The sequence below is a fragment of the Burkholderia reimsis genome, from assembly GCF_003294055.1.
Lineage (GTDB): Bacteria > Pseudomonadota > Gammaproteobacteria > Burkholderiales > Burkholderiaceae > Burkholderia > Burkholderia cepacia.
The window spans coordinates 518,560-574,357 of record NZ_QMFZ01000001.1; the positions used below are offsets into that span (position 1 = coordinate 518,560).

Below are 55,798 nucleotides of genomic sequence, written 5' to 3' on the forward strand. Positions count from 1 at the left end.
CTGCTGAACCGCAATCTCGCCGCGCTGGTCGACGAGCTGTCGTCGCGCTACGACATCGTCGTGATCGACTCGGCGCCGGTGCTCGCCGTGCCCGATACCGGCATTCTCGGCGCGGTCGCCGGCACCGCGCTGCTCGTCACGATGGCGGGCAGGACGAAGCTCGGCGAGATCGCCGAATCCGCGAAGCGCTTCGCGCAGAACGGCGTCCGCCTGAGCGGCGTCATCTTCAACGGGGTCAACCCGCGGCTCGGGCAGTACGGGTACGGGTCGAAGTACGGCGGTTACCGCTACGTCGCGTACGAATACGGGGCGCAGGATGCGTGACGCGCACCACGCCGGCGGCGGCCCGACCCGCGTATCCGGCCGCGCACCGCGCACGGAGGCGAGATGATCAATCCACGGGATTCGATCGTGTCGCTCGCCGGCGTCGTGGTCGGCCAGATCGCGCTGTTCGCCTGCATCTTCGTGATCGGACGGCGCTTCGGGCCCGAGTCGCTCGGCCATTTCAACTATCTGCTCGCGCTCGCGACCTTCGTCGGCACGCTGCTCGCGTTCCGCTACGAACTCGCGTGCGTCGACGACGCGCCGGGCGAGTCGTTCAACGCGTTCGTCAACGTGACGGCGTTGAGCCTGGTCGTGACCGCGGTGTTCGGTTTCGTGATCGCCGTCGCCGGACGCGGGGATCTCCGTCTCGTCGCCGTCTATGCGCTGGCGACGTTCGTGCAGCTGGCCGCCGGGTCCTACCTGAACAGCCTCCGGCGCTACGGCTGGATCGCGCTGTCGCGCGTGGTGGTCAACGGCCTGTTCCTCGCGGGCCTCGTGCTGTCGCTCGCCTGTTCCGCGTGCGGACGCGTCGACGTGTTCGCGCTGTATGCGTGGGTGACCGCGGTGGTGTCGATCGTGATGGTCGCGGCGATCCTGTACTCAGGCTATCGCGCCGGGTACGCGTTCAGGCTGTCGCGCGCTTTCTTCGTCAGGAACCGCCGTTTCGCGCTGTATATCCTGCCGTCGACGCTGTGCTCATCGGTGCTGACCTACGCGCTGTCGATCGCGATTCCGCACTGGTTCGATGCGCAGAGCGCCGGCTACTTCGCGGCCGCGTACCGGCTCGGTTTCTTTCCGGTATCGCTGATCGCACAGAGCGTCGGCGGCGTATTCCGCCGCGACGCGATCGGTGCGATGGCGCGTCCGGATGCGGGCGCGGCGGTGCCGCGCGTGTACCGGACTTACGCCCGCGCGCTCGCGGTACTCGCGGTCGTGTACATGGCCGGCGGGCTGCTGCTGTTCGCGCCGCTCGTGAACCAGTTCTTCGGCGCAAGCTGGCGCGGCTCGGTCGGGTTCTATCACAGCCTGATGCCGTTGTTCGCGCTGCAGCTGATCTACGTGCCGCTGTCGCAGATCTTTCTCGCGACGCGCGCGCAGCGCATCGATTTCCTGTTTCAGCTGACCTGCGGCGTGTGCCTGACCGGTGCGCTGGGCGTCGCAAGGCTGATGAACCTGTCGGCCCCGGCGAGCGTGCAGGTTTTTTCGCTGACCGGCGCGGCGCTGATGGCGGCCGGCATCGCGCTCACGTACCGGGTCCTCGACACGAACCTGTCCCGATCTCGCGCGCTGGCGTGAGATTTCCGCAACGGCGAACGAGCACACCATGATCCTGATCGTCATCGATTCCCTCGAGCGTTACACCTTCGCGACCCGGCTCGTGAATGCGGTGCGGCACGAATACGAGTTCGCGTTCCTGACGAGCGAACCGGTCGCGCATCTCGGCCTGCTGCTGGGCGGCTACCGCTCGGTGTACCTGAACCGGCTGATGCCGATCGACGTGCCCGACGGGCAGGCGGCCGACCGCACGCCGTACCAGCTGTCGATCGAGGTGCTGAACGGGCAGATGACCGAGGCGCGCGCGAAGCGCGAGTCGGCGGCGATCTTCCATATCGCATCGGAGGTGCTGCGCGGCCTGCGGGTCGAGCAGTGCGTGATGTGGAACGGGCAGCAACTGGTGTGCCGCGCGGTGCGGCAGGCATGCACGGTGTACGGCGTCGCGACCCGCTTCATCGAGATCTCGAACCTGCCGGGCAAGCTGTTCGTCGATTCGCTGGGTGTCAATGCGCTGTCGACGATCAGCCGCAACCCCGAGGCCATCGATCGGCTGCCGCTGCCCGACGAGCACACGCATGCGCGCTGGCTGTCGGCCTACGAGCGCTACAAGCAGATGCCGCTGCCGCAGGCGCGGACGTCGTTCGCGCGCAAGGCCATGTCGGCGGCCAACTACGTGCTGAAGGTGCTCAGCCGCGGCGTCGGCCGCCGGCGCCTGGCGAGCGTGCGGGCGCGCAACGGGATGCCGGCGCCGCGCCAGGCCACGTACATGCCGGCCGACACGCTGGCGGCGAACCGCTATGTGTTCCTGCCGCTGCAGGTGTCCGGCGACACGCAGATCAAGCTGCACTCGGACGTCGACAACCTCGAGGCGATCCGCCATGCGTTCGAGTTCGCGGCGAACGAGAGCGCCGACCTGTTCGTGAAGCTGCATCCCGCCGAGACCGATGCGGCCGAGATCGAAGCGATCGTGCGCCTGCAGGAGACGTATCACTTCGAAATCGTCACGTCGCCGACCACCGACCTGCTGCGGCACGCATATGCGGTCGTCACGATCAATTCAACGGTCGGGCTCGAGGCGATGCTGTACGGCAAGCGCGTGGTGTCGCTCGGCCGCTGCTTCTACAAGGAGTTCGATCGCGAGCGGCTGCTGAAGTACATCCATTCGTTCCTGGTCGACGGTATCGACTACTTCGGCGCCGCGCGCATTCCCGCCGATGCGGCCCGGCGCGTGTTCGCGGCGCGGCACTGACATGGGCGTCACGTTGCGACAGACCGCCGAGGCGATCGCCGAAGACTGCCGCCGCAATGCGTTCGTGAAGACGCGCAGCGTGGTGGTCTTCTACCGCGTCGTGCATTACCTCGCGTGCCGGAGCCGGTTCACGCTGCTGGCCGGCGCGCCGCTGATCCTGCTCTACATCGTGCTGTGCGACTGGCTGATGGGCATCGAGATTCCGGTGAAGACGAAGATCGGCAAGGGGCTCGCGCTCTATCACGGCACCGGCCTCGTGATCAACGGCTACGCGGTGATCGGCGACTACTGCACGCTGCGGCACGGCGTGACGATCGGCAACACGATCCGGAAGGACGGCACGCTCGGCGGCGTGCCGACGATCGGCGACCACGTGGAGTTCGGCGTGCACAGCGTCGTGCTCGGCGCGGTGCGGGTCGGCGACGGCGTGCGGATCGGCGCGGGCGCGGTGGTGTTGCGCGACGTGCCCGACCGCTGCGTGGCCGTCGGCGTTCCCGCGCGCATTCTCGACAACGAACAGGAACCGACATGAAAGTGTTCATTCTGCATCCCGGCAAGGCGAACTATCCCGAGATCGCCGCTTACCGCAGCCGCCTGGGCACGCACGGGTTCGAGGTGTTCGACGGCGATCTCGATGCGTACGCGCGCTTTCCCGCTCGGGACGTCTGCATCCTGTGGTGCATCATGGGTTTCTATCGCGCGCTGCCGCCCGCGCGGTTCGTGATTCACGACTACCGGTCGCTGTCGGTCGGCCGGCTCGCGGCCGTCAAGGACGGCGTGAAGCGCATGCTGAACGTGCGGCCCGACTTGCGGATCTTCCAGAACGAGCAGATGCGCGACGCGATGGCGTTTCGCGACGGCGTGCGCGCGCTGCTGTTGCCGATGGGCGTGCCGGACTGGATCTTCGATCGGGCCGATGCGGGCAGCGACCGTGTCGCGCCGGGCGGCGCCGATGCCGCGCCGATCGTGTCCGGCAGGTTCTGCTATATCGGTGAAATGAGCCGCGAGCGCGGTTTTCACAAGGTGCTGGCCGCCTATCGCGACGCGCAGCGCGACGAGTCGGACACGCTCGTGCTGGTCGGCCAGCCGGAGCCCGAAATCCACGCTGAGTTCGTCGATACGCCGGGCATCCGCTTCGTCGGCCGCGTGCCGCAGCCGGACGCGCTGCGGATCGTCCGCGACAGCGAATACGCGGTGTGCTTTTTTCCGTATCACCGGCCGCATTGTTTCCAGACGCCGACGAAGCTGCTCGAATACGCGTCGCTCGGCAAGAGGATCATCTGCAACGACGCGCCGTCGAACGTGCGCACCGCGCACGAACTCGGCATCCAGTGCCACGTCACCGGTGCGGCGATCTTCGACGAACTGTTTCCGCTGTCGCGGATCCGCGCGACTCGCCCCGACCCGGCGGCAATGCAGTCGCTCGAATGGGGGCGCGTGATCGAGCGGTCGGGCGTGCTCGCGTTCATCGATGCGGCCGCGGGGCGTCGTCCGGATGCGTGACGACGTCATTCGCCGTCGGTGCGCGACGGCTCATCCCTCATGGAACGGATTCCGATGAAGATCGTCCACATGGTCGAATCCAGCGCCACGGGCACGTTGTCGATGGTGTGCCTGATCGCGAATCGCCTGGCACGCGACGGCCACGACGTGCATGTCGTCTACTCGGTGCGGCCGGACACGCCGCCCGCCATTGCCGCGATGTTCGACTCGCGGGTGTCGCTGCGCCACGTCCAGATGAAAGGCGTGGGCCTGCTGCGGACCGTCGGCCGGCTCCGCGCGACACTCAACGAGATCGGCCCGGACGTCGTGCATTTGCACTCGTCGTTCGCGGGCTTCCTCGGGCGGCTGTCGACGCTGTTCGCGCTGCCGAAGGCAGCGTTCTTCTACAGCCCGCACTGCATCTCGTTCATGCGCCGCGATATCTCGGGCGTGAAGCGGCTGGCGTTCGTCGGGCTCGAATGGATCGCGTGCGTGCGGAAATGCCTGTACGTCGCGTGCTCGGAAAGCGAGGGCCGCGCGATTCGTGCATGGCTGCGTCAGCCGGTGGTAGTGGTCGAGAATGCGGTAGTCGATACGCCGTCGTCGGCACGGGCGGGCGACGAAGGGCGGCCGGCGGCCGGCCCCCTGCGCGTGGTGACCGTCGGCGGCATTCGCGCGCAAAAGAATCCGGCGCTGTTCGCGCAGATCGCGCACGGCCTGCGCGCGCGCGGCGTGCGCTTCGTCTGGATCGGCGACGGCGACGATGCATCGAAGGCGCGGCTGGCCGAGTCAGGCGTCGAGGTGACCGGATGGCTGCCGCACGACGAGGTCGCGCGGCGGCTCGCAGGCACGGACGTGTATCTGTCGACGTCGTCGTGGGAAGGCATGCCGGTGTCGGTCATCGAGGCGATGCTGGCGGGGCGGCCCGTCGTCGTGTCCGGGTGCGCCGGCAACGTGGATGTCGTGCGCCATCTGCAGACCGGCGTGATCTACGCGACGGCGGCCGACGCGGTCGCGTGGCTCGAGCGCCTCGCCGTCGACGACGCGCTGCGCCGGGACCTGGCCCGGCAGGCGAGCCGCGAGGCGCGGCAGCGCTTCGGCGAGGCGCGCTTGTTGGCCGAGCTCGTGCCGCTCTATGCTGCGTGGGTGGCGCGCTGACACCCGCATCCGGCTGCGCCCGACCGGCGCGATCGCGCGGCATTCGCCGCGGCGCAACGCGCCCGACACCGCCCCAATTTCGTGGAGAACTGTATGAATGTAACCCTCAACCCGGACGTCACCGTCGGCAACGACCTGCCGTTCGTCCTGTTCGGCGGCCTCAACGTGCTCGAAAGCCTGGACTTCACGCTCGACGTCTGCGGCACGTTCGTCGAGGTCACGCGCCGTCTCGGCATTCCGCTGGTGTTCAAGGCGTCCTTCGACAAGGCCAACCGCTCGTCGATCCACTCGTATCGCGGCGTCGGATTCGACGAGGGGCTGCGGATCTTCGACGAGGTCAAGCGCCGGTTCGGCGTGCCAGTGATCACCGACGTGCATGAAACGTGGCAGGCCGAGCCGGCGTCGAAGGTCGTCGACGTGCTGCAGGTGCCGGCGTTCCTCGCGCGACAGACCGACCTCGTGGTCGCGATCGCGCGGACCGGCAACGCGGTCAACATCAAGAAGCCGCAGTTCATGAGCCCGACGCAGATCGAGCACGTCGTGTCGAAGTGCCGCGAAGCCGGCAACGACCGCGTGATCCTGTGCGAGCGCGGCTCGTCGTTCGGTTATGACAATCTCGTCGTCGACATGCTCGGCTTCCGCCAGATGCGCGACACGACGGGCGACTGCCCGGTGATCTTCGACGTCACGCACAGTCTGCAGATGCGCGATCCGGGCGGCGCGGCGTCGGGCGGACGGCGGCGCCAGGTGCTCGACCTCGCGCGCGCCGGGATGGCGGTCGGGCTGGCCGGGCTGTTCCTCGAAGCGCATCCCGACCCCGACCGCGCGCGCTGCGACGGCCCGAGCGCGCTGCCGCTCGCGCTGCTCGACCCGTTCCTGCAGCAGGTGAAGGCGGTGGACGACCTGGTCAAGCGGCTGCCGCCGCTCGATATCCGGTGAGCGGCGCGACGTATCGCGGGCCCGTGCGCCTGGTGCTGTTCGACGTCGACGGCGTGCTGACCGACGGCCTGCTGCACGTGACGCACGAAGGCGAGTTCATGAAGAGTTTTCACGCGCACGACGGCGTCGCGGTCGCGCTGCTGCGCGCGCACGGCATCCGCACCGGCATCCTGTCGGGCAAGCACAGCGGCGCATTGACGTGGCGCGCGGCGCAGCTCGGCGTCGACGTGCTCGTGAGCGGCTGCGACGACAAGGGCGCAGGTTATGCGGACATCAAGGCGCGGCAACGGGTCGACGATCACGAGGTCGCGTATGTCGGCGACGACGTGAACGATCTCGCGGTCATCGAGCGCGTCGGCGTGTCGTATGCGCCGGCCGATGCGCATCGGCTCGTCCGCGCGCGCGTCGACCATGTCGCGTGCACGGCCGGCGGGCGCGGCGTCGCGCGCGAAGTGGCCGAGCATCTGCTGATGGATGCCGGGTTGTCGCTCGACGACGCGTACCGGCCGTTGCTCGAACAATGGAGCGGTCATGACGTCGTTCAATAACGGGCGGACGGTGCGCGTCGTGATTCCGGCGCGGTACGGGTCGGCGCGGCTGCCGGGCAAGCCGCTCGTCGATCTGGACGGCGAGCCGATGATCGTCCGCGTGCATGCGCGCGTGCGCCGCGCGCTGCCCGATACCGACATCGTCGTCGCGATCGACGATGCACGCATTGCCGACGTGCTTGACGCACGCGGCATCCGGTTCGCGATGACCGATGCCGGTCATGCGTCCGGCACCGACCGCGCGGCGGAAGTCGCGCGGGTGTTTGGCTGGCCCGGCACCGATGCGGTAATCAACGTGCAGGGCGACGAACCGCTCGTGCCGACGGCGCTGCTGAAGGCGTTCGCCGGGTTCTGCGGCGCGGCGCCGGATCTCGGTGTCGCGACGGTCGCCTGTCCGGTCGGGGAAGTCGCGCTGCTCGACGAGCCGGCGATCGTCAAGCTCGTCGTCGATCACCGCAGCCGCGCGCTGTACTTCTCGCGCGCGGCGATCCCGTTCTGCCGCGACGGGCGGCCGGCGGGGGCGGAAGGTGCGAATGGCTCGATCGGCGGCGTGTTCCTGCGTCACATCGGCCTGTACGGCTACGCGAACGCGACGTTGCAGGCGCTGGCGAGCGCGGCACCGTGCGAACTCGAGCAACTGGAAAAGCTCGAGCAGTTGCGCGCGCTGTGGCTCGGCATGCCGATCGACGTGATGCGCTGGCCCGACGCGCCGCCCGCCGGCATCGATACGCCCGACGACGTCGCCCGTGTCGTCTCCCTTCTCAAACGGCAAACCCATGATGCGACAGAACCATATTGAATCCGCCCGGCAGGTCTTCGAGATCGAGTCGCGGGCATTGGCCGGCGTGGCCGCGCGGCTCGACGCGAATTTCGAGCAGGCGGTCGAGATCGTCCTCGCGTCTAGCGGCCGCGTCGTCGTGTGCGGAATGGGCAAGTCCGGCATCGTCGGCCGGAAGATCGCCGCGACGCTGTCGAGCACGGGCACGCCGGCTTTCTTCATGCATCCGGGCGAGGCCTATCACGGCGACCTCGGCATGGTGACGCCGGCCGACACGTTTCTCGCGATTTCGAATTCCGGCGAAACGGATGAAGTGATCAAGCTGATCCCGTTCCTGCGCGGTAACGGCAACGACCTGATCGCGCTGACCGGCAACCCGGCGTCGACGCTCGCGAGCGCCGCGCGGGTTCATCTGGACATCGGTGTCGAGCGCGAGGCGTGCCCGCTGCAGCTCGCACCGACCGCGTCGACGACGGCGACGCTCGCGATGGGCGATGCGCTGGCGGTCACGCTGATGCGGGCGCGCGGCTTCCAGCCGGAACACTTCGCACGCTTCCATCCGGGCGGCTCGCTTGGCCGCCGGCTGCTGTCGACGGTCGACGACGAAATGGCGCGCGGCAACCTGCCGTTCGTGAAGGAGGACACGTCGACGCTCGACGTGCTGGATGCGATGACGCGCGGGCGGCTCGGGCTCGCGATCGTGAGGCGCGACGCCGGCTGGGGCATCGTGACCGACGGCGACATCCGCCGCGCGATCGAGCGGCATGGCGACGGCGTATTGCGGCGCACGGCCGCCGACATGATGTCGATCGAGCCGTCGACGGTGCGGCCCGGCACGCGGGTCGAGGATGCGTTGCTGCTGATGCAGCAGCAGCGGATCGGCGCGTTGCTGGTGGTCGACGGCGGTGACGTCGTCGGCGTGTTCAAGAAATAGCGAACGGGCGGCTCCCGCGGCGTCGGGTGACGCGCGGGAAGCGTGCCGGCACACCGGCGCGCTATTGCAGGCTTTGCGTCAGCGTGCCGGATGCCGCGTCCTGGCGGAACCGGCGCACGCGCAGGAACGTGATGAAATTCGAGTCGTGCTGGCTTGCCGCGCCGCCTTCCGGGTCGTCGAACGCGACACGCAGCACCGCGACGAGGTCGCTGCCGTCGAATTGCCAGTCGACGTACTGGAAACCGTGCCGTTTCGTGTCGGCGTGCTGCAACACGACGCGCCGCGCGGTCCACTGCCGCAGATCGGGCGACGACAGCAGCACCAGCGTGTTGCGCATACGTTCGAGGTTCATCCGCCCGGCGCGCTTCGGCACCGCGTTCGTGATCGTCCAGTATTGCTTCGACTGCGGATCGAAGCGGATCGTGAATTTCTTGCCGGCGCCGGGCAGGTCGACGAAATCGCGTGCGGGGTCGAACGACAGCGTGCGGCCGTCGTTGCCCGTCGCCACCAGCGCGGCCTTCTCCGGGCCGTTGGGGGTGTTCACGCGCAGCATGACGGCGGGCGCGGCGCCTTGCCGGCCGACCACGTTGCCTTCTTCCCATGACTGGAATTTGCCGTCGAGCCAGCGCTTGTCCGACGGCAGGTGCGCGGACACGCGCCAGTTGCGCGCGTCGAGCAGGTCGCGATCGACCGGCGCGGACAGGACCAGCGCGCGCAGGTCGCCGTCCTCGACGCTTTCATAGGCGCGCCACACGCGCCCGCGATCGACGAGCACCGGCACCGGCCCGGTGATGTAGCGCCCCGCATACGGCAGCAGCCCGGTGGACGCGTCGACCGGCGTGGTCCAGGTTTCGCCGCCGTCGTCGGAGCGGCGAATCGTCGGCGTGCCCATCGAGCGGTTGGTGCCCATCAGGTACAGCGCACCGTTCAGCACGAACAGCGACGACCAGTACTGATCCGGCACGTCGCCGAGCTTCGACCAGGTCGTGCCCTTGTCGTGCGACGTGAACACGGACACCTCGTTCTGCGCCGACGCGGCGCCGAACGTATCGAAGCTCGCGACGTAGTCGCCGTTCGGCAGCACGGCCAGCGACGGCGAGCCGAGATACACGCGCGTGGCGGCCCGGCTGTGCGCGATCACCTCGCCGGGCGGCGCGGGCACGGCTTGCGCGTGCGCCGCCGTCGCCATGCAGCCCACGCAGCCCACGCACAGCGCGGCGATCAGCGACCGTTTCAGCGCGTGGAACGTCGAAGCAGGTCGAAGTGAGTTCATGTCAGGTGCGCGAGCGGCTTGCCGCCGGACGCGTTCGGGATGGGACGGGCAACCGTGCGCCGGTACGGCGCGTCCTGGTCGGCCAGCACGACGAACAGCAGGATGGTGAGCCAGAGCATGCCATAGAGCACGTGATACTTGAACAGCAGGATCGGCAGCAGATAGAGCAGATACTTGCGCCGGCCCTTGCGGCGAAACAGCATGACGAGCGTACCGAGGAACACGACGGAACCGGCGATGCCCGCGGCGAACACGAGGTAGACGTAGAACGAGCTGTCCCGCACCTGGTAGCCGCGCAGATGCGTTTTCCCGACGTTGTTGCGCTCGTCCCAGAACAAGCCGCCGCCGAACACGCCCGCGACGACGTCGCGCTCGGTCAGCTCGGTCAGCACGAGCGTCCGGCTGCCGACCGCATCGTAGTCGACCGACTGGTTCACGCGCTGGTCGTACACGCTGTAGAGCCAGGGCACGCATGCGAGCGCGACGACGACGACGGCGATCCGGGTCCGCAGCCGCCCACGCCCGGTGAGCACGTGCAGCCCGCACAGCGCCGCGCAGACGGCCATCGACGCGACGGAGAAGCTGAGCAGCGCGGTGGCGAACCCGACGACGGGCGCGAGCGTGATGCGCCGCTTCGACAACAGCAGGATCACCGCGCTCGGGACGACCGTCATCGCATAGAACGACGGTTCGGAATACAGGCCCAGCGCGCGGATCGAAATCAGGCTGTCGGACAGCGCCTTGGTCGCATAGAGCGCTTCGGAGTCGGCTTCGCGCACATAGCTGTCGAAGTCGACGAAGGTGCCGGTTCCGAGGTAGAAGACGAGCTGGAACGTGAAGAACGCGGCATGCACGTAGATCAGCGTCTTGCACGCGGTGTCGAGCGATGCCCGCGTGAGCACGCCGCCCGCGAACATCCAGTAGCTCAGCGCGATGTACGTCTGGATCAGCACGAACTTGATGAAGAAGTTCACGTAGAAATCGCCGAACGCGGACAGGATGAACGCGAGGCAGGTGCTGATCAACCAGTACGTGCAAACGGGAAACAGGTGGCGCTGCCGGTTCATCAGCGTCGGCGCGCGCAGGAAGGCGAGCGCGCAGAGCAGCACATACGCGGCGAAGGTCGCCCGCACGCTGAACGCGTTGAGCGAGAAGAACAGTACGCTGGATGAAAAGAGCAAGGTCGACATGCGTGTGCCCGATCGGAGGCTCCGGATCCGCTGCGTGCCGGGTGTGCCGGCGCCGCGCGGCGAGATGTCGTGCAACGCGCGGCAAGATGCCTGCCGGAGAGGGCAGGCTTGCGTGCCGCGTCGCACGCGGAATGTGCGCTCGTCGTCCGGGACGAAGCGCTTCGGCGACCGAGGATAGACGACGCGATGGCCAGGCGTGCCGGGATGTCCGATCCGGGCGACATTCTGTCCGTTCCCGGCGGGGTCGGCCGAGCGGGGCATGTGCCGGAGGCGGGCGACGGGCGTTCGCACGGCGCCGTCCGGGCGCAGCTTTCACGGCTGAAACGCGAACCGCCCGCACAAGAACGGCGAATACAGCTCGATCGCCGCCTGAATCGGCGCGTGGCGCCCATAGGCGGCGGCCGACACGGCCAGCAGCGAGCCGGCGACGAGCGCGCGGTAGCGTGCGTCGACGCGCGGCGTGCCGTGCCGCCACATGAACGCCAGCGCGACCGCCGAGCCGACGAGCCAGCCGGCGACGACTTCCGACGGCGTGTGCGCGTCGTCGAACACGCGCGCGACGCCGATCAGCGCGCCGAGCGCGAGACCGACCCCGAGCGGCAGCGATCGCGGCGAACTCGCCCGCGGATGCACGCCACCGCTCAGCGCCAGCACGCACACCATCGGCCAGACTGCCGACGCGAGCATCGTGTGCCCGCTGATCACGCGGAAATGTATCGGGCGGATCTGGATTCCGCAGCCGGCATACAGCATCTTGGTCGCGCCGACGAGCGCCATGCCGGCCGCGAGCATCAGCGCCCACGATGCCGCGTGACGCCGTCCGGCCGTCGAGCGCGTGAGCCAGGCGATGCACACGACGGCCAGCGGCAGCGTCATCGCCGCGTCGCCGAGATCGCTGACGGCGGTCCACATGACCGGGTTCGCGATCGATGCCCGCCTGGTCAGGCGACCAGCAGCGCCGACATGCGCGTGGCCAGGTAGCTTTCGAAATCCGCGGCCACTTCAGGGTGCCGCAGCGCGAACTCGACCGTCGCCTTCAGATATCCGAGCTTGCTGCCGCAGTCGAAACGGGTGCCGTCGTAGCGATGGGCGAGCACCTGCTCGTCCGACAGCAACGACTGGATCGCGTCCGTCAGCTGCAATTCGCCGCCGGCACCGGGCCGCAGTGCGCGCAGATGCTCGAACACCTTCGGCTTCAGCACGTAACGGCCCACCACGCCGAAATTCGACGGCGCCTTGGCCGGCTCCGGCTTCTCGACGATGCCGGACAGCTTGAACAGGTTGTCCTCCCAGCGCTTGCCTTCGATCACGCCGTACGACCTCGATGCGTCGGGCGCGATTTCCTCCACGCCGATCACCGACGCGTGATAGTGATCGAACACGTCGATCATCTGGCGCAGCACGGGCGTCGGGCCGTCGAGCAGGTCGTCGGCGAGGATCACCGCGAACGGCTGGTCGCCGACCAGCTTCTCCGCGCACAGCACGGCATGGCCGAGCCCCAGCGCTTCGGCCTGACGCACGTAGAAGCAGTCGACGTGGCTCGGCTTGATGCCGCGCACCAGCGACAGCAGCTTTTCCTTGCCGCGCGCTTCGAGCTCGGCCTCGATCTCGTAGGACTTGTCGAAGTGGTCCTCGATCGCGCGCTTGCTGCGCCCGGTCACGAAAATCATTTCGGTGATGCCCGCGTCGATCGCTTCCTCGACCGCATACTGGATCAGCGGCTTGTCCACGACCGGCAGCATTTCTTTCGGACTGGCTTTGGTCGCCGGCAGAAATCGCGTACCGAGACCGGCAACCGGAAATACGGCTTTCGTCACTTTCAACATGATTTTCGAATTCCATCCGTTCAGGATCAGGCATCAACAATGCCGAGGGAAGGTGGCGATGCGCGCGTGCAATCGTCGCTCGCCGGTGCCATATCGTTCGCGCGGCCGGACCCGCGCCGTTCGACAATCGTATGGGCGTTCCCGTTTCGAGTGGCGACCGAATCTAGGCCGAATCCGACAGGGATGAATGGCGAATGGTGAATTGCAATTGCCGATTTCGAATATGTCGGATGCCATCTAGGAATTGTCGGCATGACGTCGATTGCCTGACATAGATTCAGGCATCCATTACTGGACGGCTGGTCGCGGCGCCGCGCGTGCGGTATGCGACGACCGCCGTCGGCTCAGGAGCAGTCATGACCGGACAGGGCGATATCTTCGATGCAATTGCGGAATTCAACCGGGCGTATCTCGTGCTCGCGCAGCGCATATTGCGTATCGATTACGAACAAGGCAAGCGGCAATTGGGTATCTCGGATGCCATTGCTGCATCGATCGACGCGTTGACGCTGGATCAGATCGATGAACTCGCGGCCGGCGGCGAGCTGGTTTGTGAATTTCGTGCCGAAAACGCGCCGGGCCGCGCGTGATTCGTTTTCCGGTTTTCCCGAATGGATGTTCCGGTCGCGCCTTTTCACGAGATTGCACCGTCGCGGCCGTTCGTCGTTTTACATCAAGAGAATGTGGAGGAATTGCATGCCCGGTTATCGCGAATTGAAGGCGCAAGCCGATGAATTGATGAAGCGCGTCGAGGAAGCCCGGCTCGCCGAACTCGAGGCCGTCATACAGGAGATTCGCACCCGGGTCGCCGAATATGGGCTGACCGCCGGGCAGATATTCGGCCGCCACGGCGGCGCGGCGAAAGCGACGCCGCGAAAGAACGCATCGGCGCCGCGCTATCGCGACCCGAAGACCGGCGCGACCTGGAGCGGGCGCGGGCGCGAGCCGGCCTGGATCAAAGGCGGCCGTCGCGACCGGTTCCTGATCGAGCACAACGCCGGTTGAACGTGACGACTTTCGAATCCCGCTTTCCGGCAGCGGAGCAGCCGCTTGCGACGTGTGGGCCTGGAGATGCCGCGACGTGCGCATGGGAGGCCGGCGTTGCCGGTCTCCCGATGCACGCTGAGCTGCGGTGATCCCATCGAGATGGTGCGCTTCGTCGTCCCGTGTCGGTCGAAACGATGCTCGTGGATCACACGTCGGCGCAAACTGGATTCCGGAACCCGGGCAGGCAATGCGTCCTTTCACCGCGCCCCGCTGGTTCAGACACGGCACAGCAGCAAGTGCCCGGTCCTGCCCGCCTGGCGTCCAGCCGAGCTGAATGTCGGCCACGACGCTGCTGACGCACGGCGGAGCGCGGGACCGATCGGTCAGTGGGTCGGCGGAGCCGTACTCAGCTTCTCCGACAGCATTCGCTCGTACACGCCAAAGTGCAGATCGACCTCCTTTTGCGTGACCGGGGTGACCGTGATGTTGATCTGGTCGGGCAACAGGCCCAGCACAACCGCAACCGCGGCTTCAAGTTGCGGCGCACAAACCTTGTCCTCCGCCATCGTCGTGCCGACCAGCACGTCGTAGGTCTGTTCATGCCGGCAGACGACCTCGACGAGTCGTGCCCGCGCGCTCATGTTGTTGTCGATCGCGAGCCTGACGACCTCGGTCACAGTACGCATCGTCTCGGTCGGAAAGCCCTTCGTCGAGCATAGCCGGATACGATGCCTGCCCAGCGTAAGCCAGTCCGTGTCGAATTCCATGGCGTCCTCCGCATGCAGTTCCAAGCCGCTGCGATGATAGGTTCCAGCACCGGAATTTCAAGTGCAAAAATCTGCCGACGGACCTTGAAATTTTTCGCAGAGTGTCTATCTTGAGTTTCGCTCAGGCAGACGCGCGGGCCTCCGGATCCCGCGTGCTGCGTGTTTCTATTTGTTTGCCGGCAGTCTGGCAGGCGAACTGGAGCGCGTAGGCCCGTTCGCCCCCCGGCTGCATTCAAGGAGGATACGATCGTGAGCGATCTTTACTTCGGAACCGACCTCTTCAGCGAATTAGACCGCCTGCAGCAGCAGATGGCGCAACGCTTCGGCGGCTTCCCGTCCAGCATCCGCGCTGGCCGGCTGGGCGCGTTTCCTCAGATCAATATCGGTGCGACCGACGAGTCGATCGAGATCGTTGCCTTTGCCCCGGGCATCAACGCCACCGAACTCGACGTATCGATCGACAAGGGCTTGCTGACCATCAGCGGTGAACGCAAATCGACACAGCCCGACACGGGAAGCGCGACGCGTACGTATGCGCAGGAGCGCTTTGCCGGTGCCTTCAGACGCGTCATCGAGCTGCCCGACACCGCCGATCCGGACAAGGTCCAGGCGCGCTACGAAAATGGCTGCCTGTCGATCAGTGTCGGCAGGCGCGAATCGTCCAGGCCGCGCGCCATCACTGTCCAGTAATCCGAGGAGCCGATCATGAATGACACGACCCAACTGGCCGAACGCGGCCCGTCCGCCGTCGCACGTCGCGGCACCGAACAACCCAGGCGCCGGATCACGCTCGTCCCGGCCGTCGACATATACGAGGACAGCCAGGTCGTCACGCTATGGGCGGATCTGCCCGGTGTGACGAAGGACAAGCTGGACGTCAAGGTTCACGACAACAACCTCTCGATCGAGGCCGAGGCGGCGGTGCCGACGCCGGCAAATCTGCGGCTGCAGCATGCCGAGGTCCGCGAACCGCACTTCGCCCGGACGTTCACGCTGTCACCGGACTTCGATACGTCAAGGATCGAGGCGAGCCTCCAGGACGGGGTGCTGAAGCTGACAATCCCGCGCCGCGACGAGGCGCGCCCACGGCGTGTTGAAGTCAGGACCGGCTGACGCGTCGGCAACGGCAGGTCGGCAACCAGGGCGGCAGCGATCGCGCTGCCGCCTGCGCGAACCGGGAGCAGGGGGCGGGTGTCTGATGTTATACAGGAGTCCTGTAAAGGACACGCGATCGATCTCCACGCGATTCCCGTGTGACGGATCGTGACCCGCCTGTCCGCACTGGACGGCTACGTCGCCACCGTCCGGATAGTCCGGAACGATGAGGTGTCGGCCGACCGGCATCCGCCGCGTTTCAGCGAACGCTGGACAAGCGCGACCGAAGCGCGGTGGGATGCGGTCGAGTACGCGGTGAAATCAGATTGAAGCTGAATCGGAGGACGCCATGAATACCGATTTGAAAAAGTGGAACCCCTTCAAGTTCCTTCGCGGAACTGCCCGCAAGTCCGATGCGGAAGGCACGGAAAGTCCGCCGACAGACGAACAGTGGCGGGCCTCGTGGCCTGACATCCCGCGACTGTTCTCACGCGACCCGTGGCGTGCAATGGAGGCGTTCTTTCACGACCCGTTTGCCGGCCGAGGCGTGCTCGAGCGCTGGTTTGGCGACTTCAGTTCATCGCGCTTCCAGCCGCGTATCGACGTCGTCGATGAGGGGCTGGTGCTGCGCGTGACCGCCGAACTGCCCGGAATGGACCGCGAAGATCTGAAGCTGAGCGTCGAGGATGGGGCAATCGTGCTGCGCGGAGAGAAAAGGCAGGATGTGCGCGACGAGGAAAACGGCTGCTACCGGCTGGAGCGCGCCCATGGAAGCTTCATGCGCACGATCCCGATGCCTGAAAACGCCGACCCCGACCACACCCTGGCAAAGTTTGACAACGGTGTGCTCACGTTGACCGTGCCGAAATCGGAGCCGGTGCAGTCCGCCAGTCGCACGATCGATATCGGCTAGGGCAAGCACGCAAAGATCCCGCATCGCCGGGCTCGCTTCGGGCGCAATACGCTGCAGGAGGTGTCATATGCAAACGGACAACGTCATCGCGTATCACGGCTGCGAGGTCCGGCCGGTGGTAACCGCCACCGGAAACAGCCGCTACGCTGCGGCGGCCATGGTTACCGACCGGGCCGACGAAACACGCACGCTCGGCGTCGATGGCGATTTCGCCAATGCCCAGGAGGCACGCGATGAAGCGCTGGAGCTTGCCGTCGCATGGATCCAGCAACGCTCGGTCGTTTCGGAGCGGTATGTCCGGCGGATCTAGCGTGCCGGTCGAAAGCCGAGGGCCGGGCGCGAAGCAGGCACCTGCGGAATTGATGGTCGATTCGTTCCCGGTTCCGATGGCTACGGCCGGTTAGCGACCGTGAATACAAGCGACGAGAAAGGGTAGGGTCGATGCCGGGCCGATAACAAGAGATTTCATGACGTCACGGCTTATGATAGGGAGTTGCGCTTACCTTGCTCATGCCCCTGACAGGGCGCCTCAATGGATTGCGGGAGCAAAGAAGCGCGATCGTTTTTTGAACAAACAATGAGTCGAGTCGTCGATTGAGCACAAAGCCGCTAACCCTGGAAAACGGGAAATACTGGGCGACGTGTCGCGAGCGAACGGTTTTCGCTGCCACGGCAAATGGATATGGTGATGTCTTTCCCGGTGCAGAGGTGATCGTCAAGGACGGATGGGCTACCTTCACCCGCGACGGCGTCGAGGTGTGGAACTGCAGTGCACGTTATGCAGCTGCACACTTCGACGTTCAGGCTGCTTAGGAGAATCCGCAGATGAGCCAGCTTGTTCAGATTGCGCCCGGCGTTGTGTTCTCATCTGATGTGCTTGGCGTCGATTGGGCGCGGAAATATCGACAGGGCGACGGCGATGCACAGCCCACGGACCGGCAGGACCTGGCGGCAAAGGAAAGCGATCAGACAGGTCGCACAAGCATGCCGGCTCAGTTGTCGTTGTTGTAGAGAACCGCCGATCGCAGGCACCTTGCGCCTGTCGCGCCTTCGCGTTGCCGCCGACGTTCGCTCCTGCGCCGATGCCCGACGCAGGCACCTGTTTCTTCTGCAAGTGAGTGCCGGGCCTGACCAAACGTCAACGGGAAGCGCGCGCGAGCGCGAGGTCGCGCTTCCGTTCCGACCGCTTCTTACGCGTCTTTCAGCCAGGGCATTTCCACGGGTGACACGACCAGCTGCCGGAATTCGCGTTTCAGATCGAAGATGAACCCGACCAGGATCATGGATTCGGCGTAAGGAATCGGAAAGACATGCGGATTTTCCGGAGTCCGCAGGGGGCGCTCGGGCGTGTCGGCGGTCGCTGCGGCGTTCTCGCGAACGCTTTCCAGTTCTTCAGCCATGGCCGGGTCACCGACTTTCAACACACGGTTGCGCAGGTCGCTGAAGGGCTCGATGCGCGCAGCGTCTTCGTGGTATTCGGGTACTTCGTAAACGAACCAGGACATTTTCGTCTCCCATGAGAAGGGGCGCTATTCTAACGCTGCCCGAGGATCCACCGAAAATCGGCCATGTCGTGCGATGGCAGTGGGCGCTGCGAGGAAGTGGGCCTTCGAGGTGTGATCACCGATGCGTCTCCCTGAATCACCCGAAAACCGCGCGGCCCTGAACCGATACGTCGAATGGCGCTGGAAGCGCAGCAAAGCAACGACGCCCGACCGGAGCAGGTGGCGGAGACTATGGTCGAAGGGCATCGATGCTGAAGAAGCGGGCCGGTATCGCCGTGAAAGCGTGGTGATCGCGGGTGCGAGTACAACCCTGCCGGATTTCATGCATCTGCCTGCTGAAATGGCCGCGCTGATCGACTGGTATGAAGCGGGTGGAGACATGCATCCGGTCGAGCGGGCGGCTGAGCTGCACACGCGATTCGCGAAGATCCATCCGTTCATTGATGGTCGACCGCGATGGGCACCGGATCCGGAAACGTGCCGCCGACCGATCGAGGTCGCGCGGGGATATCAGGGAGCCTTGATTTTGCTGCGTTTTATCGGCGTAGATCGAACCAGATCCGCCAAGGCTTGCCAAGCGGCACCTGAAACAATACTCAGCGGTATCAGTCGCTTGCTGAATGGCCCTTCCGCGCCTCTGATACCTGCCCTGAATGAATGTGCCACCTGATTGGAATAGTGGGTGGCCCTCGGAATAGGGCGCTATTGAAACAAAAGTCGGCGCCGCCGATAACTGTCAACATTGACAGGGATTGCTTCAAATCGAGTGCTTGCCGACTCGACGACAGCACGACCTGACTGTAGACAGGCGGATGATCCGTCAAGCGTGACGCCATTTTGCCAACGTGGGCAGTTCGCGTTCGGTGGCCGTATCGTCCAGGCGGGTCCAGCTGTAAAACGTGCCGTTCCATCCCGGAACGGGCAGGGGCGCCGCGCATTTGACGTCGGCGAGGCCCGGCCGATAGGCCTGCGATGGCCAGAACAGCGGCATGATGCTGCGCGCCTCCATGCCTTGGCGCAATTCGGCCGGACCGTTCGCGTCGGACACGATATCGCAGTGAAACGACCAGTCCTCCTCATTCCAGGCGAGAAATACGCTTGGCGCGCCCTCGGCGTCGAACATCAGCACCGCGTCCTGATTGGGGCGCCAGTAATATTCGACGATGCCTTCCCGCGCGGCCACCTCGTCGATCAGTTTGACGATCCTCGGATCCCGGTAGGTCGACCCTGCTTCATGCAGGCTGATGTGCCCGCGAGCCGCGCAGTGCTTGCGCTTCGCGTTGTCAAGCACGGTTGCCAGCTTGCGCGGCATCTCGACGTCGGTTTTCTTCAGAAAGCAATCGATCAGTCCGGCGTTGAACGCGTCCACCGCCTCGCGCTCGTCGGCAACGCCGGTGAGCAGGATTTTCATGCAGTTTGCGTTGCGGATGGAGGAAAGAAGCTGGATGCCGTCGACCTCCGGCATCGAAAAGTCCACGACCACCGCGCCCACCGCCTCGAATCGGGCGGGATCGGTGAGCGCGTCCTCGCCGATCGCATTGCCGCCTTTTTTCTCCGCACCGAAATAGTCCGCGGCCGTTGGCGGCATCTCCACGTCACGCGACGACACGAAGTCGAGCGCCACCCGGGGTTGCGTAAAAAAGCGGTTCAGGTGTTCATCCGGAAATGCGCCCCGCAGCGCCTGCAGGAAATCCGGGTTGTCGTCGACAAACACCACGGACACGGGATAAAGCACCGGCTGCCTGACGAAGGTTTGCATACGAGTGTCGATAAATCAGCAGAAAAAGATTCGATAACGGAGACGCGTTTCCAAAAATGACGGCCGCGTTGCATGACCGGGCCAATTATCCGGCGAAAGTGGGATTTGCATCAACCATTTGTCAACCACTAATTTGGCATGTATTGACCGAAGCGCTCAACAGAATTGCACGGCGAGAATCTGGCCATTCCTTCTCGTTGAAGGAATGCGCCGCTACCGCCAGTAGCGATTCAAGGAGTTATCCATGTTGACGCAAGACGCGATTCTTCACGTCCTTTCAAACGAAACGGCACATCAGTCCGAAAAAACCTTCCACCACGTGGTCGACATTTACCTCAAGGATTCCAATGCCTTCATGAATACCTATTTCGCACGCTACTTCGAATGGCAGGGCGTGTGCCGTGAACGCTGGTTTCACGAATGCATCCACAACAACCTGCTGGCGGCCGGCGGTTCGTTCGTGACGAAGCGCGCGCATCAGGAATACGTTCAGGAGACGTTTCCGTTCCAGCGGGTCGACTGCTTCCTCAATACGTTCGAGGTTCGGCAGTGTTCGGCATATCTGCTGTTTCGCTTCTACGTCGACGGACGACAGGTGTCGCTGGGGTACCAGCAGATCGTGTTCGCCGGCCCCGACAAGCGGATCAGCCGGTTTCCGGCGGGCATCATCGAGCGCGTCAAGGCGTATGAACTGATCCTGCCGTCCGCCGCGAACTGAAGGTGAGACTGCCTTACCCGATGCGATAGTGCCGGGTGGGCACCGGCGGATCGCGCAATGCCTGGTCCGCCGGCGAGCCGGGCTCCGGCAGCCGAATCGTGAACGTGGTCCGGACGCCGGGGATGGATTCACACGCGATGGCGCCGCCGAGCGCTTCGCAGGCGCGGCGACAGAAGCTCAAGCCCATGCCCGCGCCGCACCCGTGCGACTTGGTCGAGAAGAAGGCGTCGAAGATTTGAGGGAGCACCTCGGGCGCGATGCCCGGGCCCGTGTCGCTGAAACGCACCACGCAATAACCGTTGCTGCGATGCGCGTCGATCTCGATCTGCCCACGGCCGCTTGCGTCGATCGCATACAGGGCGTTTTTCAGCAGGTTGAAGATGACGAAGATCACGAGCGAGTCGGTTCCGGAGAACCGGAGGTCCGGATCGATCGCGCCGACCGACACGCGGTCGCGTTCTCCCGGACGGAAGGGAAAACGATCCACCGCGGCGTCGACACAGGCCCGTATCGGATAGGCCGCGAAGCCGTGGCGATCGAGGCGGTCCAGCGTAAAGGACGCCAGGGACATTTCGACAACGGTGCTCGTGGTATCGACCTGGCGCCGGATCGACGATGCGAGCGTCGGCAGCCGGTCCAGCTGCCCCGGATACAAGCTGTCGGCGCACAACCGGTGCTCCACCGCCAGCCGATACCCGCGCAGCAGCGCCGGCAGGACGTTGCGCAGCTCGTCCGCGTGCAGGCCGATCGCCGCCAGCGGCGTGGCCACTTCGTGCGCGACCGTCGCGGCCAGGAGATAGGGGCCCATCAGGCCATAGCGGACGATCGACGTCGCAAGAATCCCGAGACTCATCGCGATGAACAATACGCCCACCGGATAGAACTCGACGCCGTAGTTCACCGCGTAGTCGGTGGCCGCGAGCGAGTAGAGGCCCAGGCTGACGAGACATTGCGTGAGCAGTTGCCGGACATCTCGCGCGCGCGTCTGTTGCCGTGCCTCGATCAGGAGCCAGCCGCTGCGGCCGACCAGGAGGACGGTCTGCACGACGTGCAGCGGATGCAGTGGGCCCGCGTTGGGATACGGGCCGAAGAAATGCAGGCGGAATCCATCGACGACCCCATTGCCCGTGACCAGCAGCACGGCCAGCAGCACGCAAAGGCCGTAGGAGGCGAACATGAACGGCCGTTCGTCCCGACGCGACACGATCTCCGTCACGAAATGATAGAAGGTCGTCGGCAGGAACAGGATGAACAGATAGCCAGCCTTGACCAGCAAGCTGGCGACGTTCGCGTCGGTCGTCTGGAACAGGAAGGCCCACGTTCCCTGCCAGACGAAGGTCGCCGCGCACATCAAGGCGAACGGGACGGAGACCCGCGTGAGGCCCTTGGTGGCCAGCACGTAGAGGCCGAACCCGAGAAACAACGCGGAGACGAACGCGGGCAAGATCGAGTACATGATGCGTGAATCCACAATGTTCACTGGTCGCGCACCACTGTACTGTCCTGGCCGGTGCCGGTTGCGAGAGTAGCACGCAGCGGCAGGCGAGCGAGCGCGGGCGGGTTGGTCCACGAGGGTTTCGCGCATCTCGATTGCGGATCGTGCGCGTGGCGGATCCTGAATAGGATAATCGATCGCCGTCGTGATCAGGAACTGGCCATGGGCTAAAACTTTGCCGCATGCGAACCATGCATTCACGATTGCATTCGTTATTGCGATCGCGCGAACTATCGCCGTGACAAATGCCGGGAACCGCGCAGTAACAGATGTTGCGGCCGATCGGGTGAAGCGGGAATTCGAACAATGCAACAATTTGCCGCAGCCAACTGTTCGATCAGCGGATGAGTCGCCGTCGATTTTCAAACGATTTTTCGAAGCAATCGCGCCGATCGAACACGAAATCAAAAATAATCGACCGGCCCGATACATCTCTCCGGGAAGCCGCGTTCCCTGTCACGGAAAAATGACGTCAGCCGGATAGCGGATGCATGCCTGCGGTAAACACCACAGGCTACGCATTAACACCGAGTTTCACGAATATTTCGCGATGCTCGAAAATCGCACGGATTATCGAATCAAATTCGATGCCGACGGCCGCGGCACGGCCATCATGGAATCAGCATGACTTTTTTGCCGTCCGCGACGTTCTGGATGACCTTGAACCTGTCCAGCTCGCGCATCGTCATCGTGATCCGTTCCGTTCCAGCCATCGCAGCCTCCGGCGCTGGATTCCCAGCGGCCGATCAGCTGACGATGGGTCGAAAAGCGGACATTTCAATCTAGCCACTACAATCAAAAAAATTGATCATCAGCATTATGTCAAATAAAGTAAAGAGTATCGACACGCTCGACGATCAAACCTCCTTTTTCATACCGTTCGCCGAGTCGCCCAACACTCTTGCTGCGATATCCCGCAACCGCGGATCAAATTGAGCCCGGCGGTGTGCTCGCCGCCGGACATGATAGTGGTTACTTAACTGGATCAGCCGGACATGCGCCGGCGGCACCCAACCGTCAACTGCTCTCAGCGGCGCTGAAGTCGCCGGGCGGCAATGGTCGGTTCGCCACGTCCTTTGCTTCGGCGTGCGTCAGGCCGAGCGTCTGCAATACCATTGCCGCAGCCCGCTCGGGGAGCCGGCCTTCGTCTCCCCCCGGCTTCCTCGCATCGCCCGCAGCCGTGTCGGGCGCGTAGCACTCCGCCGCGATCGCCGCCAGGATCGTCCCCGTCATTGCGAGCACGCTCATGAACGGATCGCCGACGACGAAGCGGCGTGCCGCGATTCCGCGCTCGCTGTCCCGCCGCAAACGCCGGCCCAGCCCGTGGTCGAGCGCACGCGCGGAAAAGCCCTCCCGCATCAGGAACCGTCCCCAGAGCCGCTCGCGGCGCGCGCGCATCAGCGTGTGACGCACGCAAACCGACACGACCTCGGCCGGATCCGACAGACCGCTCGCAAGACGCTCGAGCCCGTCCGCGAAATCGTCGAACACCCACTCGGTCAGCGCGGCGAAGATGCCGTCCTTCGATTCGAAGTGGTAGTAAAACGAGCCGAACCCCACATCCGCCGCCTCGGTGATCTCGCTGATCGCGACGTTGTCCCTGCCCTTTTCCGCCATCAGGCCGAACGCCGCCCGCAGCAAGCGCATACGTGTCGCCTCCTTGCGCCGGGCACCGCGCGGTTGACGCTGTTCCGCTTCGGCCACTGACGCGTTCGGGCGACGCGGCCGGACCGGTTTGTCGTCCACGAGCGCACTTTCCCTTTCCATAAGAATTTTCTGCATGCCGCAATTCTAGATGACTTACTCATACTTGACAATAGTATCAGTTATGAGTCTAATCTCGAAATTGCAGAACCGGTTCCTGTCCAGACACTGTTCCGGACCCACGCCAGCGAGCGTCGGTGACGCGCAGGCGGCCCCGTCGGCACACTCGGCGGCCATCGTCGTGCGCAAGCCGTGTCATGTCGGCAGTCGGAACGATCTGCACCTTAAACGTCGGAGTACTGATTGATCGTCATGCGCACCGTCGGCGGAGACGCCCGCGCGCGCCTGCATAAACCGGGGTGACCCGCCGTGGTCGCCGAACCATTTTCAGTTTGACCCTCACTTGTCTTGGAAACATCGTGAAATCACCCGGACTTGACGCGCGGACTTCAACGCGCTCGTTTCTGACACGCGTCGCGCCACCGCTTCGGCGCGCCCCGATCGCATTCGCCTGCTGCGCGATTCTTCTCGCGGCTTGCCACTCGCACGAGACCCCGGCGCCCGAACTGCAACCGGTGGTCGCGTTGCCGGTTCATGGAGACATTGGCTCAGTGCAGCGTGTGCTGCCCGCGCAGGTTCAGGCGCGATATTCGACGCCGCTGTCGTTCCGGGTCGGCGGCAAGATCGTCGAGCGGCGCGTGCGAATCGGCGACACCGTCAAGGCCGGCCAGACCCTCGCGATGCTCGATCCGGCCGATCTGCACAACACGTTGCTGAACGCGCGCGCGCAGCTCGATGCCGCCGAGCATCGCCTCGCCTATGCGAAGCAGCAACTGGATCGCGACCGCGCCCAGGCTCAGGCCAACCTGATCGCGCCCGCGCAGCTCGAGACAACGCAGGACGCGTATGCATCGGCGGTCGCGCAACGCGATTCCGCGCTCGCGAAAATGGCGCTCGCGGGCGATCACCTGCGCTACGCGACGCTGGTCGCGGATCACGACGGCGTCATCACGTCGGAGGATGCCGATACCGGGCAGAACGTCGAGCCCGGCCAGGCGGTGTTTCATCTGGACTGGAGCGGCGACCTCGACATCGTCTGCGACGTCGCTGAGCGCGATCTGCGCGATCTCGCGGTCGGCCGCACCGCGCACGTCAGCCTGACGGCACTGCCGGACAAGGTGCTCGACGCACGCGTGCGCGAAGTCGCGGCGGCCGCTGATCCGCAAAGCCGCACCTGGCGCGTGAAGCTGACGCTGGTCGCGCCGGGGCCGGACGTCCGCTCCGGGATGACCGCCAGCATCTCGTTCGACGGCGCCGCCGACACAACCGCGGACCACGCGATCACGCTGCCGGCCACCGCACTCTTCCATCGCGGCGAAGCGCCGGCGGTCTGGGTCATTCGCAAAGGCAGTGACACGCTGGAACTGCGCCCGGTAACGGTCGGACGCTACGACGAGCGTACGGTCACGGTCACGTCCGGCCTCGCGGAAAACGAGCGTGTCGTGATGCAAGGCGTCCATACGGTGAGTACCGGCCAGCACGTGCGCGTCGTGCCGCCGCTGCATGCGGAGGACTTCGCATCATGAACGCTCCAGAACACCGGTCCTCGATGGACGGTGCGCTCGGCGCACAAAGCGGTGCCGCGTCGCGCGACGACGGCGGTTTCAATCTGTCGGCATGGGCGCTGAAGCATCAGCAACTGGTGATCTTCCTGATCGGCCTCGCGACGATCTTCGGCATGATCGGCTATACGCGCCTCGCGCAGTCGGAGGATCCGCCGTTCACGTTCCGCACCATGGTGATCCAGACCTATTGGCCGGGTGCCACGGCGCGCGAAGTGCAGGAACAGGTCACGGACCGGATCGGCCGCCAGCTCCAGGCCGCGCCTTACGTGGACAACATCAAGAGCTATTCGCGCCCCGGCGAGTCGATGATCTTCTTTGCGATGAAGGATTCGGCGCCGGTCGACCAGGTGCCGGAAACCTGGTATCAGGTGCGCAAGAAGGTCGGCGATATCCGGGCGACGCTGCCGAAGGGCACTGTCGGCCCGTTCTTCAACGACGAATTCGGCGACGTCTACACCAACATCTATGCGCTCGAAGGCGACGGCTACTCGCCCGCGCAACTGCACGATTACGCGGACAAGCTGCGCACCGTGCTGTTGCGCGTGCCGGGTGTCGCGAAGGTCGACTACTTCGGCGACCCCGCCCAGCACGTATTCGTCGAGATCTCGAACGCGCAACTGACGCGGCTCGCGATCACGCCGCAGCAGCTCGCGCAGGCCATCGATGCGCAAAACGCCGTCGCACCGGTCGGCACGATCACGACAGCGGACGATCGCGTGTTCGTGCGGCCGAGCGGCGCGTTCAAGGACACGCAGGCGCTCGCCGACACGCTGATCACAGTGAACGGCCGGACGTTCCGGCTCGGCGACGTCGCGAAGGTCACGCGCGGCTACGACGATCCGCCCGTCACGCAGATGCGTACGAACGGTCACGCGGTGCTCGGCATCGGCGTCACGATGCAAAAAGGCGGAGACGTGATCGACCTCGGCAAGGCGCTCGACGCGAAGGCGGCCGAGCTCCGGGCCGGCTTGCCGGCCGGACTGAAGCTGGCCGCGGTGTCGAGCATGCCGCATGCCGTCAAGCACTCGGTGGACGATTTCGTCGAAGCGGTCGGCGAAGCCGTCGCGATCGTGCTCGTCGTCAGCCTCGTGTCGCTGGGCCTGCGCACCGGCATGGTCGTCGTCATCACGATTCCGATCGTGCTCGCCGTGACGGCACTGTGCATGCACGTGTTCGGCATCGGCCTCGACAAGGTATCGCTCGGCACGCTCGTGCTCGCGCTGGGGCTGCTGGTGGACGACGCGATCATCGCCGTCGAAATGATGGCGGTGAAGCTCGAGCAGGGTTGGAGCCGCGCGCGCGCGGCGGCCTTCGCCTACACGAGCACGGCGTTCCCGATGCTGACCGGCACGCTCGTCACGGTATCCGGCTTCCTGCCGATCGCGCTCGCGAAATCGAGCACCGGCGAATACACGCGGTCGATCTTCGAGGTGTCCGCGATCTCGCTGATCGTGTCGTGGTTCGCGGCCGTCGTGCTGGTGCCGCTGCTCGGCTACCACATGCTTCCCGAGCAGCAGCATCACGACGCTCATGCACATGGGCAGGACGTTTATGAAACGGGCTTTTACCGGCGGCTGTCCGGATGGATCTCGGCGTGCATCGAGCGCCGCTGGGTGGTGCTGGGCGTCACGGCCGTGCTGTTCGCGATCGCGATGGCGGCATTCACGCGCGTGCCACAGCAATTTTTCCCGAACTCGGAGCGCCCCGAACTGCTGGTCGACATGCGTTTGCCCGAAGGCGCTTCGTTCGACGCGACACTGCGTGAGGCCACGCGGCTCGAGAAGGTGCTCGACGGTCGGCCTGAAATCGATCACGTGGTCGATTTCGTCGGCACCGGTGCGCCGCGCTTCTACCTGCCGCTCGACCAGCAGCTCCAGCAGCCGAACTTCGCGCAGTTCGTGATCACGGCCAAGGACGTCGAATCGCGCGACCGCTTGTCGCATTGGCTCGAGTCGACGCTGGCAAGCCGCTTCCCGACCGTGCGCACGCGCGTCGCGCGCCTCGAGAACGGGCCGCCCGTCGGCTTTCCGATCAAGTTCCGCGTGAGCGGCGACGACATCGCGACCGTCCGCGGCATTGCCGAAAAAGTCGCGGACAAGATGCGCGCCGATGCCCGCACGCGCAACGTGCAGTTCGACTGGGACGAGCCGGCGGAGCGATCGGTGTCGTTCGAAATCGATCAACTGAAGGCACGCCAGCTCGGCGTGACGTCGGAAGACGTGTCGAGTTTCCTCGCGATGACGCTGTCCGGCTATACGGTCACGCAGTATCGCGAACGCGACAAGCTGATCGACGTCGACCTGCGTGCGCCGAAGCGCGAACGGATCGACCCGTCGCAGCTCGCCGGCCTGGCGATCCCGACGCCGCACGGCCCGGTGCCGCTCGGCACGATCGGCCACGTGCACGACACGCTCGAATACGGCGTGATCTGGGAACGCGACCGCCAGCCGACCGTCACGGTGCAGGCCGACGTTCGTGGCGAAGCGCCGAGCATCGGCGTGACGCGCGCCATCGACGGCACCCTGGCGACGCTGCGCGCCACGCTGCCGACCGGTTACCGGATCGAGATCGGCGGTGCAGCCGAGGAGAGCATGAAGGGCCAGACGTCGATCAACGCGCAGATGCCGCTCATGATCATCGCGGTGCTGACGCTGCTGATGATCCAGCTCAAGCGCTTCTCGCGCACCTTCATCGTCGTGCTGACGGCCCCGCTCGGCCTGATCGGCGTGGTCGCGGCGCTGCTACTGTTCGGCAAGCCGTTCGGCTTCGTCGCGTTGCTCGGCGTGATCGCGATGTTCGGGATCATCATGCGCAACTCGGTGATCCTGGTCGACCAGATCGACCAGGACATCGCGGCCGGGCAGCCACGCTTCGCCGCGATCGTGGGCGCGACCGTGCGCCGTTTCCGGCCGATCATGCTGACCGCCGCGGCCGCCGTGCTCGCGCTGATTCCGCTGTTGCGTTCCGGCTTCTTCGGCCCGATGGCCACCGCGCTGATGGGCGGCATCACGATCGCGACGGTGCTGACCATCTTCTTCCTGCCGGCCCTCTACGCGACCTGCTTCAAGGTGCGCAGCGACGAAAGCGAGTCGCGCGCGATGGACGTCGCGTCCTCGGAGACATGCTGATGAAATTTCCCCTTACCACATCGGTGCTCGCCGCGAGCGCGGCGCTCTGCTTGAGCGGCTGTGCAATGGCCCCGAGCAGCACGCCGCCCGCGATGCCGTCGCCGGCGCACTACGGCGCGACGCCTCAGGCGCCGCGCACCGCCGAAGCGGCAGGCGTCGCGCAGCAGTTCGACGTCGGCGCCGCGCCCGTCCCGCAATGGTGGCGCCTGTACCGGTCCAGCGCGCTCGACGCGCTGGTCGACGAAGGCCTGCGCGCGAACCCGACGCTGGCCGCGGCGGAAAAGACGCTCGCCGCCGCGCAAGAGGAGCTGCGCGCGCAGATCGGCGCGTCGACGCTGCCGTCGATCGACGCGAACGCGCAGGTGGCCCGCACGCGCACGCCTGACATCTCCGGCGCGGGCGCGCAAAGCCTGCGCTACAACGTCTTCGTCGGGCAACTGCAGGCGCATTACACCTTCGACCTGTTCGGCGCCACGCGATATGCGAACGAGGCGAGCGCCGCGCGCGTCGACGTGCGCGGTTGCGAACTCGAAGCGGCAAGGCGTGCGCTGGCGGCCAACATCGTCGGCACCGCCATCCGCGCTGCGACGCTCGACCGCCAGATCCTGCTGACGGAGCGCCTGGTCGCCGTTGCCGAGGCATCCGCACTCGAAGACCAGCAGCGCTACGCGCTCGGCGCGGTGTCCCACGTGCAAGCGCTGGCGTCGACGCAGGGCGCGGCGTCGCTCGCCGCGACGCTGCCGCCGCTGCGCCAGCAGCGTGCGAGCGCGGTTCACGCGCTGGCGATCCTGCTGGGCCGCACGCCCGACGCGCCACCGCCGGTCCCCTCCTTCACTGGACTGTCGCTGCCGGAACACGTGCCCGTGGTCGTGCCGTCCGACCTGCTGAAGGCACGGCCGGACATCCGCGCGGCCGCGGCAGCCGTGAAGGCGGCATCGGCGGACGTCGGCGAGGCGACCGCCCAGTTGTTCCCGAGCCTGTCGCTCACCGCGACGATGGGGCGCGGCGGCTTCAGCTGGCCAGCGCTGTTGTCGGGCGCGGGCGGCCTGTGGGCCGTCGGCGCCGGGCTGTCGCAGCCGATCTTCCACGGCGGTGCGCTGCTGGCTCACCGGCGGGCGTCGCGCGATGCGTACGACGCCGCGGTGCTGCAGTACAAGGCGGCGGTGCTGTCCGCATTCGGCGACGTCGCCGATTCGCTCGCCGCGCTGGACAACGACGCGCAAGGACTGGCCGCGAACGAACTCGCGGCGCGCGCGGCAGGCGAGGCCTTCCACGAAACGGCGCAACGCCGCACATTGGGTGCCGTTCCGATGTCCGCGCAACGGTCGAGCGAACAGCTCTATCTGAACGCGGAACTCGATGCGGTGCGTGCCGCGAGCCGCCGGATGACCGATACGGCGGCGCTGCTGCAGGCAATGGGCGAACTGCCGCCCGCAACTGGCACGACGGTCGCGACTCGGCAATAGCCGCTGCTTGCATCGATGGACCGGCCGCGCGCCTTCGGGCCGCACCGGTCCGCAATCTCGAAGCCCGATGCCCGGCGTACCGTGCGTCGCGCGGCGCCGCGCCTTCATTACCCGCATGGTTGATTCCCGATGAAATCCGACAACCTGGTCGCCTGCCACGAATGCGACCTGCTGATTCAGCGTCCGCCGCGCCTGCGCGCGCTGACGGCGCACTGCCCGAGATGCCGCGCGCGCGTGAGCGGTGCGGCGCACGGCCGCCGCTCGCTCGACCGGCTGTGCGCATTGACGGTCGCCGCGCTGGTGACGTGTTGCGTCGCGCAGGCCTTTCCGATCGTCGCGCTCGATGCGGCCGGCATCGCGTCGCATGCGACGCTCGGTGACGCGGTTCGCGCGCTATGGTCGAACGGTCAGCCGCTGGTGGCCGCGCTCGTGTTCTGCACGACGATGCTGTTTCCGATACTGGAGCTGGCCGCATGGCTATACCTGCTCGTGCCGTTGCGCGCGGGCCGCGTACCGCGCCACTTCGCACAAGTGCTGCGCGGCATTCACCGATTGCGGCCGTGGAGCATGGTCGAGGTGCTGATGCTCGGCGTGCTCATCACGATTATCAAACTGACGAGCCTCGCACACGTGCTCGCCGGGCCCGCGCTATTCGCGTTCGCCGGGCTTACCGTGATGCTCTGCGTGCTGTCGACGATCGAACCGGCCCGACTGTGGGAAGCGCACGACGAACTCGTCGCACTGCGGTCAGGCGATGCCGACCGTACGAAACCGCCCCGCCCCGACACGACGCGACATGCGGCGCCCCGGGCCGCGGAAAGCGGCGGATCGGCGGGCATGACGGCCAGCGCCGCGGGATGGATAGCCTGTCACCTCTGCGCGCGCGTGCAGCCGGCACACACATGCGGCGAGCGCTGCACGCGCTGCGGATCGCCGCTGCACGCGCGCCGCCCGCACAGCATCGCGCGCACGGGCGCGCTCGTCGCTGCCGCTGCGTTGCTCTATATCCCGGCGAACCTGTTGCCCGTCATGCACGCGACCTCGCTCGGCCGGGCCGAGGACGACACGATCCTCGGCGGTGTCGCGTACTTCTGGACGTCCGGCGACTGGGCGCTCGCCGTCATCGTGTTCATCGCGAGTGTGCTCGTGCCGATGCTCAAGCTTGCGGCCCTCGCATTCCAGGCGATCGCCGTCCATCGCGGCGTGCAATGGCGGCCGCTCGAACGAGCCCGGCTGCATCGGCTGGTCGAGCGCGTGGGCCGCTGGTCGATGCTCGACGTGTTCGTCGTGGCGCTCACGATCGCGCTCGTGCATTTCGGCTCGCTCGCCGACATCACGCCCGGCCCCGGCGCGCTCGCGTTCGGCGCCGTGGTCGTGCTGACCATGTGCGCGTCGATGCAGTTCGACCCGCGGCTCATCTGGGACGGCGCGCCCCGCCCCGCCGCCGCCCATCACCAACCTTGAACCGGCGCAAGCGCCCGCTTTATTTCGAATTCCAAAACGATGTCTTCTTTCGATTTTTCGCCACCCGAGATCCGGCCGCGCAGCCGCTGGATCCCGTCTCTTGTCTGGATCGTGCCGCTCGTGTGCGCGCTGATCGGGCTGTCGCTCGTGATCCGGACCGTCACCGCCAACGGTCCGACGATCACGGTCACGTTCGCCAACGCCGAGGGCCTCGAAGCCGGCAAGACCAAGGTCCGCTACAAGGACGTCGATATCGGCTCCGTCCAGACCATTACGCTTACCCCCGACTTCAAGCGCGTGGTCGTCGGCATTCAGCTGACGCACGATGCCGCGCGCTTCGCGAACCGCGACACGCGCTTCTGGGTCGTTCGACCGCGCGTCGGTGCCTCCGGCATTTCCGGCCTCGGCACGCTTCTCTCCGGCGCATTCATCGGCGCGGATTTTGGCAGCTCGTCGCAGAAGCAGACCGATTTCACCGGTCTCGAGACGCCGCCTGCCGTCACCGCAGACCAGCAGGGCCGACGCTTTCTGCTGCACGGCGACTCGCTGGGCTCGGTCGACATCGGCTCGCCGGTGTTCTACCGGCATGTGCAGGTCGGTCAGGTCGTGGGATTCTCGCTCGACAAGGACGGTACCGGCGTCGACGTGCAGGCGTTCGTGAAGGCGCCCTACGACAAGTACGTCAGCGTCAATACGCGCTGGTGGCACGCGAGCGGCGTGGATCTTCGGCTCGATTCGAGCGGCCTGAAACTCAACACGCAGTCGCTGGCGACCGTGATCGTCGGCGGTCTCGCGTTTCAGTCGCCGCCTGGACAGGCGGACGCGCCGCAGGCAGCCGACAACACGCCGTTCCGGCTCGCCCCCGACCAAGCCGACGCGATGCGCGACCCCGACGGCACGCCGCTGATGGTCGTCATGCGCTTCGACCAGTCGCTGCGCGGGCTGTCGGTCGGCGCGCCGGTCGATCTGCGGGGCATCGTGCTCGGTCAGGTCACGAACATCGGGATCGAGTACAACGAACACACGCGCAACTTCAGCATGAAGGTCGCGATGGCGCTGTATCCGTCGCGACTGAGCCGACACAGCGATACGGCGCTGCCCGCGCCCGATACGGCCGGCGGCCACGAACTGCTCGAGCACCTGGTGCTCCAGGGGCTGCGCGGGCAGTTGCGTACCGGCAGCCTGCTGACCGGTCAGCTCTATGTGGCGCTCGACATGTTCCCGAAGGCGCCACACGCGAGCGTCGACGCGCGCCGCACGCCGGTGGAACTGCCGACCGTGCCCAACACGCTCGACGAGCTGCAGGTGCAGATCGCCGACATCGCGCGCAAGCTCGATCAGGTGCCGTTCGACCGGATCGGCAACAATCTGAACGGCGCGCTTGCGCATGCGAACCAGTTGTTCGGTCACCTCGATGAGCAGGTCGTGCCGCAGGCGCGCAAGACGCTGGCCGCCGCGCAACGCACGTTCAGCGCGGCAGAGTCGACGTTGGGGCAGAATTCGCCGATGCAGTCGGACGTTCATGAGGCGATGCAGTCGCTCACGCAAACGCTGCAGTCGTTGAATGCGCTTGCGGACTATCTGGAACGTCATCCCGAATCGCTGCTGTTCGGCAAGAAGGGGGACCGGCAATGAAAGCGCGTTCGTTTGGTCGTCTCCGTATGCCGGCGCGCATCGCGACGTGCGTCGCACTCGCGGTGCTGAGCGCGTGCGCGTCGCCGCCGGTGCATTTCCATACCCTCGCGGTGGCGGACGATGCGGGTGCCGAGGCCGCCGCATCGCATCCCGCCTGGCTGATCGACATCCAGGCCGTGCACGTCGCGGCGCCCGCGGACGGCAACCGGCTCGTCGTGCAACGCGGCCCCGATCGGACCGACATCCTGGAGCAGGAGCGCTGGGCCGCGCCGCTCGGCGACGAGATGCGCGGCGGACTGTCGACGCGCGTCGCGTCCCGGCTCGGCACGATCGATGTTCATCACGTCGCCCACCCGGACGGCGCGCCCGTCTACCGGGTCGCGGTGGACGTCCAGCGAATCGAATCCTGGCCGGCATCGCACGTGCTGCTCGATGCAACGTGGAGTGTGAGTTCCGGGTCCGGGCAGCCGGCACTGACGTGCCGCAGCATCGTCCGGTCCGGTGCGTCGACGGGCTACGAAGCACTCGTCAAGGCGCAGCGTCGCGCGCTCGATGCGCTCGCGCTCGGGATCGCCGCGGGCATTCGCGCGGCAACCGCGCACGCCGCGCCACCGGCCGATTGCCGATCGGGCGCACCCGGGCGCCCGATCGCGCCCCCCGCTGTCGATCGCGGCGCGCCGGACGCGCTCGACGATTGAATCGGCGCCATGACGACGGAACATTTCCCGCAGCGCGATATTGCGCCGCTTCAGCCCTTTCCACCGCACGGACAGCTCAGGATGAAACCCGCCCGCCTGACCCGCATGCAGCGCCAGCTCGACACCCGCGAACGGCTCATCGCCGCCGCTCGCGATTGCTTCATCGCGAAAGGCTTCGCCGATACGACCGTCGAGCGCATCGTCGAGCGCGCTGGCTATACGCGCGGCGCGTTCTATGCGAACTTCGGGCACAAGCGCGAGCTGTTGATCGAGATCCTGCGCCGCGACCGCCCGAAATTACTGACGAAAATGCGGCCGGCAGCGCATGAGCGCGAAGGCTCCCGCGCCGCCGGCTCCGCGGACATCGCCACCGGCTGGGAATGTTTCCCGCTGTGGGTCGAGGTGCACCTGTACGCGCTGCGCGATGCCGGGATCCGGCAGATCGTCGACCGGCTGCACGCCGAGCCGGCGCCGCCGGCTGCGGCGAGCGATACGGCAGACGCGTCGGAGCGCATGCAATCGGCGGCGAAATGGGCGGCTGTGCTCGGCGTCGCGCTGTTGCGTGCCGGTGAATAGTACGCACCGCACGAAGAGCTGACCCGGGACACCGCGATGCGTGCGCCGGCTGAACGGTGCACGCCAGGCCCGGCGCCCGAGTCAGCTGGAGGGTACCGCACGAGCGCTCGCGGTGGCTTGGCCGCCGCCTGCGTCACCCCGTTACGTCACTGTGCGGTCTCGGCCGCATCCACGACGGGCAGCGGTCGGCTTGCGATTTTCTCGGCTTCCGCACGCTTGAGCCCCAGCGTATGCAGCAGCGTCGCCGCCGTGCGTTCCGGAAAGTGCTCTCCGCTGAAGCCGAGTTCCTTGAGGACACCGGCTGCCGGTGCGCCCGGAGCGACGAAGTTGAGTTCGGCGGCAATGGCGGTCAGCACCGTACCGCCGACCGAAAGGAAGCCGACGAATGGGTCGGCGACCACGAAGCGCTTCTCGGCGATACCGCGCTCCATGTCCCGCAGCAGGCGTTGACCCAGGCCAAGCGTCAGGACGCGCGCCGAAAAGCCCTCGCGTATCAGGAAGTGTCCCCACACCGGCTCGCGCCGCGCGCGCATCAGCGTATGTCGCACCGAGACGGAAATGATTTCCGCCGGGTCGGACAAGCCGCTGGCCAGGCGATCGAGCGAATCCGCGAACTCCTCGAATACCGATTCCACGAGGGTCGCGTAGATCGCCTCCTTCGATTCGAAGTGGTTGTAGAACGAGCCGAAGCCGACGTCGGCGGCCTCGGTGATTTCGTTGATGGCAACGCCTTCCATGCCCTTCTCGGCCATCAGTCTGAGCGCGGCATCCAGCAGGCGGGCGCGGGTCTCCCGCTTGCGGCGCGCGCCACGCGGCTCGCGCTCTTCGGCGACCGCGGGACTGGATGCTTCTGGAGCGGAGCGCTTTGGTGTGCGGCGGCTCGGTGTATTCGTCATGACGTTTTCGATCCTTGTTCGTGCCCAAGTATAGATTCAAACGTCTACATTGACAAAGTCATCATCTATGATTTTAATGTCATCAAGGACGGCAGAACACGGCCTCAAGACCGATCGAACGACGAATGGAGATACGGTGGAGACACACATGCACACGGGCGCCAGCGCGTCCATTCACAACAGCTCGCACGCGTCGCAGAAGTGCGGGCTGCCTTCGATGCTCGGCGTATTGATCGCAGGATTCAGGCCGGTCGGCGCCGCATCGGGTCATTTTTCGGCCAGTCACGGCACCGTCGGCGAGGCACGCCGCTCCCATGCGAAATCGACGATCGACCTCGCGACATTCGTGGTCCGGCCAGTGATGTCCTGCGACGGTGAGATTGCATGCCCTCCGTTGCGCGGCAAGCCCCTCGATGCGACGGCGCCCGCCTTCGCAATTGTCATTCGACCTGCCTGATTGTCATCCGCCATGAAACTGACCACCCCACAACCGGCTCGCCATCCGCACCCCACGACGAAGGCATCGGCGCTCGCCTATCTGATCTTCGATCGCCCCGATCTCGACGAGGCAGAGCACTTTCTTAACGACTTCGGACTCCGAACGATTCTGCGGGATGACACGCAATTGCTGCTGCGCGGAACCGGCACCGAACACTTCTGTTATGTCGTTCGCCACGCGCCGAAGGCCCGCTTCGTAGGCTTCGGATTGCAGGTCGACAGTCGCGCCGATCTCGAGGCGCTCGCCAAAATCCCTGGCGCGTCGGAGATCGAGGCATCGGATTGGCCAGGCGGCGGCCTCCGGGTGCGGCTCGCCGATCCGTCGGGTTTTCGGGTCGACGCGATTGCCGGCCAGACCCGGGCCGACACGTTGCCGCACCGTGCCGCGCTTTCATTCAACTCGGTCGACACGCCGTTGCGGATCAACGCAACGCAGCGACCGCCGGCGAGCGCGCCCGAGGTCATTCGGCTCGGACACGTCGTGCTCGAGCTCGCCGACTACCAGGAAACCTGCGCGTGGTACACACGACATTTCGGGTTCATCCCCAGCGATGTCCAGGTGCTGCCGGACGGCTCACCCGCGGTTGCCTTCATGCGGCTCGATCTCGGCGACCGGCCGGCCGACCACCATACGCTCGCGCTCGCCCAGGGGTTCGTGCCGACTTATAGCCACAGCGCGTATGAACTGATCGACGCCGATGCCGTCGGCATGGGCCAGCGCACGCTCCGGGACAACGGGTGGGCACACGCGTGGGGCATCGGCCGGCACATTCTCGGCAGCCAGATCTTCGACTATTGGCAGGACCCGTGGGGCGACAAGCACGAACACTATTGCGACGGCGACCTGTTCACGGCCGACGAGCCGACGGGCGTGCACGCGGTCAGCCGCGAAGCGATGGCGCAGTGGGGCCCGACGATGCCGCGCAGCTTCACGAAGCCCCGGCTCACGCCGTCGAGCCTCGCGGCGCTGTTCCGCAACCTGCGCCGCAGTCCCGATCTGACGGTCAGCAAGCTGCTGACCCTGGCGAAGCTGTTCGCCTGATCCCCAACCGCCCATTCGACTCACGAGAGATCATTCATGTCACTGCACGTCCTGTACTTCCGGCATCATGGCCGCGCCCAATGGGGTGTGGTCGCCAACGGCGCCATCACGCCGATTCCCGGCGACTTCGAGACAACCGCGAGCTTTCTCGCGGCGAATCCGGTTGAACGACTCGTCTCGCTCGACGGAACGACGATTCCGGAGTCGGACGTGGAGTGGCTGTCACCGGTGACCGCCAACCAGCAGTTCGTTTGCCAGGGGGCGAATTACCGTCGGCACATGATCGAATCCGGCATGGATCCGGACGCGAAAAAGTTCAACATGATCTTCACGAAGGCGACGAGTTGCATCGTCGCCGCCGACTCACGAGTCGTGAAACCCCGGCAGGTCCGGTTTCTCGACTACGAAATCGAGCTCGGCCTCATCCTCAAACGCGACATCACGTCTCATCAGCAGATCACGGACGCGAACCTGCACGACTATGTCGCCGGCACCGTGATCGTCAACGACTATTCCGCGCGCGATGTCCAGATCCCGCAGATGCAGTTCTACAAGGGCAAGAGCTTCCGGACGTTTGGGCCGGTCGGCCCCTATCTGTGCCTGCTCGAGCGGCGTGACTTCCCGAAGCTGAAGGCGCTCGACCTGACGTTGACCGTCAACGGCGAGGTGCGCCAACAGGATTCGACATCGAACCTCGTCTACGGTCCGGCGGAAACGTTGACCGAGTTGTCGGGCGTGCACGACCTTCGCGCCGGCGACCTGCTCGCGACCGGCACACCAGCCGGCTGCGCACTCAGCATCCCGTCGCCGCTCAAGCAGCGAGCCATCGCGCTTTTTCCCGAATCCGTCAAATGGAAGATGTTCATGAAGGTGCAGGCGGGGCGCGCGCAGTATCTGAAGGCCGGAGACATCGTCGAAGCCCGGATCGCGAGCCGCGACGGAACGATCGACCTGGGCGTGCAACGTAACGAGATCGTGGACGAAGCAGCATGAACGGCATCGCGACCCAAGACGACGTGCTGGCGATCGAAGCGCCGGGCCTTCCGCCGGACCTTCCGGCCAGCACGTACGAGATGATCTGCGCCGGTGCGGCCATCGATCCGTCCGCCCCCGCCCTCTCCTTTTTCATGACCGCCGACGGGCACCGTGACGCCGAGTGCTGGACCTATCGCGAGCTGGTTCGCGACATCACGCGCACGGCCAACATGTTCGCGCGCCTCGGTGTGAATTCGCAATCGGTGATCGCTTATGTGCTGCCCAATCTGCCCGAAACGCATTTCGTGATCTGGGGCGGACAGGCGACCGGCATCGTATGCGCGATCAATCCGCTGCTCGAAGGCGAAGCGATCGGTCAGCTGCTCAAAGCCGCCGGCGCCAGCGTGCTCGTGACGCTCGCGCCATTTCCCGGGACCGATCTCTGGCAAAAAGTCGCGGACATCCTTCATGAGGTCGAGCCGCTGCGGCATCTCGTGCTGGTCAACCTGGCCGATCGCGTGCGGGGCATGGCGCAGTCGGCGGCACGCACGCTCCAGCACGATGCGTGTGCGCAGCTGTACGGTGCTGGCGGTTTGCGCAGCGCCGTGGCTGCGCACATCCGGATCCACGACTTCGGTACGGCAATTGCGCAGGAATCAGGTACGGCGCTCGACAATGCGCGCCGCATTCAACCCGGCGACATGTCCTCTTACTTTTGTACCGGTGGAACCACAGGGTTGCCGAAAATCGCGATGCGCAGTCACGGCAACGAAGTGGCGAATGCCTGGAGCGCCGGGCGGTTCTTCGGCGACAGTATCGGCCCCGGCAAAACGACGTTTTGCGGCTTGCCGCTCTTTCACGTCAACGCCGCGATGGTGACCGGCCTCCTGCCTTTCTCGCGCGGTGCCCATGTCGTGCTCGGCACACCGCAGGGTTACCGGGGCGACGGCGTCGTCAAACGCTTCTGGGAAATCGTCGAACATCATCGCATCAATTTCTTCAGCGGCGTCCCGACGCTTTATGCTTCGCTGCTCGATATTCCTGCCGACGATCATGTCATCGACTCGCTCGAATACGGCCTGTGCGGTGCCGCGCCGATGCCGGTCGGCGTCTTCAGGTCCTTCCAGGAAAAAACGGGCATCCGGATTCTCGAAGGTTACGGCCTGACCGAAGGAACCTGCGTGAGCAGCGTCAACCCGCCGAACGGCGAGCGTCGGCTGGGATCAATCGGGCTTCGCATCCCCTTCCAGGCGATGAAGGCGGTCGTCGTGGACGATGCGGGACGGTATCTGCGCGACTGCGCAGCCAACGAGGAGGGGTTGCTCGTGATCTCCGGGCCGAACGTGTTCACCGGCTACACGCGTGCCGACCAGAACGAGGCCCTGTGGCTCGATCTCGGCGACGGCAAGCGCTGGCTCAACACGGGCGACCTCGGCCGCTGCGACATCGACGGTTACTTCTGGCTGACCGGCCGCAAGAAGGAGTTGATCATCCGCGGCGGACACAATATCGACCCGGCGACGATCGAGGAACCGCTGCATCGACACCCGGCAGTCCAGATCGCAGCGGCGATCGGGCGCCCCGATGCCTATGCCGGCGAGTTGCCGGTCGCGTATGTTCAGCTCAAGCCGGGCATGACGGCTAGCGAACACGATCTGGAAGTGTTCATGCAGCAGGAGATCGCTGAACGCGCCGCCCTGCCCAAGCACGTCCGAATCGTCGAGGCGATCCCGCTCACCGGCGTCGGCAAGATATTCAAACCCGAACTCAAGCGCCGCGAGACGAGCGACGCACTCCGCGCGGCATTGGACCAGGGCGGAGCGCCAGGCGCATCAGTCGACGTCTCGACCAGTGATTCCGGCGGAATGTCGGTCTCGGTCGAGCTGAGCAATCCCGGGCTCGAGACTGCCGCGCGCTTCGTGCTGGGGCGTTTCCCGTTTGCGTTCTCGATCTCGTTCGCAGCGGAACCCATTCGCTCGTCCGGTCCGGCAGCGACAGATCTGCGGTGACGGAGGCGCGCGACTAGCCGCGACAATACAAACTTCGAGAGAGGCTCGTCACGATCAATAAGGTATCCAAATTAACTGTAATTGTTTAATCGGACCGAGACAGAGGAGACGCAAGATGAAATTGAGGCGGACGACGAGTTTCGCAGGTGCGATGGTTTGCATCTGCACGGCTGCACTTGCCGACAACGCAGATGCGCAGACGGCCGGAAGCATCACTACGTCGGTTGGATGGCTGCACGTCGCGCCCCAGGGCGACGCGACGCCCCTGACCGTGCAAAGTGTCGGCGGCGCAACGGTGAATCAGCAGATGGCTGGTACCGGGGCGCATGCCAGCTCGACGGATACGATGGGCATTACCACCGAGTACTACGTCACCGACAACATCGGTGTCGCCATGCTGTTCGGACTGCCACTGACAGTCAATCTGGTCGGTGACGGGACGTTGCAGAAGTACGGAACCCTCGGCACGACAAGGCCGATGCCGCCCGCCATCGAACTTCGATATCACCTGTTTTCAGCTGAATCGAAATTCCGTCCGTACGTAGGACTTGGCGTCAACTACACGTGGTTCACCCAGGTTCGGGCGACCAATCGCCAGTTCGTCACCGACAGCTTCGGGCCGGGCGGCTCGGCGCGCGCGACACTCAGTTCATCATGGAACCCGGTGTTCGAGCTCGGGGCGAGTTACGCGATGACCAAACATTGGTCGGTCGGTGCTTCCGTCGGCTACATGCCGGTGAAGACCCACCTCACGTTATACGGACAGAGCGCGACCGGCACGCAGATCGTTTCCACATCGACGCTCCGACTCAACCCCGTCAACGTTTTCTTGAACGTCGCTTATACGTTCTAGCGGGTGCGTCCCGATGCCAGCCCCCCCGCATGGAAGCAACACTTTGGATCGAACGATGAAACGACAGGCTCTCAAGACCATTCTTTTTGCATTGCCCAAGGTTCTGGACCTGACGGCGCGCCGCTTCCCCGCCTATCGCGATCGCCTCAAGGAGCGCAATCTCGTCGCGTGGATCGGGCTCATGGATCAAAGCATCGGTCGCGCCATCGAGTTCAGGAATGGCCGCATTCGGTCGCGCGCCGGCAAGCATCCGCGGCCTGATGTACGCATGGCCTTCAAGGACGTCGCCACCGCCCTGAAGTTCCTTTCCCCGAACCCGGACCAGGGCGAGATCGTCCACGCCGCCAAGAACTTCAAGGTGGTCACCGAGGGCGAGGACGAACTGCTGGTTTGGCTCATGCAAACCCTGAGCATGATGCGCACGGTCGGCCTGACGATGGGCACGCCCATGCGCGACGGCACCCGACGCTACACCACCTGTACCAATGGCGGGCCCCTGTTCGTCTACGTCAAGGATGGCCGCATCGTCCGCGTGACGCCCATCGAGCTGGACGATACGGATGCGTCAAGCTGGGTGATCGAGGCACGTGGACGCCGCTTCAGCCCGCCACGGCGCGGACTGGTCGCGCCCCACGCGTTGACCCTCAAGTCGCTGGTCTACTCCGACAAGCGCATCCTTCACCCGATGAAACGGGTCGACTTCGACCCGGACGGCGAGCGCAATCCGCAGAACCGGGGCAAGTCCGGCTATGTGCGCATCAGCTGGGACGAGGCCCTGGACATCGTCGCCAAGGAGATCAACCGGCAGAAGCGGGTTCACGGCCCCGGTTCCATCACGTTCCCGATGTCGTCCCACCACCAGTGGGGCAACGTCGGCTACTACCTCAGCGCGCTGACGCGCTTCGCCAACCTGATCGGCTTCACCCGGGTGGCCGCGAATCCGGACAGCTGGGAAGGCTGGTACTGGGGCGCGATGCATCATTTCGGCAACTCGATGCGCGTCGGCGTGCCCGCCGGCTACGGCGGCCTTGAGGACGGTCTCAAGGAGGCCGAAATGATCGTCTTCTGGTCCTGCGACCCCGAAAGTACCAACGGGGCCTACGCAGGATTCGAGGGAACCCCGCGCCGCCTGTGGGCCAAGGAGCTCGGCATCGAGTTCGTTCACATCGACCCGCACTGCAATCCCACCGCACAGCTACTGGGCGGCCGCTGGATCCCGATCCGGCCGCAAACCGATGCCGCGCTGGCGACCGCCATCATGTACATCTGGACCGTGGAGGGCCTCTACGACAAGGATTACGTCGCGACGCGCACGACCGGTTTCGACGATTGGAAAGCCTACCTGCTGGGCGAAACCGACGGTACTCCCAAGACACCCGAGTGGCAGGAAAGCGAGACCGGCGTGCCGGCCAAGGACGCCCGTGCGCTTGCGCGCCTGTGGGGGAAGAAGAAGGTGCATCTCGCCGTCGGGATGACCGGCGCGGGATTCGGTGGCGCGGGCCGCGGGGCGACCGGCGCGCAATGGGCGCGCTGCATGATCATGATGATGTCCATGCAGGGCTGGGGCAAGCCGGGGGTGAATTTCGGCTGCCTCGAAATCGGCGTCCCGCACGACCTCCAGTTCTACTTCCCTGGCTACGCGGACGGCGGCATTTCAGGCGACCTGGCGTGGACCGCCAATGCGGTGGACAACTACCAGCGCATGCCGCACATCCTGACCATGAATCCCGTCAAGCAAATGGTGCCGCGACAGCAGATGCCCGATGCGATCCTCAACGGTCACGCCACCGGTTATCTCTGGGACGGCATGTCCCAGGAAGCCCAGTTTGCGCCGTTCACCTACCCGATGCCCGGCTATTCGCCGATCCACATGATCTATCGCTACGGCGGATCCGCGTTCAGTACCGTGACGAATTCCGGACGCTGGACGCAGGCCTACCGGCACTCGAGCATCGAATTCGTCGTCAATCAGTCGATCTGGATGGAGGGCGAAGCGCAGTTCGCCGACGTCATCCTGCCCGCGTGCACTTCGCTGGAGCGTTGGGACATCGGAGAATGGGCGAATTCGGGCGGCTACGCCCACCACGGGTATGGCACGGTCAACCATCGCATGCTGACGCTGCAGCACAAGTGCATTGAACCCCTGGGCGAGTCCCGCTCCGACTACGACATTTTCACTGCCATCCTGACCCGGTTGGGCCTCGGTGGCATTTTCACCGAAGGCTGCGGGGATCTCGACTGGGTCAAGCGCGTCTTCGACTCGTCGGATCTGCCCGATCACATTTCGTGGCGCGAATTTTGCCGCAAGGGCTATTTCGTCGTGCCGCCCGAAAAGCCCGAGCTGCGCCATCCCGCGGACATGCGTTGGTATGCGGAAGACAGGAAGAAGGACCTGCCGGAACCTCATCCCCTGCCGTCGCAGTTCTCGGAACGGTTCGGCAAGGGCCTGCAGACGCCGAGCGGCAAGCTGGAGTTCGTGCCCGAGTTGCTGAAGCGGCACACAGCGGACAATCCGGAGCGACCACCGCTCAACCGATATATCCCCTCCTGGGAGGGGTTGCGCTCGGACAAGGCCCGGCGCTACCCGCTGCAGTTGATCGCTACCCACAGCCGCTACAGCTTTCATACCCACGGTGACGGAAAGAATTCCGCCGTGAACGGCATCGACGATCATCGCGCGCTGATCGCGGGGCACCGGTTCTGGCTGCTGAGGCTCAATCCGGCAGACGCCGCTGTTCGATGCATCGCCCATCGCGATCTCGTCAAAGTACACAACGACCGCGGCGCCGTGATCTGTGCGGCCGATGTCTCGCCCCTGGTGAACGCCGGAGTGGTGAAATCCTACGAGGCGAGCGCTGAATTTCAGCTGATCGAAATCGATGGCGAGCAAGTCGAGATCGGCGGTTGCATGAACATGCTGACCCCCGACCGGCCTCAGACCGCCGGCACCAGCAGCATGAGCCCGAATTCCTGCCTGGTGCAGGTCGAGAAATGGCGCGGTGCCGAAGCTTTCATGCTCGGTCGCGCAGCGTGAGGAATTTCAAATGAGCAAGTGGAACCTGATTATCAAAGTCGGGCGTTGCGAGAATTGCCAGAACTGTGTGATCGCCGCGCGGGACGAGCACGTCGGCAATGACTTCCCCGGCTACGCGGCGCCCGCCTCGGCCAGTGCTGAGAGCCCCATCCGCATCCTGCGTCGTGTACAGGGTGCGTCGCACATGATCGAGACCACTTATCTGCCGGTCATGTGCAACCACTGCGACGACGCGCCCTGCATGCGCGCGGGCGGCAGCGCCGTTCGCAAGCGCGCCGACGGCATCGTCATCATCGATCCGGACAAGGCGCGAGGCCGAAAGGACATCGTCAAGGCGTGCCCTTACAAGGCGATCGTCTGGAACGAAGAGCTGCAACTGCCCCAGATCTGGATCTTCGATGCGCATTTGCTCGACCAGGGTTGGTCCCGCCCGCGTTGTCAGCAGTCGTGCCCCACCGATGTCTTCGAGACGGTCAAGCTCGACGACACGGCGATGGCCGAGAAGGCCACGCGCGAGGGACTCAAGGTATTGCGACCCAACCTGAGCACGAAGCCCCGCGTGTGGTATAGCGGCCTCGAGCGGTGGGAAACGTGCTTCGTCGGCGGAAGTGTCAGTGCCCAGGCAGGAGACGTGGTCGAGTGTGTCACGGATGCGGTCGTCGTCTTATATGCAGGTAACCGGCAGGTAGCCGAAACCGTCTCGGACGGCTTCGGCGATTTCCGGTTCGACGGCCTGGCCAGGGGCAGCGGCCTCTACAGAGTCCAAATCCGGCATGCCCGCGGCAATGCCTGGCGCGAGTGCAAATTGGGCGACAGCGCCTACCTGGGCGAGATCAGGCTCAGTCAGTCGACAAACGCCGTGGCGATCGAGTGTTCGTGATCCGAGCAAGGCTGGCCGCTGCGGCAATCGCACCGATCTCCGTAGCACAGCCCTCTCGTTTCATGAGAACTTCGCCGACCACAGCCCGGCGGCTACCGTCTCCGGTGGCCGTGACCGAACTTCATTCAATCGGGAGTATCGGGATGACACTACTGCATGCCGATTCCCGCATCATCGGCAATCAATCGGTAAGCCGACTGCTCACGGCTTCGATCGTGCGCATCGCACAAGAAGGTCAATCCTTCAATTGAAATTGCCTGCCATGACCTTGCTGCCGAGCCGCTCGACCATCGCAACAGTCCCGAGTTCGCCGTGGTACAAGGCTCGGAGCCGCTCGCTGGCTCTACTGTATCGCATAGTCAGCAAGTCTATGATTACTTTGACTATTGAATTGGGGCCTGGAGGCAAAGCACCGCCCAGCTGAGGTGGGTCTAACCGGGAAATTGCACAGAAATCAAAGGGCCCCCCATTTGCCGCACGAATGGGCGCCAGCCGCGAAAGCGGGCAGCCTAATCGTGAGGAGCGAGGCGGGACCACGCCTAGGCACGGCGACAGACCGCGCAAAGAAGTCGGCAACTGCTTCGCTCAATGCAGGTCAGGCGGTACGTAGTGAACCCCGAATTGCTCTGCCAGTTGCGCGAGCCGCCGATCGCGCGTCCAGAGTCGGGTGTTCGGGGTCAACAGCGCCGATGCAAGCAGCGTGCAATCCACAGCACCGCATCCGCGCCCATACAGCCGTTCCCGCTCGATCCAGTCCGCTACTTCGCCTGGCGTCGCGCGGCGCGTTTGGCGCAATAACGCGAGATCTCCCAGCGTTCGTGCCCGAGGTTCGGGCGGCGTCCCGCACGTGAGCTCAAGTATCACCAGTGGATGTGTAAGGACGTTATCGACGCTCAGAAGTTGGATAAGCGCTGGTAGTGGCCGCCGGAAATGCTCGACCCACACGGACGTGTCGACCAACACACTCATCGGGCGATTACCTCAGGAGCGCGGCGCGGGACATCTGCCATGTCGGGCGCGCGACCGCCCAGGGCGGCCAGGCGTTGACCGGCCTGGACGCGCACGAAGGTTTCAAGTGCCGCCCGGAATAGGTCGGCCGGCGGCGTGCCCGGTTCGGCGAGTTCGAGTGCGCGCGCATAGAGAGCGTCGTCGACGGTGACGGTGGTACGCATGATGGCTCCTTTGATGCTTTTCTGCATCAATTTTAGCATCAATTCAACAGCGATTCCGTCAGTGATAAGCGGATCGCCTATCGGCCTAAAGTGGGGCCGTGACGCTTTCGACAGGGAGATCCGACTACGGTGGCGCTGGAAGTTGGCGAACGTCGCTGGCGCGCGCATGGGCAACGTCTCGCTCTCTATGCTCACACCAAGGCTGGTGTGAGGTATCGTCAAGCTTGTCGTGCCACCTCGATAATTGTGCAATGGGCTGCTGCACAAAACAGTTCGGCTTCGAAGCGTAAGCGTGTTCGCACGACGATTCCCGATGTGACCGCGCTGCGCCCGCTCAACTCAACTGGGCTCTAACTCAAGCGCGCGCGTGACAAGCGCATCGATCGTACCGTCGTGCTGAAATCCCGCCTCGATGGCACGGCGGTCAGTCAGTGGCGGTTGTCGTCCGAAAAGCCGCTCGATCCGTTCCACCGGAGCGTAATCGATGTCGAACGAGCCGAAGCGCCGGACCAACGCATCGACGATCTCTTGAACCGACAGATGCAGCACCGGGGGCGTCCAGACTCGGCCCGCGTGCAAACCCTCTGCGGATAGGCGTGCGGCGTGCAGCAGGTTATCGACGCAGCATCTGCGCGACATCCACCATACGGTGGCCGAAGGCGAAACGGGACACGTATAGGACTGGCCGCGCTGCGCCGCGCGGAAGATCTGACTCATGAACGCGGATCCATGTCCGGCGGACAGCGCCGGACGAGCCACGATGCCCGGCAGGCGTAACGCACGACCATCCAGCTTGCCGCGGCGCGTCCAGTCGGCAAGGATCAGCTCGCCCACCAGCTTGTGCACGCCGTAGCTCATGGTCGGGCGCGGCACGGTGTGCTCGTCCACGGCAGGGGGTAACGACTCGCCCAGCGCCGCAACGCTGCTGGCATAGACGACGCGCGCCGCACTCCCCTGCTCCGTCGCCTGCTTCGCCAGGCGGTCGAACAGCGCCAGCATGCCCGACAGATTCACCCGGTCACCCTCGGCCGGTTCGGCCTCCGCCTGCGAGCCGGGCATGCTCGCCAGATGAAAGACGACGTCGACGGGTTTCGACAACTGCGGATCGAGAATCTCCAGGCTGCTGAAATCGCCGACCAGCGCCGTGATTCGGGCATCGTCGTACGGCCATCCCGCTTGCCGGTCGACCAACAGCAATTCCGACACGTCGCCAGGCTCCACGATGCCGTCGTGCAGTAGCCGTTCGACCAATGCCGTTCCGACAAATCCGCCCGCCCCGGTCACCAGCACTCTCATGGCCGGGCCTCCCCGTCGTCGGCGCATGACGCACGCACAACCCGCTGGTCGATCGTGCCGAATGGGGCGTTGCCGGCGTCATCGCGCGCCGTCATCCTGATCCTGTCGCCAAAGCGCATGAACCGCGTGCGTGCGCCCCCTTTGTCGATCATTTCGATCACGCGGCGCTCGGCGAGGCACGCCGAGCCCGCGCCGCGATCGGCATTCGACACCGTCCCTGACCCGACGATCGTCCCCGCCGACAGGCGGCGCGTCCGGGCCGCATGCGCGATCAGTTCACCAAAGCCGAAGTTCATCTCGCGTCCATGCGGATGACCGAACCAGTGGTCGTTCCATTCGACGTGCAGGCTCAGATGCACACGGCCGTCGCGCCAGTGCTCGCCGAGTTCGTCAGGTGTGACGGCGACCGGAGCAAAGCTCGTAGAGGGCTTGGCCTGCAGGAAACCAAAGCCCGTTTTCATTTCGCGCGGACCGAACGCACGCAGGCTCCAGTCGTTGAGCTGTACGATCAGACGGATGCAGTGCAGCGCGCCGGCGGCCGATACGCCCATCGGCACGTGCCCCACCACCACACCGAATTCGCCTTCGAAATCGATGCAGTCGGCCTCGTCAGGAAAAGGCACGTCGCTGGCCGGGCCGAGGAAGTCGTCGCTGGCGCCCTGATACATGACCGGCACCGTATCGAACTCGGGAATCGGCGGAGTATTGAACGCCTGCTCCATCAGGCGGCCGTGATTCAGAAACGCCGAGCCATCGCACCACTGCGGACTGCGCGGCAAGGGCGCGGCGCAGGCGGCCGGATGGAACGGACGCGCCTCCGGCACGCTGCCGGCGTTCAATGCGTCGTAACGCGCCTGCAAGCCGGGCGCGAGCGCGTCCCAGCGCTCAAGCACATCAAGCAGCGTCGTGGCGATCGGCGCGGCCTCGACGGCATGGCGCAGGTCGCGCGACACGAGCAGCAAGCGGCCATCGGCGCCACCGTCGGGCAAGGTGGCGAATTTCATCGCGCGCCTCCGTGTGCCGGCGTATCGAGCACGGCGGCAATCGCCGGATCGTAGGCGCCGTCGATCAGAACGAACAGCATCCGGCATGGACGGCCCGAGCGATTCGCCCAGGCATGATTGGTTCCGCGCTGAATCACCACGCTGCCCGGCGCCAGGGCGACTTCTGCATCGTCGAGGATCAAGGTCATTTCGCCTTCGATCACCACGCCGTAGTCGATCGACTCGGTGCGATGCATCAGCGGATGCGGCGACCCGGCTTTCACCGTCGACGCTGCGGCGTCGCCGATCTGGCTGAATGCGTGGTGCATTTTCACCGCCCCGTGCGCGAGAAACTCCGGCGTGTCGGGCGGAATGTCGACGAAGCGCATACGGGTGCCGTGCTTCGGCGGCGGCAGCATGAGCGCGTCAAGCGTGGGATCGGCACCGTTGTCCACCCTGGCGGGGCTCGATGATGTGCTCCACACTTCGTGGAATACGGTGCCGGGAATCGCGGCGATTTCCACTACGGTAGGCAGAGGACCGTCGGATGCGACGACGGCGCGGCCGTCGGCATCGTGTCCGGTCACCACGCGCCGAATCACTGGAAAGTTCATGCTGCCGCCTCCATGTCGGTGTCGTCGAAAATCGCGACGGCACGCGTCCACCCTGCCGACGCACCGCGAATCTTGTGCGGGAAGCAACTGATCGTGAAGCCGGTCGGCGGCAAGGCCGTGAGGTTGTGCAGCTTCTCCAGATGGCAATAGCCGATATCGCGCCCCGCCTTGTGCCCTTCCCAGATCAGCGACGTATCGCCCGTCTCCGCGATCTTCTTCGCGGTATGGGAGAACGGGGCATCCCAGCTCCATGCATCGGTGCCGGTCAAGCGCACGCCACGCTCCAACAGGTACATGGTCGCTTCGTAGCCCATGCCGCAGCCCGCGTTGACGTAGTCGTCGTGCCCGTAGCGCGATCCGGCCCGCGTGTTCACGACGACGATATCGAGCGGCTGCAGTGCATGGCCGATGCGCGCGAGTTCGGCCTCGACGTCGGCGGCCGTCGCGACGTAGCCGTCCGGAAAGTGCCGGAAATCGAGCTTCACGCCCGGCTGGAAGCACCATTCCAGCGGCACCTGATCGATCGTGATAGACGGCCGGGCTTCGCCCAGGCTCGCATCCATCGTCGAATGGAAATGCCAGGGCGCGTCGAGATGGGTGCCACTGTGGGTCGTCAACGTGACCCACTCCGCGGCGGCGGCTTCACCGTCGGGATAGTCCTCGGGTTTGGTCCCCGGCAGCATCGCCATGAATTCGGGCAGCGTGTCGCCGTGCTTCTGGTAGCTGATCCTGGGCGCGAGCGGCGGCGGATCGGAGAGAACGTCGTTCTCGAGATAGATGGACAGATCGACAAACCGTCGAACGGGTTTCATGTTCAGACTCCTGGGGATGGGGGACGGCGGTCGAGCCGCGAGAAGCAGATCGCCGCAGCGGCAGCGATCAGCACTGCGGCGATCCCGAGGCTGCCGTAGCCGGACACCTTGACGAGCGTGCCGCCGAGCACCGGCCCGATGGCGGCGCCCGTCATCAGCATGGCCGGCGTCGCGGCAACGGCGCGGCCGGTGCGGTCGATGCGCGCGAGCATGCCGAACGCGAAGGTGTGGGTGAAGATCATCACGGCGGCAAAGACCGAGGTGGCCGCCGCGTACGGCGCGAACGCCGCGCTTTGCGTGATGACCAGCGCGAGCACGGCCTGTACGACGGAGCCGGCCTGCACGACCTTGCGGCCCGGCACGCGCGTTTCGAGCAGCCCCGCGACGGGAGCGGGAAACAGGTTGACGAAGCCGAGCGCGATCAGCGTCGCGATCACGGCACTCAAACCGAATCCGCGATCGAGGCCGATACGCTGAACAAAGCTGAACAGCATCGACTGCGTCAGCGCCATGCAGCCGACGCCCGCCATGCCGAACCAGACGACACGCTCGAAACGAGGCTCGTCGCCGGTCGCCGCGTTGCGGCGCGCCTGAATCGACGGAAACGCGAGCGCGCATGCGAGCGTGGCGACGCCCATCACGCCCGCAAAAACGCGAAACAGCGTCGGACCGCCGTGCGTTGCGACCAGTCCCGGCACGGCACCGAGAAACGCGATCGCGAAAACACCGAGCGCGAGGCCGGCGATCGCGAACAGACGATGCGGATTGCGGCTGCGCCCGACGGTGCCGTGCGTGAAGCTCAGGCCGCATCCGACGGCGACGCCCGCGACGGCATGCAGGGCCGCCATCATCAGATAACGATCAACCGGCACGGATGTGATGCCGAGAAACGCGCCCGCCGCGATGCCGAAGCCGACGGTCGACATCACGCGCGCCGGTAGCCGATTCAAGCGCGGAGAGAAATAGACGCTGCTCAGCACTGCACCGGCCAGAAACAGCGTGGGGAGCAGACCCGCCCGCTGTGGATCGAGCCGATACGCACCGATCAACGTGCCGACCCAGACCGGCAAGGCCACCAGATCGACCATGCCGGCGCAATGCGCGATCATCAAAGCAACGGTGCCGAACGTGCCAAGCCGCACCGTGTCGGTCGATGCCGACAGGTCGACACGCGCCGGCGTCGGGGGGGAAAGGTTCGTTTCCATCGTGCCTCCCCTGCGTCAGATCGGCCGCGCGAGATTCATGTGCGTCTCGTGCATGATGCGTCGGTGTTCGTCTCGGTCGCCGCCGACGATTTCGATTTCGCCAAGGCGCCCCGAGTTTTCCACCACCATGCGGCAGCGCTCCCAGCGGCGCGCCTGAAATGCGTGCAACGCAGCGTCCACCGTCACGCCGCGCCCCAGCTCTTCGGCCAGCACGATCGCATCCTCGATGCCGATACCCGCGCCCGCCGCCATATGGGGCGTGGTGGCGTGCACCGCGTCGCCGACGAGCACCACCCGCCCGCTGAACCAGGGCGTCGGCAGCAGCAGGCTTTCCAGCGGACGATAGTTGACACGTGATTCGGTGCCGATCTGGGCGCGGATGGACTGGATCAGCGGCACGTCGAACGATGCGAGCAACTCGGACAGCATGCGCGGCCATTCGGCAGGATCGATGTAGTCGTTGGTCGGCCTGTCCTCGGTGACGAAGACGTACATTTCGTCCCGGGAAACCGGATTGACGCCCGCCTTGATCCGGGGCCCCAGCCACATCGTCGCGCAAGCGATCTCCGCCGGTCGCGGCACCACGGCGCGCCATACGCCCTGGCCCGTATAGCGAGGCTTCGGCGCATCGGGAAATGCAACGCCGCGCACTTTCGAGTAGAGTCCGTCCGCTCCGACCACGAGGTCGTAGGTACCGTGCGTGCCGTTCGTGAACATCACGTCCACCTGTTCGCCGCGCGGCTCGATCCGCGAGAAGGTACAGCCGAGCTGCACGCGCACGCCCGCGGCACGTGTAGCCTTGGCGAGAATATCGGCCAGCACCGGGCGCATGATTGCGCCGCCGCCAGGAACGTCCTCGCCGGCCACTCGCGGAGTCGGCAGCGTGCCGATGGGCTGGCCGCCGGCGGTAAACAGATTCACGCCGTCGCCGCCGTGGCCGCGATCGAAGAAGGCATCGAGCACGCCGATCGTGCGCAGCGCGCGCAGCGTGGGGCCGCCGATGCTGATGCCGGCACCGTACGAGCGCCAGCCCGGGTCGATCTCGACGAGGTCGACGGTGAGGCCGAGCTTCGCGCACTGGATTGCCGTCGCCATGCCGGAAAAACCGCCGCCGATGACGAGGACGTGTTGAAGAGGGGCTGCCATCTGGATGTCTCCTTGTTATGTCTGATGTGGGTGTGTCATGTCGCAATCAGCACGATGGTGCCGTCGTCCGTCACGTCGATCTCGACGGGCGTGAGCCGCTGGCCGAGGCACGGGCCGAGTACGCACTCGCCGCTTGCGATGTCGAACTGCGCGCCGTGCGCGTGGCAGACGATGCGGGTGCCGTCGCCGTTCAGGTAAGCGTCCTTGCGCCAGGCCATCTGCGTTTCACCGAAAAAGTGCGGGCACGCGTCGCGATACGCACAAACCTGCGTGCCGTGCCGCACGACGAAAAGCGTGTCATGCCCCTGCCCGCCGGGATCGAAACCACGCGCACCGGGATCGGGCAGATCGTCGACGCTTGCGAGAGGAATACGGTCGGGGTATGTCTCGGACATGGCAGAACGATTCTCGCCGTCAATCCGACTTCGCCACCGCTGCCCCCGCAGGAGGACCGCCCGGCGCCCACTTCTCGCGATGCTGGAACAGGAACAGTTGCGATGCGTCGGCGCCCATCGGCGCCTCGCGCGCGTTCCACGCATCGTCGTGCAGATCCATGTCGGCGTCGTACTCGACGTGACAGCCGAGCGGGCTGTTGAAATACCAGAACCAGTTCGAGCCGAAGCGATGGCGCCCCGGCCCCCAGAACGACTGGTAGCCCTTCGCGACGAAACGCGTACCCGCCTGCAGAACCTCGGTCGGTCCGCCCATGTGGAACGTGAAATGCTCGCACCCCTTCATGAACGGCGGCGTCTGAATCATGAACAGCGTGTGATGGTCGAGCGTGCCGGCCGGCTGCAGGAACGGCCCGACGCCCGTGAATCGGTCGGTACAGCGAAAGCCCAGACGCTCCACATAGAACGCTTCGGCCTTCGCGGCATCCGGCACGAAGTAGACGACGTGCGATAGCGTGCGCGGAGTCAGCAAGGCATCTTCGCTCACCGCCACGACGTTCGGCGCGCGCTGTGCAGGCGCGCCCGGCGCATTAACTGGCTCGGCGGGCAACACGAGCGAACGGCGCGTGGTGACCTGGAAGCCGATCGCGAAGCCCATGTCGTCGAGCGATTCGATCGATCCATCGGCGAGTGTGTTCACTTCGCGGTCGCGGCGCAGCTCCGCCGCGATGGCATCGAGCGTCGCGGCATCGGCGACGCCGTAAATCGTCTTGCGCAGCATGCTTGCCGTGCCGAGCGCAGGCGGCAACGCCGGATCGTCGCGGCGCGCGATGTCGATGCCCGTTCCGTCGAGTGCCTCGAAACGGCCGCCGGTGTCGTCGCTGCGCACCGGCAGCAGCCCGTAGTCAAGCAGATATTGGCTGCAGGCGGCGACGTCGTCCACGCCGAAAACCAGCGTATCGGGTCCGATGATGTTCATGAGATGTGCGTGCTTGAGATGGGTGAATGAGTCAGAGCGAGGTGCGTCCGCCGAGCGTTTCGGCGATCCAGTCGGCGATGAAGTGCCCCGCGTTGATCGAGTTGTCGAAGCTCGAATGCTGAACGCCGCCTTCACGCTCGGTGAAGATCTTGAGTTCTCGCTTGGGGCTGTTCACGAGTTGCTCGTAGGTGCGGTGCGCCCAGGCGACCGGAATCTGCGAATCCTGCGAGCCATGCGTGACGAGGAACGGCACCTTGATGCGATCGAGCACGCCGTCGAGATGCACGTCTTCGGCGATGCGCATGAAGTCGTCGATATCCTTCGCGCCCCAGACCCAGCAGACGTGCTTCCAGTAGTGCGGCACCGGGAAGTTGCCTTCGCGCTGCAGGCGCTTTTTCTGGACGTCGCGCCAGTCGTGGTTGGCGCCCCACACCACACCGCAAGCGAAGCGCGGCTCGAAAGCGACTGCGCGCGGGCAGTAGTAGCCGCCGAGCGACACGCCTTCCATGCCGATCCGCTTCGGATCGACGTCGCCTCGGCTTTCGAGCCAGTCGACGATCTTGCTCGCCCAGACCTCCGAGTTGTACACGGCATTCAGGCCGTGCAGCCGCAACGCTTCGCCGGTACCGGGCTGGTCGACAATCAACGACGATACGCCGCGCGCGGCCAGCCATGCCGGCAAGCCCACGAAGTACTTCATTTCCTTGGTCGAATCGAGCCCGTTGACCTGCACGAGCAGTGGACTGCGCGCATCGGCGCTCTTCGCTTTCACAAGGAGTCCGGAAAGATGAGTGTCGCCGTACGGAATCGCGACGCGCTCGCAGTTGTCGCCGGCGAGCACGATGCCCTTGTCGAACGTATCGAGCGAGCGGTGGTACAGCTCGAGGCGCCCCGGGGCATCGTGCGCGAGCATGCGCTCGGCCGTGATCAGGTAGATCGCGGCACGCTTGTATTTCTCGCCCGCCGACAGCAGCCGCCCCAGGGCCTCGTCGTCTCGCGCGAGATCGCAAAGACGATCGGCCTTGTCGACCCACGCTTCGCGAAACGCACGTGTGCCGTCCGCGTCCGGCTGCCTGGCCGCTTCCTGGAGCGGACCGCACATGTCCTCGATTTCGCCGATGCGCGCACCCATTTCGATGGCGAGATTGACGGACAGATTCCAGACATAGTTGGTAGGAAAGTATCGGAACATGCTGATTGCCTCGATTGAAATTGCGTATTGCTCGATGACGGTGCTGACGACCGGGTTCTCGCGCGCTGTCCGGCACGCGAGACGATGCTCAGCCCTTGCGCCCGAAGCCTGCCCACAACGGGATGGCGATGTTCAGCCAGACACTGCTGCTCTTGGCCGTGTTGGCGGCATAAATGCCTTGCTGATAATTGAGGTTGACGTTCCAGCTTCTGGCGTCGTACACGACCGACGGGCCGATGCCGAAAGTGCGCATGCGATTGCCCACGCGCACGCCGCCGGCCTTGTCGTCGCTGAACTGGTTCAGGTACGCGCCGACGACGCCGAGCTTCCATGGGCCGAAGTTCCAGCCGGCGTTGAACTCGGCGACGTAACCGTCGCCCGAGCTGTAGTCCGTCGCGCCGTTCTTCAGGTTGAGTAGGAAGCGGTTCGCGAGTGCGACGTCGATTCCGTTGGGAACGTTGTAGCGAATCGAGATCACCGGCTGCACCGAGGTGTACCCCACCGCGACGCTCGACTTGACTGGGCTATAGGAACCCGTCTCGAACGCAACGTCGATGCCCGACGCGATCGCCAGGTTCGGCGAGAGATTCCATTGCAGCAACACAGGCGTCAGCGTGATGTTGGAGAGGCCGTTCTGTGTGCCCGACTGCCCGAACACCGTGCTGTGCAAGGACACAACGGGAATGACCAACTGCGTATAGACGTTTGCGCCGAGCAGGTGGAACGGATACGCCGCCAGCAGGCGCGTGGTTTCCGAGAACACCGACGTATGGAACGGAATCGGCAGTTTCTTGCCGTCGTTGCCGTAGAGGCCGTTCGCAAAGCTGTAGTTGAACTGTTCGAGTGCGAACAAGCCCGGGATCGGTGGCAGGTTGGCGATGTTCGTCCCCACCGCTCCGGCCGGATACGGTGAAATCCCGCCTTCGAATGCCTGCGCTTCCTTCATCGAACCGGTCGCCAACACGGCGCAACCGACAACGGCTGCGATCAGTTTCGTGGACATGCTGTCTCCTCCTGCTCGGGGCGCGTTTGCACCTCCGGTCATCTCTTTTAATAGTGGAAAGCGCGGTGCACACGGCCGAGGTACAGCGGTACGTTCGACCTGAAATGCCCTGACGCTGGCCTCCCGATGCGATGCGTCGGCAGCCGTCGCGTCGAGATAGCGCTAGGTTAAGATAGGCCGATATATCCTAAAAATGGATTCGATCCATTGCCGATATCGACGGCGTCAATACTTTCAGGTTAAACCCTGATAGTGCATCCGGCGGTCACGCGGCAGCGAAGAGGACAACGGAGACAGCACACATGC

At 65.3% G+C, this 55,798-nt stretch carries 57 protein-coding genes (2 of these 57 running past the window's edge); 35 read left to right on the top strand and 22 right to left on the bottom strand.

The window, feature by feature from the left end:
• The 10 genes from DPV79_RS02200 to DPV79_RS02245 form a co-directional block, all read left to right on the top strand.
• Nucleotides 1-324 carry the 3' portion of a polysaccharide biosynthesis tyrosine autokinase gene (locus DPV79_RS02200; protein ID WP_113044647.1) on the top strand. Its footprint begins 1,914 nt before the window's first position, so only the last 324 of its 2,238 coding nucleotides appear in the window; the start codon falls outside the window, past its left edge; the stop codon is at nt 322-324.
• A 63-nt stretch (nt 325-387) separates the two neighbouring features.
• Nucleotides 388-1,620 (top strand): lipopolysaccharide biosynthesis protein, encoded by a 1,233-nt coding sequence (locus DPV79_RS02205; RefSeq protein ID WP_113044648.1) that lies wholly within the window; start codon nt 388-390, stop codon nt 1,618-1,620.
• 28 nt (nt 1,621-1,648) lie between these two features.
• Entirely contained in the window at nt 1,649-2,848 is a 1,200-nt protein-coding gene (locus tag DPV79_RS02210; RefSeq protein WP_113044649.1) for a capsular polysaccharide export protein, LipB/KpsS family, read from the top strand.
• Nucleotide 2,849: 1 nt separating this feature from the next.
• Entirely contained in the window at nt 2,850-3,380 is a 531-nt protein-coding gene (locus DPV79_RS02215) for a serine O-acetyltransferase (protein ID WP_021158102.1), read from the top strand.
• A complete protein-coding gene (locus DPV79_RS02220; RefSeq protein ID WP_113044650.1) occupies nt 3,377-4,351 on the top strand; it encodes a glycosyltransferase in 975 nt (324 codons plus the stop codon). Before DPV79_RS02215 ends, DPV79_RS02220 begins: the two co-directional genes overlap by 4 nt.
• 54 nt (nt 4,352-4,405) lie before the next feature.
• Complete coding sequence (locus DPV79_RS02225; RefSeq protein WP_113044722.1) at nt 4,406-5,488, top strand: glycosyltransferase; 1,083 nt, start codon at nt 4,406-4,408, stop codon at nt 5,486-5,488.
• A 93-nt stretch (nt 5,489-5,581) separates the two neighbouring features.
• A complete protein-coding gene (kdsA, locus tag DPV79_RS02230) occupies nt 5,582-6,427 on the top strand; it encodes a 3-deoxy-8-phosphooctulonate synthase (RefSeq protein ID WP_059555564.1) in 846 nt (281 codons plus the stop codon).
• Nucleotides 6,424-6,975 carry a KdsC family phosphatase gene (locus tag DPV79_RS02235; protein ID WP_021158098.1) on the top strand — a complete coding sequence of 184 codons (552 nt, stop codon included), beginning with the start codon at nt 6,424-6,426 and terminating at the stop codon, nt 6,973-6,975. The genes kdsA and DPV79_RS02235 overlap by 4 nt, the downstream gene beginning before the upstream one ends.
• A complete protein-coding gene (gene kdsB, locus DPV79_RS02240; RefSeq protein WP_113044651.1) occupies nt 6,959-7,774 on the top strand; it encodes a 3-deoxy-manno-octulosonate cytidylyltransferase in 816 nt (271 codons plus the stop codon). The genes DPV79_RS02235 and kdsB overlap by 17 nt, the downstream gene beginning before the upstream one ends.
• Complete coding sequence (locus DPV79_RS02245) at nt 7,752-8,687, top strand: KpsF/GutQ family sugar-phosphate isomerase (protein WP_113044652.1); 936 nt, start codon at nt 7,752-7,754, stop codon at nt 8,685-8,687. The genes kdsB and DPV79_RS02245 overlap by 23 nt, the downstream gene beginning before the upstream one ends.
• 61 nt (nt 8,688-8,748) lie before the next feature.
• Here the strand turns inward: DPV79_RS02245 and DPV79_RS02250 are convergent, their stop codons facing one another.
• The 4 genes from DPV79_RS02250 to galU form a co-directional block, all read right to left on the bottom strand.
• The gene (locus DPV79_RS02250) at nt 8,749-9,876 is read right to left on the bottom strand and encodes a sialidase family protein (RefSeq protein WP_165843483.1); all 1,128 of its coding nucleotides are present in this window, start codon (nt 9,874-9,876) and stop codon (nt 8,749-8,751) included.
• An 80-nt stretch (nt 9,877-9,956) separates the two neighbouring features.
• A complete protein-coding gene (locus DPV79_RS02255; RefSeq protein WP_113044723.1) occupies nt 9,957-11,150 on the bottom strand; it encodes a hypothetical protein in 1,194 nt (397 codons plus the stop codon).
• A gap of 312 nt (nt 11,151-11,462) precedes the next feature.
• A complete protein-coding gene (locus DPV79_RS02260) occupies nt 11,463-12,062 on the bottom strand; it encodes a phosphatase PAP2 family protein (protein ID WP_113044654.1) in 600 nt (199 codons plus the stop codon).
• A 29-nt stretch (nt 12,063-12,091) separates the two neighbouring features.
• On the bottom strand, nt 12,092-12,976 hold the full coding sequence (gene galU / locus DPV79_RS02265) for a UTP--glucose-1-phosphate uridylyltransferase GalU (RefSeq protein ID WP_021158092.1): 885 nt from the start codon (nt 12,974-12,976) through the stop codon (nt 12,092-12,094).
• A 356-nt stretch (nt 12,977-13,332) separates the two neighbouring features.
• Here galU and DPV79_RS02270 point away from each other — a divergent pair, with 356 nt between their 5' ends.
• The gene (locus DPV79_RS02270; protein WP_021158090.1) at nt 13,333-13,566 is read left to right on the top strand and encodes a flagellar transcriptional regulator FlhD; all 234 of its coding nucleotides are present in this window, start codon (nt 13,333-13,335) and stop codon (nt 13,564-13,566) included.
• 106 nt (nt 13,567-13,672) lie between these two features.
• The gene (locus tag DPV79_RS02275; protein WP_113044655.1) at nt 13,673-13,981 is read left to right on the top strand and encodes an H-NS histone family protein; all 309 of its coding nucleotides are present in this window, start codon (nt 13,673-13,675) and stop codon (nt 13,979-13,981) included.
• 365 nt (nt 13,982-14,346) lie between these two features.
• On the opposite strand, the gene DPV79_RS02280 is transcribed toward DPV79_RS02275, so the two are convergent.
• The gene (locus tag DPV79_RS02280; RefSeq protein WP_113044724.1) at nt 14,347-14,730 is read right to left on the bottom strand and encodes a hypothetical protein; all 384 of its coding nucleotides are present in this window, start codon (nt 14,728-14,730) and stop codon (nt 14,347-14,349) included.
• Nucleotides 14,731-14,979: 249 nt separating this feature from the next.
• Between DPV79_RS02280 and DPV79_RS02285 the strand changes: the two genes are divergently transcribed.
• The 6 genes from DPV79_RS02285 (at nt 14,980) to DPV79_RS02315 (ending at nt 17,749) form a co-directional block, all read left to right on the top strand.
• A complete protein-coding gene (locus tag DPV79_RS02285; RefSeq protein WP_059492804.1) occupies nt 14,980-15,420 on the top strand; it encodes an Hsp20/alpha crystallin family protein in 441 nt (146 codons plus the stop codon).
• A 15-nt stretch (nt 15,421-15,435) separates the two neighbouring features.
• Nucleotides 15,436-15,843: an Hsp20/alpha crystallin family protein gene (locus tag DPV79_RS02290; protein WP_059813378.1), complete on the top strand. Its 408-nt coding sequence runs from the start codon at nt 15,436-15,438 to the stop codon at nt 15,841-15,843.
• Nucleotides 15,844-15,993: 150 nt separating this feature from the next.
• Complete coding sequence (locus tag DPV79_RS02295; protein WP_244321696.1) at nt 15,994-16,155, top strand: hypothetical protein; 162 nt, start codon at nt 15,994-15,996, stop codon at nt 16,153-16,155.
• A 19-nt stretch (nt 16,156-16,174) separates the two neighbouring features.
• A complete protein-coding gene (locus tag DPV79_RS02300) occupies nt 16,175-16,738 on the top strand; it encodes an Hsp20/alpha crystallin family protein (protein ID WP_059555574.1) in 564 nt (187 codons plus the stop codon).
• A 67-nt stretch (nt 16,739-16,805) separates the two neighbouring features.
• On the top strand, nt 16,806-17,048 hold the full coding sequence (locus tag DPV79_RS02305; RefSeq protein ID WP_113044656.1) for a hypothetical protein: 243 nt from the start codon (nt 16,806-16,808) through the stop codon (nt 17,046-17,048).
• Between the two features lie 515 nt (nt 17,049-17,563).
• Entirely contained in the window at nt 17,564-17,749 is a 186-nt protein-coding gene (locus tag DPV79_RS02315; protein ID WP_059862793.1) for a hypothetical protein, read from the top strand.
• A 179-nt stretch (nt 17,750-17,928) separates the two neighbouring features.
• Here DPV79_RS02315 and DPV79_RS02320 read toward each other — a convergent pair whose 3' ends face one another.
• Nucleotides 17,929-18,243, bottom strand: coding sequence for a hypothetical protein (locus tag DPV79_RS02320; RefSeq protein WP_027792681.1), 315 nt, complete (start codon nt 18,241-18,243; stop codon nt 17,929-17,931).
• A gap of 121 nt (nt 18,244-18,364) precedes the next feature.
• On the opposite strand from DPV79_RS02320, the gene DPV79_RS43225 reads away from it, so the two are divergent.
• Nucleotides 18,365-18,913, top strand: coding sequence for a Fic family protein (locus DPV79_RS43225; protein ID WP_244321697.1), 549 nt, complete (start codon nt 18,365-18,367; stop codon nt 18,911-18,913).
• A gap of 150 nt (nt 18,914-19,063) precedes the next feature.
• Here the strand turns inward: DPV79_RS43225 and DPV79_RS02330 are convergent, their stop codons facing one another.
• On the bottom strand, nt 19,064-20,002 hold the full coding sequence (locus DPV79_RS02330) for a response regulator (protein WP_059675325.1): 939 nt from the start codon (nt 20,000-20,002) through the stop codon (nt 19,064-19,066).
• Between the two features lie 244 nt (nt 20,003-20,246).
• On the opposite strand from DPV79_RS02330, the gene DPV79_RS02335 reads away from it, so the two are divergent.
• The gene (locus DPV79_RS02335; protein WP_021158078.1) at nt 20,247-20,720 is read left to right on the top strand and encodes an acyl-CoA thioesterase; all 474 of its coding nucleotides are present in this window, start codon (nt 20,247-20,249) and stop codon (nt 20,718-20,720) included.
• A gap of 13 nt (nt 20,721-20,733) precedes the next feature.
• On the opposite strand, the gene DPV79_RS02340 is transcribed toward DPV79_RS02335, so the two are convergent.
• Both DPV79_RS02340 and DPV79_RS02345 read right to left on the bottom strand, forming a co-directional pair.
• Nucleotides 20,734-22,176: a sensor histidine kinase gene (locus DPV79_RS02340; protein ID WP_113044657.1), complete on the bottom strand. Its 1,443-nt coding sequence runs from the start codon at nt 22,174-22,176 to the stop codon at nt 20,734-20,736.
• A gap of 1,056 nt (nt 22,177-23,232) precedes the next feature.
• Nucleotides 23,233-23,997: a TetR/AcrR family transcriptional regulator gene (locus DPV79_RS02345; protein ID WP_425267344.1), complete on the bottom strand. Its 765-nt coding sequence runs from the start codon at nt 23,995-23,997 to the stop codon at nt 23,233-23,235.
• A 341-nt stretch (nt 23,998-24,338) separates the two neighbouring features.
• Between DPV79_RS02345 and DPV79_RS02350 the strand changes: the two genes are divergently transcribed.
• From DPV79_RS02350 to DPV79_RS02380, 7 genes are all read left to right on the top strand, one after another.
• Nucleotides 24,339-25,505, top strand: a complete 1,167-nt coding sequence (locus tag DPV79_RS02350) for an efflux RND transporter periplasmic adaptor subunit (RefSeq protein WP_113044658.1) — start codon at nt 24,339-24,341, stop codon at nt 25,503-25,505.
• Nucleotides 25,502-28,672 (top strand): efflux RND transporter permease subunit, encoded by a 3,171-nt coding sequence (locus tag DPV79_RS02355; protein ID WP_113044659.1) that lies wholly within the window; start codon nt 25,502-25,504, stop codon nt 28,670-28,672. The genes DPV79_RS02350 and DPV79_RS02355 overlap by 4 nt, the downstream gene beginning before the upstream one ends.
• Entirely contained in the window at nt 28,672-30,138 is a 1,467-nt protein-coding gene (locus DPV79_RS02360) for an efflux transporter outer membrane subunit (protein WP_059555934.1), read from the top strand. Before DPV79_RS02355 ends, DPV79_RS02360 begins: the two co-directional genes overlap by 1 nt.
• Before the next feature lie 129 nt (nt 30,139-30,267).
• On the top strand, nt 30,268-31,602 hold the full coding sequence (locus tag DPV79_RS02365; protein ID WP_113044660.1) for a paraquat-inducible protein A: 1,335 nt from the start codon (nt 30,268-30,270) through the stop codon (nt 31,600-31,602).
• Between the two features lie 39 nt (nt 31,603-31,641).
• The gene (locus DPV79_RS02370) at nt 31,642-33,237 is read left to right on the top strand and encodes a PqiB family protein (protein ID WP_113044661.1); all 1,596 of its coding nucleotides are present in this window, start codon (nt 31,642-31,644) and stop codon (nt 33,235-33,237) included.
• The gene (locus tag DPV79_RS02375) at nt 33,234-33,935 is read left to right on the top strand and encodes a PqiC family protein (protein WP_059555595.1); all 702 of its coding nucleotides are present in this window, start codon (nt 33,234-33,236) and stop codon (nt 33,933-33,935) included. Before DPV79_RS02370 ends, DPV79_RS02375 begins: the two co-directional genes overlap by 4 nt.
• A gap of 81 nt (nt 33,936-34,016) precedes the next feature.
• Nucleotides 34,017-34,511: a TetR/AcrR family transcriptional regulator gene (locus DPV79_RS02380; RefSeq protein WP_113044662.1), complete on the top strand. Its 495-nt coding sequence runs from the start codon at nt 34,017-34,019 to the stop codon at nt 34,509-34,511.
• Between the two features lie 146 nt (nt 34,512-34,657).
• Here the strand turns inward: DPV79_RS02380 and DPV79_RS02385 are convergent, their stop codons facing one another.
• On the bottom strand, nt 34,658-35,407 hold the full coding sequence (locus DPV79_RS02385) for a TetR/AcrR family transcriptional regulator (protein WP_059813392.1): 750 nt from the start codon (nt 35,405-35,407) through the stop codon (nt 34,658-34,660).
• Between the two features lie 148 nt (nt 35,408-35,555).
• Here DPV79_RS02385 and DPV79_RS02390 point away from each other — a divergent pair, with 148 nt between their 5' ends.
• The 7 genes from DPV79_RS02390 to DPV79_RS02420 all read left to right on the top strand — a co-directional run bounded on the left by DPV79_RS02390 (nt 35,556) and on the right by DPV79_RS02420 (nt 44,698).
• Entirely contained in the window at nt 35,556-35,864 is a 309-nt protein-coding gene (locus DPV79_RS02390) for a hypothetical protein (protein WP_113044663.1), read from the top strand.
• Between the two features lie 12 nt (nt 35,865-35,876).
• Nucleotides 35,877-36,947 (top strand): 2,4,5-trihydroxytoluene oxygenase, encoded by a 1,071-nt coding sequence (locus DPV79_RS02395; protein ID WP_060125316.1) that lies wholly within the window; start codon nt 35,877-35,879, stop codon nt 36,945-36,947.
• 36 nt (nt 36,948-36,983) lie between these two features.
• The gene (locus DPV79_RS02400) at nt 36,984-37,940 is read left to right on the top strand and encodes a fumarylacetoacetate hydrolase family protein (RefSeq protein ID WP_113044664.1); all 957 of its coding nucleotides are present in this window, start codon (nt 36,984-36,986) and stop codon (nt 37,938-37,940) included.
• The gene (locus DPV79_RS02405) at nt 37,937-39,931 is read left to right on the top strand and encodes an acyl-CoA synthetase (RefSeq protein ID WP_113044665.1); all 1,995 of its coding nucleotides are present in this window, start codon (nt 37,937-37,939) and stop codon (nt 39,929-39,931) included. The genes DPV79_RS02400 and DPV79_RS02405 overlap by 4 nt, the downstream gene beginning before the upstream one ends.
• A 115-nt stretch (nt 39,932-40,046) precedes the next feature.
• Entirely contained in the window at nt 40,047-40,784 is a 738-nt protein-coding gene (locus tag DPV79_RS02410) for an OmpW/AlkL family protein (protein WP_113044666.1), read from the top strand.
• Nucleotides 40,785-40,839: 55 nt separating this feature from the next.
• A complete protein-coding gene (locus DPV79_RS02415) occupies nt 40,840-43,818 on the top strand; it encodes a molybdopterin-dependent oxidoreductase (RefSeq protein ID WP_059492798.1) in 2,979 nt (992 codons plus the stop codon).
• 10 nt (nt 43,819-43,828) lie between these two features.
• Nucleotides 43,829-44,698 (top strand): 4Fe-4S dicluster domain-containing protein, encoded by an 870-nt coding sequence (locus DPV79_RS02420; protein WP_113044667.1) that lies wholly within the window; start codon nt 43,829-43,831, stop codon nt 44,696-44,698.
• A 585-nt stretch (nt 44,699-45,283) separates the two neighbouring features.
• On the opposite strand, the gene DPV79_RS02425 is transcribed toward DPV79_RS02420, so the two are convergent.
• From DPV79_RS02425 to DPV79_RS02480, 12 genes are all read right to left on the bottom strand, one after another.
• Nucleotides 45,284-45,667, bottom strand: a complete 384-nt coding sequence (locus DPV79_RS02425; RefSeq protein WP_081070061.1) for a type II toxin-antitoxin system VapC family toxin — start codon at nt 45,665-45,667, stop codon at nt 45,284-45,286.
• Nucleotides 45,664-45,870, bottom strand: coding sequence for a type II toxin-antitoxin system VapB family antitoxin (locus tag DPV79_RS02430; protein ID WP_059856004.1), 207 nt, complete (start codon nt 45,868-45,870; stop codon nt 45,664-45,666). Before DPV79_RS02430 ends, DPV79_RS02425 begins: the two co-directional genes overlap by 4 nt.
• 339 nt (nt 45,871-46,209) lie before the next feature.
• On the bottom strand, nt 46,210-47,166 hold the full coding sequence (locus DPV79_RS02435) for an NAD-dependent epimerase/dehydratase family protein (RefSeq protein WP_059648796.1): 957 nt from the start codon (nt 47,164-47,166) through the stop codon (nt 46,210-46,212).
• Nucleotides 47,163-48,170, bottom strand: a complete 1,008-nt coding sequence (locus DPV79_RS02440; protein ID WP_059485730.1) for a fumarylacetoacetate hydrolase family protein — start codon at nt 48,168-48,170, stop codon at nt 47,163-47,165. The genes DPV79_RS02435 and DPV79_RS02440 overlap by 4 nt, the downstream gene beginning before the upstream one ends.
• The gene (locus DPV79_RS02445) at nt 48,167-48,763 is read right to left on the bottom strand and encodes a cupin domain-containing protein (RefSeq protein WP_021158329.1); all 597 of its coding nucleotides are present in this window, start codon (nt 48,761-48,763) and stop codon (nt 48,167-48,169) included. The genes DPV79_RS02440 and DPV79_RS02445 overlap by 4 nt, the downstream gene beginning before the upstream one ends.
• Complete coding sequence (locus DPV79_RS02450) at nt 48,760-49,575, bottom strand: cyclase family protein (RefSeq protein ID WP_021158328.1); 816 nt, start codon at nt 49,573-49,575, stop codon at nt 48,760-48,762. Before DPV79_RS02450 ends, DPV79_RS02445 begins: the two co-directional genes overlap by 4 nt.
• Before the next feature lie 2 nt (nt 49,576-49,577).
• The gene (locus DPV79_RS02455; RefSeq protein WP_113044668.1) at nt 49,578-50,780 is read right to left on the bottom strand and encodes an MFS transporter; all 1,203 of its coding nucleotides are present in this window, start codon (nt 50,778-50,780) and stop codon (nt 49,578-49,580) included.
• Nucleotides 50,781-50,795: 15 nt separating this feature from the next.
• A complete protein-coding gene (locus DPV79_RS02460; protein WP_059492781.1) occupies nt 50,796-51,926 on the bottom strand; it encodes an FAD-dependent oxidoreductase in 1,131 nt (376 codons plus the stop codon).
• 35 nt (nt 51,927-51,961) lie between these two features.
• Nucleotides 51,962-52,321, bottom strand: coding sequence for a Rieske (2Fe-2S) protein (locus DPV79_RS02465; protein WP_021158325.1), 360 nt, complete (start codon nt 52,319-52,321; stop codon nt 51,962-51,964).
• Nucleotides 52,322-52,340: 19 nt separating this feature from the next.
• The gene (locus DPV79_RS02470) at nt 52,341-53,297 is read right to left on the bottom strand and encodes a VOC family protein (protein ID WP_021158324.1); all 957 of its coding nucleotides are present in this window, start codon (nt 53,295-53,297) and stop codon (nt 52,341-52,343) included.
• A gap of 31 nt (nt 53,298-53,328) precedes the next feature.
• Nucleotides 53,329-54,489 (bottom strand): alpha/beta hydrolase family protein, encoded by a 1,161-nt coding sequence (locus tag DPV79_RS02475; protein WP_059648616.1) that lies wholly within the window; start codon nt 54,487-54,489, stop codon nt 53,329-53,331.
• 88 nt (nt 54,490-54,577) lie between these two features.
• Nucleotides 54,578-55,492, bottom strand: coding sequence for a SphA family protein (locus DPV79_RS02480; RefSeq protein WP_059587554.1), 915 nt, complete (start codon nt 55,490-55,492; stop codon nt 54,578-54,580).
• A 302-nt stretch (nt 55,493-55,794) separates the two neighbouring features.
• On the opposite strand from DPV79_RS02480, the gene DPV79_RS02485 reads away from it, so the two are divergent.
• Nucleotides 55,795-55,798 carry the beginning of a LysR family transcriptional regulator gene (locus DPV79_RS02485; RefSeq protein ID WP_021158321.1) on the top strand. It continues 929 nt past the right edge of the window, so the window shows 4 of its 933 coding nt (coding positions 1-4); it begins with the start codon at nt 55,795-55,797; the stop codon falls past the right edge of the window.

What these genes read in the sequence shown, in the direction of transcription:
- DPV79_RS02205 (WP_113044648.1), top strand. Translation starts at nt 388, where the DNA reads ATGATCAATCCACGGGATTCGATCGTGTCGCTCGCCGGCGTCGTGGTC.
- DPV79_RS02210 (WP_113044649.1), top strand. Translation starts at nt 1,649, where the DNA reads ATGATCCTGATCGTCATCGATTCCCTCGAGCGTTACACCTTCGCGACC.
- DPV79_RS02215 (WP_021158102.1), top strand. Translation starts at nt 2,850, where the DNA reads ATGGGCGTCACGTTGCGACAGACCGCCGAGGCGATCGCCGAAGACTGC.
- DPV79_RS02220 (WP_113044650.1), top strand. Translation starts at nt 3,377, where the DNA reads ATGAAAGTGTTCATTCTGCATCCCGGCAAGGCGAACTATCCCGAGATC.
- DPV79_RS02225 (WP_113044722.1), top strand. Translation starts at nt 4,406, where the DNA reads ATGAAGATCGTCCACATGGTCGAATCCAGCGCCACGGGCACGTTGTCG.
- kdsA (WP_059555564.1), top strand. Translation starts at nt 5,582, where the DNA reads ATGAATGTAACCCTCAACCCGGACGTCACCGTCGGCAACGACCTGCCG.
- kdsB (WP_113044651.1), top strand. Translation starts at nt 6,959, where the DNA reads ATGACGTCGTTCAATAACGGGCGGACGGTGCGCGTCGTGATTCCGGCG.
- DPV79_RS02245 (WP_113044652.1), top strand. Translation starts at nt 7,752, where the DNA reads ATGATGCGACAGAACCATATTGAATCCGCCCGGCAGGTCTTCGAGATC.
- DPV79_RS02250 (WP_165843483.1), bottom strand. Translation starts at nt 9,876, where the DNA reads ATGGCGACGGCGGCGCACGCGCAAGCCGTGCCCGCGCCGCCCGGCGAG.
- DPV79_RS02255 (WP_113044723.1), bottom strand. Translation starts at nt 11,150, where the DNA reads ATGTCGACCTTGCTCTTTTCATCCAGCGTACTGTTCTTCTCGCTCAAC.
- DPV79_RS02260 (WP_113044654.1), bottom strand. Translation starts at nt 12,062, where the DNA reads ATGTGGACCGCCGTCAGCGATCTCGGCGACGCGGCGATGACGCTGCCG.
- galU (WP_021158092.1), bottom strand. Translation starts at nt 12,976, where the DNA reads ATGTTGAAAGTGACGAAAGCCGTATTTCCGGTTGCCGGTCTCGGTACG.
- DPV79_RS02270 (WP_021158090.1), top strand. Translation starts at nt 13,333, where the DNA reads ATGACCGGACAGGGCGATATCTTCGATGCAATTGCGGAATTCAACCGG.
- DPV79_RS02275 (WP_113044655.1), top strand. Translation starts at nt 13,673, where the DNA reads ATGCCCGGTTATCGCGAATTGAAGGCGCAAGCCGATGAATTGATGAAG.
- DPV79_RS02280 (WP_113044724.1), bottom strand. Translation starts at nt 14,730, where the DNA reads ATGGAATTCGACACGGACTGGCTTACGCTGGGCAGGCATCGTATCCGG.
- DPV79_RS02290 (WP_059813378.1), top strand. Translation starts at nt 15,436, where the DNA reads ATGAATGACACGACCCAACTGGCCGAACGCGGCCCGTCCGCCGTCGCA.
- DPV79_RS02300 (WP_059555574.1), top strand. Translation starts at nt 16,175, where the DNA reads ATGAATACCGATTTGAAAAAGTGGAACCCCTTCAAGTTCCTTCGCGGA.
- DPV79_RS02305 (WP_113044656.1), top strand. Translation starts at nt 16,806, where the DNA reads ATGCAAACGGACAACGTCATCGCGTATCACGGCTGCGAGGTCCGGCCG.
- DPV79_RS02315 (WP_059862793.1), top strand. Translation starts at nt 17,564, where the DNA reads ATGAGCCAGCTTGTTCAGATTGCGCCCGGCGTTGTGTTCTCATCTGAT.
- DPV79_RS02320 (WP_027792681.1), bottom strand. Translation starts at nt 18,243, where the DNA reads ATGTCCTGGTTCGTTTACGAAGTACCCGAATACCACGAAGACGCTGCG.
- DPV79_RS43225 (WP_244321697.1), top strand. Translation starts at nt 18,365, where the DNA reads ATGCGTCTCCCTGAATCACCCGAAAACCGCGCGGCCCTGAACCGATAC.
- DPV79_RS02330 (WP_059675325.1), bottom strand. Translation starts at nt 20,002, where the DNA reads ATGCAAACCTTCGTCAGGCAGCCGGTGCTTTATCCCGTGTCCGTGGTG.
- DPV79_RS02335 (WP_021158078.1), top strand. Translation starts at nt 20,247, where the DNA reads ATGTTGACGCAAGACGCGATTCTTCACGTCCTTTCAAACGAAACGGCA.
- DPV79_RS02340 (WP_113044657.1), bottom strand. Translation starts at nt 22,176, where the DNA reads ATGTACTCGATCTTGCCCGCGTTCGTCTCCGCGTTGTTTCTCGGGTTC.
- DPV79_RS02345 (WP_425267344.1), bottom strand. Translation starts at nt 23,997, where the DNA reads ATGCAGAAAATTCTTATGGAAAGGGAAAGTGCGCTCGTGGACGACAAA.
- DPV79_RS02355 (WP_113044659.1), top strand. Translation starts at nt 25,502, where the DNA reads ATGAACGCTCCAGAACACCGGTCCTCGATGGACGGTGCGCTCGGCGCA.
- DPV79_RS02360 (WP_059555934.1), top strand. Translation starts at nt 28,672, where the DNA reads ATGAAATTTCCCCTTACCACATCGGTGCTCGCCGCGAGCGCGGCGCTC.
- DPV79_RS02365 (WP_113044660.1), top strand. Translation starts at nt 30,268, where the DNA reads ATGAAATCCGACAACCTGGTCGCCTGCCACGAATGCGACCTGCTGATT.
- DPV79_RS02370 (WP_113044661.1), top strand. Translation starts at nt 31,642, where the DNA reads ATGTCTTCTTTCGATTTTTCGCCACCCGAGATCCGGCCGCGCAGCCGC.
- DPV79_RS02375 (WP_059555595.1), top strand. Translation starts at nt 33,234, where the DNA reads ATGAAAGCGCGTTCGTTTGGTCGTCTCCGTATGCCGGCGCGCATCGCG.
- DPV79_RS02380 (WP_113044662.1), top strand. Translation starts at nt 34,017, where the DNA reads ATGAAACCCGCCCGCCTGACCCGCATGCAGCGCCAGCTCGACACCCGC.
- DPV79_RS02385 (WP_059813392.1), bottom strand. Translation starts at nt 35,407, where the DNA reads ATGACGAATACACCGAGCCGCCGCACACCAAAGCGCTCCGCTCCAGAA.
- DPV79_RS02390 (WP_113044663.1), top strand. Translation starts at nt 35,556, where the DNA reads ATGCACACGGGCGCCAGCGCGTCCATTCACAACAGCTCGCACGCGTCG.
- DPV79_RS02395 (WP_060125316.1), top strand. Translation starts at nt 35,877, where the DNA reads ATGAAACTGACCACCCCACAACCGGCTCGCCATCCGCACCCCACGACG.
- DPV79_RS02400 (WP_113044664.1), top strand. Translation starts at nt 36,984, where the DNA reads ATGTCACTGCACGTCCTGTACTTCCGGCATCATGGCCGCGCCCAATGG.
- DPV79_RS02405 (WP_113044665.1), top strand. Translation starts at nt 37,937, where the DNA reads ATGAACGGCATCGCGACCCAAGACGACGTGCTGGCGATCGAAGCGCCG.
- DPV79_RS02410 (WP_113044666.1), top strand. Translation starts at nt 40,047, where the DNA reads ATGAAATTGAGGCGGACGACGAGTTTCGCAGGTGCGATGGTTTGCATC.
- DPV79_RS02415 (WP_059492798.1), top strand. Translation starts at nt 40,840, where the DNA reads ATGAAACGACAGGCTCTCAAGACCATTCTTTTTGCATTGCCCAAGGTT.
- DPV79_RS02420 (WP_113044667.1), top strand. Translation starts at nt 43,829, where the DNA reads ATGAGCAAGTGGAACCTGATTATCAAAGTCGGGCGTTGCGAGAATTGC.
- DPV79_RS02425 (WP_081070061.1), bottom strand. Translation starts at nt 45,667, where the DNA reads ATGAGTGTGTTGGTCGACACGTCCGTGTGGGTCGAGCATTTCCGGCGG.
- DPV79_RS02430 (WP_059856004.1), bottom strand. Translation starts at nt 45,870, where the DNA reads ATGCGTACCACCGTCACCGTCGACGACGCTCTCTATGCGCGCGCACTC.
- DPV79_RS02435 (WP_059648796.1), bottom strand. Translation starts at nt 47,166, where the DNA reads ATGAGAGTGCTGGTGACCGGGGCGGGCGGATTTGTCGGAACGGCATTG.
- DPV79_RS02440 (WP_059485730.1), bottom strand. Translation starts at nt 48,170, where the DNA reads ATGAAATTCGCCACCTTGCCCGACGGTGGCGCCGATGGCCGCTTGCTG.
- DPV79_RS02445 (WP_021158329.1), bottom strand. Translation starts at nt 48,763, where the DNA reads ATGAACTTTCCAGTGATTCGGCGCGTGGTGACCGGACACGATGCCGAC.
- DPV79_RS02450 (WP_021158328.1), bottom strand. Translation starts at nt 49,575, where the DNA reads ATGAAACCCGTTCGACGGTTTGTCGATCTGTCCATCTATCTCGAGAAC.
- DPV79_RS02455 (WP_113044668.1), bottom strand. Translation starts at nt 50,780, where the DNA reads ATGGAAACGAACCTTTCCCCCCCGACGCCGGCGCGTGTCGACCTGTCG.
- DPV79_RS02460 (WP_059492781.1), bottom strand. Translation starts at nt 51,926, where the DNA reads ATGGCAGCCCCTCTTCAACACGTCCTCGTCATCGGCGGCGGTTTTTCC.
- DPV79_RS02465 (WP_021158325.1), bottom strand. Translation starts at nt 52,321, where the DNA reads ATGTCCGAGACATACCCCGACCGTATTCCTCTCGCAAGCGTCGACGAT.
- DPV79_RS02470 (WP_021158324.1), bottom strand. Translation starts at nt 53,297, where the DNA reads ATGAACATCATCGGACCCGATACGCTGGTTTTCGGCGTGGACGACGTC.
- DPV79_RS02475 (WP_059648616.1), bottom strand. Translation starts at nt 54,489, where the DNA reads ATGTTCCGATACTTTCCTACCAACTATGTCTGGAATCTGTCCGTCAAT.
- DPV79_RS02480 (WP_059587554.1), bottom strand. Translation starts at nt 55,492, where the DNA reads ATGTCCACGAAACTGATCGCAGCCGTTGTCGGTTGCGCCGTGTTGGCG.